Annotated in this window: 48 protein-coding genes and 11 pseudogenes (2 of these 59 only partly in view); 35 read left to right on the top strand and 24 right to left on the bottom strand. The window is 56.7% G+C overall.

Annotated elements, in window-relative coordinates; all coding sequences use genetic code 11:
- On the top strand, positions 1–160 hold the end of the coding sequence (locus AC0L7U_RS16735; protein ID WP_473692285.1) for an autotransporter outer membrane beta-barrel domain-containing protein. Its footprint begins 869 nt before the window's first position; only the last 160 of its 1,029 coding nucleotides appear in the window; its start codon lies beyond the left edge, outside the window; it ends in the stop codon at positions 158–160.
- Positions 161–260: 100 nt separating this feature from the next.
- Here AC0L7U_RS16735 and AC0L7U_RS16740 read toward each other — a convergent pair whose 3' ends face one another.
- A complete protein-coding gene (locus AC0L7U_RS16740) occupies positions 261–1,829 on the bottom strand; it encodes a SulP family inorganic anion transporter (protein ID WP_473692287.1) in 1,569 nt (522 codons plus the stop codon).
- A gap of 360 nt (positions 1,830–2,189) precedes the next feature.
- On the opposite strand from AC0L7U_RS16740, the gene AC0L7U_RS16745 reads away from it, so the two are divergent.
- From AC0L7U_RS16745 to AC0L7U_RS16765, 5 genes and pseudogenes are all read left to right on the top strand, one after another.
- A complete protein-coding gene (locus tag AC0L7U_RS16745; protein WP_473692289.1) occupies positions 2,190–3,392 on the top strand; it encodes an aminotransferase in 1,203 nt (400 codons plus the stop codon).
- A pseudogene (locus tag AC0L7U_RS16750) lies at positions 3,385–4,429 on the top strand (asparaginase). The gene AC0L7U_RS16745 and the pseudogene AC0L7U_RS16750 overlap by 8 nt, the downstream one beginning before the upstream one ends.
- A gap of 282 nt (positions 4,430–4,711) precedes the next feature.
- Positions 4,712–5,440, top strand: coding sequence for an acyltransferase family protein (locus AC0L7U_RS16755; RefSeq protein WP_473692291.1), 729 nt, complete (start codon positions 4,712–4,714; stop codon positions 5,438–5,440).
- Positions 5,433–5,903: an acyltransferase family protein gene (locus AC0L7U_RS16760; protein WP_473692293.1), complete on the top strand. Its 471-nt coding sequence runs from the start codon at positions 5,433–5,435 to the stop codon at positions 5,901–5,903. The genes AC0L7U_RS16755 and AC0L7U_RS16760 overlap by 8 nt, the downstream gene beginning before the upstream one ends.
- An 84-nt stretch (positions 5,904–5,987) precedes the next feature.
- Complete coding sequence (locus tag AC0L7U_RS16765) at positions 5,988–6,707, top strand: SGNH hydrolase domain-containing protein (protein WP_473692295.1); 720 nt, start codon at positions 5,988–5,990, stop codon at positions 6,705–6,707.
- A gap of 80 nt (positions 6,708–6,787) precedes the next feature.
- Here the strand turns inward: AC0L7U_RS16765 and AC0L7U_RS16770 are convergent, their stop codons facing one another.
- The 5 genes and pseudogenes from AC0L7U_RS16770 to AC0L7U_RS16790 all read right to left on the bottom strand — a co-directional run bounded on the left by AC0L7U_RS16770 (position 6,788) and on the right by AC0L7U_RS16790 (position 11,444).
- On the bottom strand, positions 6,788–7,822 hold the full coding sequence (locus tag AC0L7U_RS16770; RefSeq protein WP_473692296.1) for a TIGR03808 family TAT-translocated repetitive protein: 1,035 nt from the start codon (positions 7,820–7,822) through the stop codon (positions 6,788–6,790).
- Entirely contained in the window at positions 7,782–8,045 is a 264-nt protein-coding gene (locus tag AC0L7U_RS16775) for a hypothetical protein (protein WP_473692298.1), read from the bottom strand. The genes AC0L7U_RS16770 and AC0L7U_RS16775 overlap by 41 nt, the downstream gene beginning before the upstream one ends.
- Before the next feature lie 488 nt (positions 8,046–8,533).
- Positions 8,534–9,274, bottom strand: coding sequence for a DUF1131 family protein (locus tag AC0L7U_RS16780; protein WP_473692300.1), 741 nt, complete (start codon positions 9,272–9,274; stop codon positions 8,534–8,536).
- Between the two features lie 79 nt (positions 9,275–9,353).
- Positions 9,354–9,950, bottom strand: coding sequence for an LOG family protein (locus AC0L7U_RS16785; RefSeq protein WP_473692302.1), 597 nt, complete (start codon positions 9,948–9,950; stop codon positions 9,354–9,356).
- Between the two features lie 104 nt (positions 9,951–10,054).
- Positions 10,055–11,444: pseudogene (locus AC0L7U_RS16790) on the bottom strand (dipeptidase).
- A 278-nt stretch (positions 11,445–11,722) separates the two neighbouring features.
- Here AC0L7U_RS16790 and AC0L7U_RS16795 point away from each other — a divergent pair.
- Positions 11,723–12,256, top strand: a complete 534-nt coding sequence (locus AC0L7U_RS16795) for a DUF302 domain-containing protein (RefSeq protein ID WP_473692303.1) — start codon at positions 11,723–11,725, stop codon at positions 12,254–12,256.
- A gap of 287 nt (positions 12,257–12,543) precedes the next feature.
- Here the strand turns inward: AC0L7U_RS16795 and AC0L7U_RS16800 are convergent, their stop codons facing one another.
- Both AC0L7U_RS16800 and AC0L7U_RS16805 read right to left on the bottom strand, forming a co-directional pair.
- Positions 12,544–13,245, bottom strand: coding sequence for a helix-turn-helix transcriptional regulator (locus tag AC0L7U_RS16800; protein WP_473692305.1), 702 nt, complete (start codon positions 13,243–13,245; stop codon positions 12,544–12,546).
- Positions 13,246–13,983: 738 nt separating this feature from the next.
- Positions 13,984–14,646, bottom strand: coding sequence for a haloacid dehalogenase type II (locus AC0L7U_RS16805; RefSeq protein ID WP_473692307.1), 663 nt, complete (start codon positions 14,644–14,646; stop codon positions 13,984–13,986).
- Positions 14,647–14,847: 201 nt separating this feature from the next.
- Here AC0L7U_RS16805 and AC0L7U_RS16810 point away from each other — a divergent pair, with 201 nt between their 5' ends.
- Entirely contained in the window at positions 14,848–15,708 is an 861-nt protein-coding gene (locus AC0L7U_RS16810; RefSeq protein WP_473692309.1) for a branched-chain amino acid aminotransferase, read from the top strand.
- A 74-nt stretch (positions 15,709–15,782) separates the two neighbouring features.
- On the opposite strand, the gene AC0L7U_RS16815 is transcribed toward AC0L7U_RS16810, so the two are convergent.
- Entirely contained in the window at positions 15,783–16,538 is a 756-nt protein-coding gene (locus AC0L7U_RS16815; protein WP_473692310.1) for a thermonuclease family protein, read from the bottom strand.
- A gap of 498 nt (positions 16,539–17,036) precedes the next feature.
- On the opposite strand from AC0L7U_RS16815, the pseudogene AC0L7U_RS16820 reads away from it, so the two are divergent.
- Positions 17,037–17,640: pseudogene (locus AC0L7U_RS16820) on the top strand (superoxide dismutase).
- A 286-nt stretch (positions 17,641–17,926) separates the two neighbouring features.
- Here AC0L7U_RS16820 and AC0L7U_RS16825 read toward each other — a convergent pair.
- Together AC0L7U_RS16825 and AC0L7U_RS16830 are read right to left on the bottom strand one after the other, a co-directional pair.
- Positions 17,927–18,295, bottom strand: a complete 369-nt coding sequence (locus AC0L7U_RS16825; RefSeq protein ID WP_473692312.1) for a hypothetical protein — start codon at positions 18,293–18,295, stop codon at positions 17,927–17,929.
- A 201-nt stretch (positions 18,296–18,496) separates the two neighbouring features.
- Positions 18,497–20,636, bottom strand: a pseudogene (locus tag AC0L7U_RS16830) (S9 family peptidase).
- A 239-nt stretch (positions 20,637–20,875) separates the two neighbouring features.
- Here AC0L7U_RS16830 and AC0L7U_RS16835 point away from each other — a divergent pair.
- Together AC0L7U_RS16835 and AC0L7U_RS16840 are read left to right on the top strand one after the other, a co-directional pair.
- Complete coding sequence (locus tag AC0L7U_RS16835; RefSeq protein WP_473692314.1) at positions 20,876–22,504, top strand: HAMP domain-containing protein; 1,629 nt, start codon at positions 20,876–20,878, stop codon at positions 22,502–22,504.
- Positions 22,422–22,922 (top strand): methyl-accepting chemotaxis protein, encoded by a 501-nt coding sequence (locus tag AC0L7U_RS16840; RefSeq protein WP_473692315.1) that lies wholly within the window; start codon positions 22,422–22,424, stop codon positions 22,920–22,922. Before AC0L7U_RS16835 ends, AC0L7U_RS16840 begins: the two co-directional genes overlap by 83 nt.
- A 117-nt stretch (positions 22,923–23,039) precedes the next feature.
- Here the strand turns inward: AC0L7U_RS16840 and AC0L7U_RS16845 are convergent, their stop codons facing one another.
- Together AC0L7U_RS16845 and AC0L7U_RS16850 are read right to left on the bottom strand one after the other, a co-directional pair.
- Complete coding sequence (locus AC0L7U_RS16845; protein ID WP_473692317.1) at positions 23,040–23,498, bottom strand: Rossmann-fold NAD(P)-binding domain-containing protein; 459 nt, start codon at positions 23,496–23,498, stop codon at positions 23,040–23,042.
- Positions 23,437–23,898, bottom strand: a complete 462-nt coding sequence (locus tag AC0L7U_RS16850; protein WP_473692319.1) for an NmrA family NAD(P)-binding protein — start codon at positions 23,896–23,898, stop codon at positions 23,437–23,439. The genes AC0L7U_RS16845 and AC0L7U_RS16850 overlap by 62 nt, the downstream gene beginning before the upstream one ends.
- Before the next feature lie 110 nt (positions 23,899–24,008).
- On the opposite strand from AC0L7U_RS16850, the gene AC0L7U_RS16855 reads away from it, so the two are divergent.
- A complete protein-coding gene (locus AC0L7U_RS16855; RefSeq protein WP_473692321.1) occupies positions 24,009–24,461 on the top strand; it encodes a winged helix-turn-helix transcriptional regulator in 453 nt (150 codons plus the stop codon).
- A gap of 42 nt (positions 24,462–24,503) precedes the next feature.
- On the opposite strand, the gene msrB is transcribed toward AC0L7U_RS16855, so the two are convergent.
- Both msrB and AC0L7U_RS16865 read right to left on the bottom strand, forming a co-directional pair.
- Entirely contained in the window at positions 24,504–24,950 is a 447-nt protein-coding gene (msrB, locus tag AC0L7U_RS16860; protein ID WP_473692323.1) for a peptide-methionine (R)-S-oxide reductase MsrB, read from the bottom strand.
- Between the two features lie 130 nt (positions 24,951–25,080).
- Entirely contained in the window at positions 25,081–26,031 is a 951-nt protein-coding gene (locus AC0L7U_RS16865; RefSeq protein WP_473692325.1) for a sensor domain-containing diguanylate cyclase, read from the bottom strand.
- 393 nt (positions 26,032–26,424) lie between these two features.
- On the opposite strand from AC0L7U_RS16865, the pseudogene AC0L7U_RS16870 reads away from it, so the two are divergent.
- The 11 genes and pseudogenes from AC0L7U_RS16870 (at position 26,425) to AC0L7U_RS16920 (ending at position 34,790) form a co-directional block, all read left to right on the top strand.
- A pseudogene (locus AC0L7U_RS16870) lies at positions 26,425–28,808 on the top strand (putative monovalent cation/H+ antiporter subunit A).
- A complete protein-coding gene (locus AC0L7U_RS16875) occupies positions 28,808–29,227 on the top strand; it encodes a Na(+)/H(+) antiporter subunit B (RefSeq protein ID WP_473692327.1) in 420 nt (139 codons plus the stop codon). The pseudogene AC0L7U_RS16870 and the gene AC0L7U_RS16875 overlap by 1 nt, the downstream one beginning before the upstream one ends.
- Positions 29,227–29,604: a Na+/H+ antiporter subunit C gene (locus tag AC0L7U_RS16880; RefSeq protein ID WP_473692329.1), complete on the top strand. Its 378-nt coding sequence runs from the start codon at positions 29,227–29,229 to the stop codon at positions 29,602–29,604. The genes AC0L7U_RS16875 and AC0L7U_RS16880 overlap by 1 nt, the downstream gene beginning before the upstream one ends.
- 416 nt (positions 29,605–30,020) lie before the next feature.
- Positions 30,021–30,296: pseudogene (locus tag AC0L7U_RS16885) on the top strand (proton-conducting transporter transmembrane domain-containing protein); the annotation flags it as partial.
- Positions 30,297–30,405: 109 nt separating this feature from the next.
- Positions 30,406–31,197, top strand: coding sequence for a proton-conducting transporter transmembrane domain-containing protein (locus AC0L7U_RS16890; RefSeq protein WP_473692331.1), 792 nt, complete (start codon positions 30,406–30,408; stop codon positions 31,195–31,197).
- Positions 31,194–31,685, top strand: a pseudogene (locus tag AC0L7U_RS16895) (Na+/H+ antiporter subunit E). Before AC0L7U_RS16890 ends, AC0L7U_RS16895 begins: the two are co-directional and overlap by 4 nt.
- On the top strand, positions 31,675–32,028 hold the full coding sequence (locus AC0L7U_RS16900; RefSeq protein WP_473692333.1) for a cation:proton antiporter: 354 nt from the start codon (positions 31,675–31,677) through the stop codon (positions 32,026–32,028). Before AC0L7U_RS16895 ends, AC0L7U_RS16900 begins: the two are co-directional and overlap by 11 nt.
- Positions 32,025–32,390, top strand: coding sequence for a monovalent cation/H(+) antiporter subunit G (gene mnhG, locus AC0L7U_RS16905; protein ID WP_473692335.1), 366 nt, complete (start codon positions 32,025–32,027; stop codon positions 32,388–32,390). Before AC0L7U_RS16900 ends, mnhG begins: the two co-directional genes overlap by 4 nt.
- Before the next feature lie 331 nt (positions 32,391–32,721).
- Positions 32,722–33,139: pseudogene (locus AC0L7U_RS16910) on the top strand (Ros/MucR family transcriptional regulator).
- A gap of 323 nt (positions 33,140–33,462) precedes the next feature.
- A complete protein-coding gene (locus AC0L7U_RS16915) occupies positions 33,463–33,879 on the top strand; it encodes a helix-turn-helix domain-containing protein (protein ID WP_473692336.1) in 417 nt (138 codons plus the stop codon).
- Positions 33,880–34,388: 509 nt separating this feature from the next.
- A complete protein-coding gene (locus AC0L7U_RS16920; RefSeq protein ID WP_473692338.1) occupies positions 34,389–34,790 on the top strand; it encodes a DUF6456 domain-containing protein in 402 nt (133 codons plus the stop codon).
- A 79-nt stretch (positions 34,791–34,869) separates the two neighbouring features.
- Here the strand turns inward: AC0L7U_RS16920 and AC0L7U_RS16925 are convergent, their stop codons facing one another.
- Both AC0L7U_RS16925 and AC0L7U_RS16930 read right to left on the bottom strand, forming a co-directional pair.
- On the bottom strand, positions 34,870–35,307 hold the full coding sequence (locus AC0L7U_RS16925; RefSeq protein ID WP_473692340.1) for a SufE family protein: 438 nt from the start codon (positions 35,305–35,307) through the stop codon (positions 34,870–34,872).
- A 330-nt stretch (positions 35,308–35,637) separates the two neighbouring features.
- Positions 35,638–36,144, bottom strand: coding sequence for a DUF5330 domain-containing protein (locus AC0L7U_RS16930; protein WP_473692342.1), 507 nt, complete (start codon positions 36,142–36,144; stop codon positions 35,638–35,640).
- A 244-nt stretch (positions 36,145–36,388) separates the two neighbouring features.
- Here AC0L7U_RS16930 and AC0L7U_RS16935 point away from each other — a divergent pair, with 244 nt between their 5' ends.
- Genes AC0L7U_RS16935 through AC0L7U_RS16945 form a run of 3 tightly spaced genes read left to right on the top strand, consistent with a single transcriptional unit; the run spans position 36,389 to position 39,562 of the window.
- A complete protein-coding gene (locus AC0L7U_RS16935; protein ID WP_473692344.1) occupies positions 36,389–38,284 on the top strand; it encodes a PAS domain-containing sensor histidine kinase in 1,896 nt (631 codons plus the stop codon).
- A 12-nt stretch (positions 38,285–38,296) separates the two neighbouring features.
- Positions 38,297–39,121: a peptidoglycan-binding domain-containing protein gene (locus AC0L7U_RS16940; RefSeq protein WP_473692346.1), complete on the top strand. Its 825-nt coding sequence runs from the start codon at positions 38,297–38,299 to the stop codon at positions 39,119–39,121.
- Between the two features lie 45 nt (positions 39,122–39,166).
- Positions 39,167–39,562: a DUF1491 family protein gene (locus AC0L7U_RS16945; RefSeq protein ID WP_473692348.1), complete on the top strand. Its 396-nt coding sequence runs from the start codon at positions 39,167–39,169 to the stop codon at positions 39,560–39,562.
- Positions 39,563–39,714: 152 nt separating this feature from the next.
- On the opposite strand, the gene AC0L7U_RS16950 is transcribed toward AC0L7U_RS16945, so the two are convergent.
- Positions 39,715–40,881: a DUF2336 domain-containing protein gene (locus tag AC0L7U_RS16950; RefSeq protein ID WP_473692350.1), complete on the bottom strand. Its 1,167-nt coding sequence runs from the start codon at positions 40,879–40,881 to the stop codon at positions 39,715–39,717.
- A gap of 413 nt (positions 40,882–41,294) precedes the next feature.
- On the opposite strand from AC0L7U_RS16950, the gene AC0L7U_RS16955 reads away from it, so the two are divergent.
- Entirely contained in the window at positions 41,295–42,197 is a 903-nt protein-coding gene (locus AC0L7U_RS16955; protein WP_473692352.1) for a hypothetical protein, read from the top strand.
- Between the two features lie 131 nt (positions 42,198–42,328).
- Here the strand turns inward: AC0L7U_RS16955 and AC0L7U_RS16960 are convergent, their stop codons facing one another.
- Positions 42,329–42,763, bottom strand: a complete 435-nt coding sequence (locus tag AC0L7U_RS16960; RefSeq protein ID WP_473692354.1) for a MarR family winged helix-turn-helix transcriptional regulator — start codon at positions 42,761–42,763, stop codon at positions 42,329–42,331.
- Positions 42,764–42,846: 83 nt separating this feature from the next.
- On the opposite strand from AC0L7U_RS16960, the gene AC0L7U_RS16965 reads away from it, so the two are divergent.
- From AC0L7U_RS16965 to AC0L7U_RS16980, 4 genes are read left to right on the top strand one after another with little or no spacing between them, the layout of a single operon-like run.
- Positions 42,847–43,776, top strand: coding sequence for an HlyD family secretion protein (locus AC0L7U_RS16965; protein ID WP_473692356.1), 930 nt, complete (start codon positions 42,847–42,849; stop codon positions 43,774–43,776).
- Positions 43,763–44,041, top strand: a complete 279-nt coding sequence (locus AC0L7U_RS16970; RefSeq protein WP_473692358.1) for a hypothetical protein — start codon at positions 43,763–43,765, stop codon at positions 44,039–44,041. Before AC0L7U_RS16965 ends, AC0L7U_RS16970 begins: the two co-directional genes overlap by 14 nt.
- Position 44,042: 1 nt before the next feature.
- On the top strand, positions 44,043–45,428 hold the full coding sequence (locus AC0L7U_RS16975) for an MDR family MFS transporter (RefSeq protein WP_473692359.1): 1,386 nt from the start codon (positions 44,043–44,045) through the stop codon (positions 45,426–45,428).
- A gap of 16 nt (positions 45,429–45,444) precedes the next feature.
- Complete coding sequence (locus AC0L7U_RS16980) at positions 45,445–45,594, top strand: hypothetical protein (protein ID WP_473692361.1); 150 nt, start codon at positions 45,445–45,447, stop codon at positions 45,592–45,594.
- Between the two features lie 51 nt (positions 45,595–45,645).
- On the opposite strand, the gene AC0L7U_RS16985 is transcribed toward AC0L7U_RS16980, so the two are convergent.
- The 3 genes and pseudogenes from AC0L7U_RS16985 to AC0L7U_RS16995 form a co-directional block, all read right to left on the bottom strand.
- Positions 45,646–46,215 (bottom strand): DUF1254 domain-containing protein, encoded by a 570-nt coding sequence (locus AC0L7U_RS16985; RefSeq protein WP_473692363.1) that lies wholly within the window; start codon positions 46,213–46,215, stop codon positions 45,646–45,648.
- Positions 46,212–46,910 carry a DUF1214 domain-containing protein gene (locus tag AC0L7U_RS16990; RefSeq protein ID WP_473692365.1) on the bottom strand — a complete coding sequence of 233 codons (699 nt, stop codon included), beginning with the start codon at positions 46,908–46,910 and terminating at the stop codon, positions 46,212–46,214. Before AC0L7U_RS16990 ends, AC0L7U_RS16985 begins: the two co-directional genes overlap by 4 nt.
- A pseudogene (locus tag AC0L7U_RS16995) lies at positions 46,907–49,170 on the bottom strand (transglycosylase domain-containing protein). The gene AC0L7U_RS16990 and the pseudogene AC0L7U_RS16995 overlap by 4 nt, the downstream one beginning before the upstream one ends.
- 143 nt (positions 49,171–49,313) lie before the next feature.
- Between AC0L7U_RS16995 and AC0L7U_RS17000 the strand changes: the two are divergent.
- Complete coding sequence (locus AC0L7U_RS17000; protein WP_473692367.1) at positions 49,314–49,814, top strand: YcgN family cysteine cluster protein; 501 nt, start codon at positions 49,314–49,316, stop codon at positions 49,812–49,814.
- Positions 49,815–49,888: 74 nt separating this feature from the next.
- On the opposite strand, the pseudogene AC0L7U_RS17005 reads toward AC0L7U_RS17000, so the two are convergent.
- Positions 49,889–51,618: pseudogene (locus tag AC0L7U_RS17005) on the bottom strand (FMN-binding glutamate synthase family protein).
- Between the two features lie 261 nt (positions 51,619–51,879).
- On the bottom strand, positions 51,880–52,497 hold the full coding sequence (locus AC0L7U_RS17010; protein WP_473692369.1) for a DUF3833 family protein: 618 nt from the start codon (positions 52,495–52,497) through the stop codon (positions 51,880–51,882).
- Positions 52,498–52,949: 452 nt separating this feature from the next.
- On the opposite strand from AC0L7U_RS17010, the gene AC0L7U_RS17015 reads away from it, so the two are divergent.
- The 3 genes and pseudogenes from AC0L7U_RS17015 to AC0L7U_RS17025 all read left to right on the top strand — a co-directional run.
- Complete coding sequence (locus AC0L7U_RS17015) at positions 52,950–53,495, top strand: hypothetical protein (protein WP_473692371.1); 546 nt, start codon at positions 52,950–52,952, stop codon at positions 53,493–53,495.
- Positions 53,416–54,845 (top strand): annotated as a pseudogene (locus AC0L7U_RS17020) (DNA-packaging protein). Before AC0L7U_RS17015 ends, AC0L7U_RS17020 begins: the two are co-directional and overlap by 80 nt.
- 81 nt (positions 54,846–54,926) lie before the next feature.
- Positions 54,927–56,137 carry the 5' portion of a phage portal protein gene (locus AC0L7U_RS17025; protein WP_473692372.1) on the top strand. 16 nt of this gene lie beyond the right edge of the window, so the window shows 1,211 of its 1,227 coding nt (coding positions 1–1,211); the start codon lies at positions 54,927–54,929; the stop codon falls past the right edge of the window.

Raw genomic sequence — 56,137 nt, forward strand, 5'->3', positions numbered from 1 at the left:
CACATCGGATGACCGAAATGTTTTCGGCGGTCGTATTGGTCTGCAAGGTCAGGTGAACCTCGGCAAGTCGGTCGCGCTTTATACCGGCACCAAGCTGGGCATCTACTCCGATGACAGCCGCTCCTGGTCGGCAGATGCAGGCATCAAGATCTCCTTCTGATCCCCCCGCCTGTCCAAGCCAGAGATATAATCAAAACAAAACCGCCGCCGGAGGGTCTCTCCGGCGGCGGTTTTTTGTCGGTTGGTTGCGTGACTGGGGATCAGGCGTGATCGAACTTGTGGCCGTAGTCGACGGCGACTTCGTAATCCGGATCTTCGAGCACAGAGACCTCGATCATGGTGCCAGCTTTTTCCAGCAGCTTCTGGCAATCCGGCGACAGATGTCGCAGATGCAGGCGTTTGCCGGCTTCATTGTATTTGGTTGCAAGGGCATCAATGGCTTGCAGACCGGAATGGTCGACTACGCGGCTGTTCATGAAGTCGACGACAACGTCGTCCGGGTCGTTGGCAATGTCAAACAATTCTCCAAAGCCGGTTGATGAGCCGAAGAACAGCGGGCCTTGCAGACGGTAAACCTTCCAGCCTTCCTTGCTCTGGCCAATTCCTGCATGAATCTGGCGGCTGGCGTTCCACGCATAGGCCAACGCAGAGATGATCACGCCAACGACGACGGCAAAGGCCAGATCCGTCGCAACCGTGACACAGGTCACAATGACGATCACCAGCGCATCAATCGGTGGAATGCGGTGCATGATTTTCAGGCTGGCCCACGCAAAGGTGCCAATGACCACCATGAACATGACGCCGACAAGCGAGGCGACAGGAATTTGCTGGATCAGGCCGGAGGCGAACAGAATGAACGACAGCAACAGCAGACCCGCGGTGATCCCTGCAATACGAGTGCGTGCGCCCGAGTTCACGTTGATCATTGACTGACCAATCATGGCGCAACCACCCATGCCGCCGAAGAAGCCGGTCAGAAAGTTGGCTGAGCCAAGCGCAATACATTCCTGCGATGCGCCGCCCTTGGTGTTGGTGATGTCAGACACCAGCGTGTGCGTCAAAAGCGTCTCGATCAGGCCGATGGCGGCCAGAATGATCGCATAGGGAAAAATGATATAAAGCGTTTGCAGATTGAACGGTACGCTTGGAATGTGAAACTCTGGCAGGCTGCCCGCGATGGAGGCAAGATCGCCCACGTCACGTGTATCCAGACCAAAGCCGAGCACTACGGCGGTTACCACCAGAATGCCCGCCAGCGGCGCTGGAAATGCCTTGGTGAACTTTGGCAAGATCCAGATGACCAGCATCGTCAGCGCGACCAGCCCAAGCATCACAACCAGATGCTGGCCCATGATCCAGTGATAGCCGCCGTGACCATCGGCAACCTGAAACTGCTTGAGTTGCGCCATGAAGATGACGATAGCCAGCCCGTTGACGAACCCCAGCATCACGGGATGCGGCACCATACGAATGAACTTGCCGAGCTTCAGAACACCCACAAGGATCTGGATGATGCCCATCAAGACCACGGTGGCGAACAGATATTGCACGCCGTGCTGGCTGACGAGATCGACCATCACCACGGCAACCGCGCCGGTGGCCCCGGAGATCATCCCCGGACGCCCGCCAAAAGCAGAGGTGATGAGACAGATGATAAAGGCGGCATAAAGACCGACCAGCGGATTGACGCCTGCGACAAAGGCAAAGGCCACGGCTTCCGGCACCAGCGCCAGCGCCACGGTCAGCCCGGCCAACAGCTCGGTCTTGATCCGTCCCGGTGTGAATTTGATATTGTTGGGCGCAAGATACGCCGTGAGATCGAACAAATGCGTCTCCAGTGTTCAAAGGATGCAGTGAATTGCCGGATTTCAAATTTCGTGCTCACGGATGTCGATCAAAAGACACCCCAGCGGCCCCCAGCGTTCTGTGGAGGGTTTTTAACGAAAATGGCTCAATTGAGCAAGCAACCAGCATCGCTGAGACAGCTGCAATTGTGCGCCGCCACATGAAACATCTTGTTTTCGCCCAAATAAGCAGCAGAGATAGAGGGTGGCGCAAGGCGCAAGCCTCGCAGGAGCGCTGCAAGCTGCCTCTTTCAAAGGCTGAGAGATCGCCCTAAACTGCGCGCCAGTCTGAGTCGCCTGGCGCCAAAGACTCGTTTTCGTTTTGCCGTCCCGGAGTTTCTGATGAAATCGACGAATCCCGTCTTCACCGGCCTTGAGACCACCATCTTTGAAGCAATGTCGCGCCTTGCCCGCGAAAAAGGCGCCATCAATCTGGGGCAGGGGTTTCCGGATGTGGACGGTCCGGCCGACATCCGGGAAGAGGCGGCGCGGGCGCTGATTGACGGGCCGAACCAGTATCCGCCGATGCTGGGCATTCCGGAGCTGCGTCAGGCGGTCGCCGATGTGAACAAGCGCTTTTATGGTCTGGATGTCGATTGGCAGACGCAGGTGGTCGTCACCTCTGGCGCTACGGAAGCGCTGGCCGATTGCATCTTGGCCCTTGTCGAAGCTGGCGACGAAGTCATTGTCATTGAGCCGCTGTATGATTGTTATGCGCCGATGATCGTGCGGGCCGGTGGAACACCTGTCAGCGTTCGGGTCACGCCGCCGAATTGGGATCTCGATGTGACGGCTGTGGAAGCTGCAATCACACCGCGGACCAAAGCCATCCTGATCAACAATCCGATGAACCCGGTGTCCAAGGTGTTCACCGATGATGAGTTGGCCGGACTGGCGCGCCTGTGCGTGGCGCATGATCTCTACGCCATTTGCGATGAAGTCTATGAGCACCTCGTCTTTGATGGCAAGAAGCACCGGCCGCTGATGACCTTTGAGGGGATGGCGGAGCGCACGCTGCGCATCGGCTCTGCGGGCAAAACCTTCGCGCTTACGGGCTGGAAGATTGGCTATATCACCGGCGGTGCTGCTTTGATCGATACGGTGGCCAAAGCACATCAGTTTGTGACCTTTACCACATCGCCCGCCTTGCAAAAGGGCATCGCGCTGGGATTGGCGAAGCCTGACAGCTATTTTGAAGAGCTGGCGGGAGATCTGGAACTCAAGCGTGACCGACTGTCGATCGGACTGGCGCATCTGGGTTTCAAGGTGATGCCCTCGCATGGCAGCTATTTCGTGTGTTGTGACATTTCCGGCTTGAAGCTGGCTGACAATGACGTCGACTTCTGCCATTTGATGATCCAGAAGGCCGGGGTCGTCGCTGTGCCCGTGTCTGCATTTTATGGCGAGGATGCGCCTCGCACGCTCATTCGTTTCTGTTTCTGCAAACAGGACGAGATTCTGGAAGAAGCTCTTTCGCGCATGGGCCAATGGCTGATGCCGGGAAACCTGCCCGCAATGGGCAACAAGGAGGCCGTTGATGTCTAATCCGGTTGTCGTCGAAGTGACCCGTGGCCATCTGGTCGAGAGCCGCCATCGCGGCTCGCTGTCCATCATGACGGACACGGGCGAGGAAGTTGCCTCCATTGGCGACGTCTTTCAGCGCGTCTTTCCCCGCTCCGCCATCAAGGTCTTGCAGGCTCTGCCTCTGGTCGAGAGCGGCGCCGCTGAGGCGTTGGACTACGACGAGGCTGAACTGGCGCTGGCCTGTGCCTCGCACAACGGTGAAGGGGTTCATGTGCGCAGTGCTCGCGTCATGCTGCTCAAGGCCGGATTGTCGGAAGACGATCTGGAATGCGGGTCGCATTGGCCAAGCCGCGTTGATGATATTGCTGAACTGGTGCGCGCTGACGAAACGCCGTCTGCCTTGCACAACAACTGCTCGGGCAAACATGCAGCCTTCCCTGGGACTGGCCAAGGTTCTGGGCGTTCCGACCAAGGGCTACGTCAACCCGGAGCACCCGGTGCAGCAGGAAATCAAGTCGGTGATCGAAGAGTTTACCGGCGAGACGCTGACCGACGACATCTGCGGCACCGATGGGTGCTCCATCCCGACTTACGCCTGTTCTCTTACTGCACTGGCGCGGGCATTTGCTGTCTTTGGCACGGGCGTAGGTTTGTCTGAAGCGCGTCAACAGGCGGTCGAACGACTGTATGAGGCCTGCGTCAACGAGCCCTATATGGTCGCTGGCACGGACCGGTTTTGCACTGAGATCATGAAAGCCTTCAAGGGGCGCGTCTATGCAAAGACCGGCGCCGAGGGGGTGTTTTGCGCCTCGATCCCTGAACTTGGCTATGGCATTGCGCTCAAATGCGACGATGGTGCCACGCGTGGATCCGAAGCGATGATGGCGACAGTCTTGCAGGTGCTTTTGACCCTGGATGACGACGAAAAATCTGCCGTTGACCGCTTCCGCAACCCACCCGTGCTGACCCGCAAGGATTTCAAGGCTGGTGAAGTGCGTCCCGATGTGGATTTCGTCGCCTCGCTTGAACGTCAGGTGACAACCGCCAGAGCCCTCTGAGGGCGTGGCGCTTCTCCGCTCACTTTCGCATTTATCCGTCGCAACGATCAAAACAGGCAAGCCCCACCGCTTGCCTGTTTTTTGTCTACGCTCAAGGTTTCGGCTCCTTTGCACCTATTGCGCTGGCCCAACCAGCGCCGAACCTGTGTCGAAAAATGGTCGGTTGCAGGCATCAAGGGGGCAGCAACACCTGAATAACCGCGCAAGATCGGGCAAAAAGCTTTGCTGTCGCGGGGAGGGGGACCTAGGGTCCGGACATATTGGAATGTTTGGAAAATTTTAATGTCGACGATCAGATACCGGCCTGAGATTGACGGGCTGCGCGCCATCGCCGTTTTGGCAGTGATTTTTTGCCATGCCCATTTCAGCTTTGCCAAAGGTGGTTTCATCGGTGTCGATGTCTTTTTTGTGATCAGCGGGTATCTGATCACCTCGATCATTTCGAAGGACATCAAGGCGGGAACGTTTTCTTTTCTGACGTTCTACGAACGCCGCGCCCGCCGTATTCTTCCTGCCCTTTTCGTTATGCTGGCGGTGAGCTTCATCTTTGCCTACATGTGGCTTCCTAATCGAATGCTTCGGGATTTCGCGCAATCCGTTCTGGCAACCAGTCTCTTTGGCGCGAACATCAGATTAATGGGCCAAGGGGGCTACTTCGCGACGTCGAATGACCTTAAGCCCTTGATGCATATGTGGAGTCTAGGGGTCGAGGAACAGTTCTATATTGTGTTCCCGATACTGCTTTTCTTGCTGGCAAAGGTCAGGCGGTTTCGTTTGCATATGCTCATTGCGATCTTTGTGGTGAGTTTAGGCTATGCACAGTATCTGTCTGGTATTGATCCCCTGAAGAACTACTACCTGCTTCAGACGCGTGCTTGGGAGCTTATGGCCGGAGCATTGCTTGCGTTCTGGAAGCGAGATCAAAGTTGGCAGCCATCCCGTATTGTCTCTGAAGGGGCTTCTGGTGCCGGCCTTAGCTCTCATTCTTGGGTCCGTCGTTTGGATGGATGAGAGTGTTGCCTATCCAAGTGTATGGACTCTGCTTCCGGTTTTGGGTTCTGTTCTGCTGATTGCCTTTGTCTCCCCACGTATGTTTGTCGGACAACTACTTTCGACACGACCATTTGTCGGTGTGGGCCTTATCAGCTACAGCCTTTACCTCTGGCACCAGCCTGTCCTAGCATTCGCGCGCATTAGGTTTGGAGAAGAAAATCTGCATACATCGTTTCTTCTGCTTTTGATCATGATGAGCGGCGTTTTTGCGACAGTGTCTTTGGTCGTCATCGAACAACCAATGCGGTTTCAACGTATTTTAAAGGGGCGGGTGCTGCTGATTGGTTTCGTTGTTATGGCGATCGTGATTGCCGCTGCTGGACGCCTTCTAGCGCTTGGAGCTAGGGATAATCACATTCTTCCTTTCAGGCCGGGAATGAGTTCAAATTTGATGTATCGTCTTCGGGGGTGGAGGGGTTGAGCAAAAAGTGTGATGGGAGTGTCGATGAATTTGTCGTTTGTAAAACTTCCGAAAACCCTGAGATCGTTGTGTGGGGCGACTCTCATGCCGGAGCATTTGATCCCCGGCATCGTTGCCTCGAATCCGAAGGTCGGCTTAATTCAGTTTACGCTTTCAAGCTGTACGCCAATGATTTCAGGAGCAGTTTCGTTAAATTATAAACCTGGATATTTGCTGCGAGCTCAGAGATGTTTGGATTTTAATAAGAAGGTAATCGCATGGCTTAAAAAAAATCATAGACCAAAATATGTGGTTTTAGCTTCTAGGCTCAATAAATTTGGTTCAAATTCTCCGTATATCGACGAAAAAAGTAATAAAAGACCGTCGAAAGTTATTGATGCGGTGAGGGGACTAAAGGCCATGATCAAGTGGCTAAAGGTGGAGGGGTTTACCCCGGTCGTGATTACATCGCCGCCTTCGACAAGATATGACCCAGCACAATGCTACGCTCGTAATTTGATGCTTTTTTTAACTCTCGACTGCAATTTTTCATCTGAGCGGGATCTGGAGTTCAATAAATCTCCATATCACATTTTTAGGTCCCTAGAGAACGACGCCAAGGTGATCTGGTTGCGTAATTTTTTCTGTCACGATGGTCTTTGCCGAACAAACGATGATAATTTTACTTTTTATCATGACCAGAGCCACCTCTCTTACTACGGGTCCAAGTACCTCGGAAAGAAGTGGAATCTGTATCAGAAGATTGTCGGGCCCTATTCAAAGGATGCAAATGAGCCGCTGGGACACGTTGGCTCTGACCACTAGCCTCTGTGGGCGGTCTGTAGCGTTGCCCTTGTTTGCCTGAGCCGGCGCAGGTTTCCTTGTCCTGCGCTACGGTTCGTTGCTCATTCGCTGATCATCGTGTCTTTGACCACCAATGCTTCATCCAGGGACGCCAGTTTTGCCGGGTCATTGGTGATGCGGTTGGTCCAGCGGTAGCCGGCGATGGCGTCTTTTTTGGTGCCCTGGATGATGTTGCTGGTGACAAGGCACGGACCAGTCTTTTCGACGAGACTGATGTAGATGCCAGTGCCGCACGCACGCAGGATGTTTTGCGAGGCGAGCAGGTTGCGGCGATAAGGCCCCCAGCCAAGCACAAGCCCGAAATTCGGAGCGCCTTCCACCACATTGCCGGTGATAGAAACGTCCGCCTCGGCGGTGATGCCATTGCCAAACCCTAGCCCTTCGGCTGGATATGGGCCTTTCGATATCAGATTGCGGATGAGATTGCCGGAACACACCGCCAGACGACCGCCCTGATCGAGATTGGCAATCGAGATGCCTGTAGTGGCTCCATCGACAACATTGTTGGCAATGACAGCCCCTTCAAAGGCAAACTCGCAGTAGATCGCCACTTCGCCGGATCGTTTGCAGGCATTGCCGCTGATCTGGCTGTTGGAGCCGCTGTTGACCCGAATGGCGGAAAAGGCACAGTCTGAAATATGGTTGTTGGCAATGAGCACACCTTCCGCCCGAAAGACATTGATGCCATTGCCATTCTGTCCCGTGCCACCGGCTTTTGCAGCAATTCGCTGAATGCGGTTGTCCCGCACCAATGTACCGTCCTCACCGATACTCCAGCGCCAGATCTGTATGCCGGCATTGCCGCAGTCCTCAACCGTGGTGCCTGAAATCGTCAGGCCTTTGGCTTCATTCGAACGAATGCCGGTATCTGCGGCTTTGGAGACCAGACAATTGGAGACATGACCGGATGATCGGGTCAGCACCAGGCCACTGCGCTTTGAGTTGAGGATCTGGCAATCCTCGATGAGAATGTTACTGGCGTTGGACATTTCAACCAGCGCACTGGCTTTCTCTGGTGCCCAGTGGTCGATGCCATCAAACACCAGTGCCGCTGAGCGTGATGTTCTGCCCGCCATCCGTGCCGCAGATCCGTGAACCACCATCATAAACGAGGCGGGTTCGACCGGGCACACCCATGATGACTGCCCCGCTGGGCAAGTCGATTTCCGAAACGGGGTAGCTTCCGGCCGGTAAAAACAATGGCTTGCCCTGTTCCATCGCAGCTTTGAGCGCTTTGGTAATGGCGCGTGTCTGGTTGTGCGTGGCATCGGGGGCGACGTTCAGGCTTGTGGCATCCACAGATCCGCGCAGGCCTGCCAGGCTGAATGGCCGTGGCGGAGGCGGGCAAGGCAAAAGCTATGGGCGTCAGGCCAAAAGCCGCCGCGGACGTCATCAGGCGCCGACGTCCCGTGTCGAGACGCGCCGCATGGCGTGTGTGATCCGTTTTGAGCCATCTGCCGACAGATGATGTATCAAAAAGAGAAAATATGCTCATCATAGTCGATGTGCAGCAAGCTCCGTGCCGGGCAGTTTGGCGGGAGACCACATCAAGAAAAGCCGCGTTTCGGGCTGGGCCCTTTGTCCCAATTTTCGCGATGGATCACTCCGTTTCAAGCGCCGCCTCGCGCAAGGAACTTGGCTGGGAGCCGGAACCTCCCCGCCTTCTGGATGATCCGGAAACTATCCGGTCGTGACTTGAAGACGCCGTAACCGTTGCAGATCTGCGCTGGACATGAACAGGCCGAAAAATCTGTTCCGACCTTTGTCACGCATTTATAGATCACACCCTAGCTGTTGGCGGCACGGGCTGCGGCATGCGGAGGCTGCCACAGCAGGCGTTGCAGATCTGCCTTGGCCAGCTTGTCTCGCGGTGGAAGCTGGTCAAACGGCCCGGCATACTGGGGAATGGCATAGACAAGCTTGACGTTGGGGGCATTCTTAGCCCGACAAATGGCCATGCCGCGCCACAGGTTACGGCCCACACGGCATGAGCTGATGCGAGTGCCTATCTGTTTGAAGGTCATGCCCAACTGCTCGCCATTGGGGCCGGTCACTGTTTCTCCAACACCGTGAACTTCACGAACCTTTCCATCCTTGCCCTTGAAGATTTGCAGCACCTGAAAGCCGTCGCTGTTGAAGGCAGCCTGCGCCCACTCGGTGTTGTCTTCGACGGCGGTCTGGATGCCCTGGATGATGTAGCCGGGCAGAGCCGCCTCAAGTGATTGCGCACCATAGGGGGTCAACACGGAAATGCCTGCAACGCCGTCATTGGTGATCTGGAGGCCTGGGCCGGATGCGCCGGCGGGAGCAGGCAGGGGGGCCGATGACGACAGGTCCAGCGCGTTGGGGCCAACGGCAGGGGAACAGGCTGTCAGGCCGAGAAACAACAAGCCAAACATGGCCTCACACCGGTAGCGGATCAACTGGTAACTCCAGAATAAGGCCGTGAGATCGGAGCGCTTGCTCCGGGTTTCATCATAGGCAGTTTGTCGAATGACAGGAATGCGCTGGACAATAAGCCGAAGCATTTTAACGGCCTCTTAAGGCTGTTGTCTTGCCTGTGAATAGCTGTGAAATGCCCGTTGAACGGGGCCTGTGCGAAACCAGTCAGCTTTGCTCGATGCGGTCTATCCATTTTGGTGTGGAAGGAGGCGTATAGGTGCGAAAGGCCTCCAGCAAGGCGGCTGGGGTGGCCGCTTCCTGAACCATGGCGCGCATTTGCGGCTTGGTGAAGCCGGCAGTAACTTGCTGATCAAGAAACGTCAGAAGCGGTGAATAGAAGCCTTCGATATTGAGAAAGCCGCATGGCTTGGTGTGAAACCCGAGCTGCCCCCATGTCCAGACCTCGAAGATTTCCTCCAGCGTGCCTGCGCCGCCGGGAAGCGCGATGAACCCATCGGACAGCTCTGCCATTTTTGCCTTGCGCTCGTGCATCGAGGTGACGATGTGCAATTCGCTCAAGCCTTCATGTGCCAGCTCCTTGTCCTTCAAGGCTTTTGGCAAGACGCCAATGACCTGTCCGCCGGCCATGATGGCAGCGTCGGCGACAGCCCCCATCAAGCCGACCTTGGCCCCGCCATAGACCAGTTTGAGGCCTGCTTCGGCAATGAGTGTGCCGGTCTCTCTCGCAGCCTTTTCATAAAGCGCATCTGTGCCGGAACTGGAGCCGCAGAAAACGCAAACGGACGTCAAAACCGTGGACATGGAACACCTCAAAAAAGGGACGGGAGCTTGGAAGAAGAAGGGCCGGGGGCAGGACGCCCGCCGCCGGCTTTTGTCAGACAGGATTGGCTGGCAAGGGGATTGCCTTAGGATTCGGCCAGTTCGTTCAAGACGCGGGCCCAGGAGCGGATGCCCTTGTGGAAGCTCTTGAGGTTGTATTTTTCGTTGGGCGAATGCATCGCGTCGTCGTCCAGGCCGAAGCCGATCAGCATGGAGTCCATACCAAGCTTGCTCTTGAAATCGCCGACGATGGGAATAGAGCCACCACAACCGATAAGAGCAGCCGTCTTGCCCCATTCTTCGGTCAGGGCCTTTTTCCCCTTGAGCAAGGCCGGGTGATTGAAATCGAGACGCAGGGCCGGACTGACGCTGCGTTCCGTGAACTCGACTTCGCAATCAGCTGGCACTTTGGAGCGAACATAGGCCCGGAATGCCTCGCGGATCTTGAGCGGGTCCTGATCGCCCACGAGACGGAACGAGATCTTGGCGTGGGCTTCTGCCGGAATAACCGTCTTGAAGCCTTCGCCGGTGTAACCGCCGATCATGCCGTTGATTTCGCAAGTCGGACGGGTCCATACCTGTTCGAGTGCTGTGCGACCCTTTTCGCCAGCCGGCAGCGACAGGCCGATGGGGGCGAGCAAGGTGGCGTCGTCAAATCCCAGATCTTCCCACATGGCCTTCACATCGTCCGGCATCTCGATGACGCCGTCGTAGAAGTTCGGCAGAGTGATCCGCCCGTTTTCGTCACGAAGCCCGGATAAAATGTCGACCAGCACCTGATTGGGGTTACGTGCTGCGCCGCCGTAGAAGCCGGAATGCAGATCGCGGTCCGCTGCCTTGATGGTAATCTGTTCGGCGCACATGCCGCGCAGCATGACGGAGATAGCCGGTGTGTCAGCATCCCACATGCCGGTATCGCATACCAGCGCCAGATCGGCGGTCACTTCATCGCCGTGCTCCTTGAGGAACGGCGCGAGTGACGGCGAACCAGATTCTTCCTCTCCCTCGAACAGGATAGAGACATCGACCGGCAGATCGCCATGTTCGGCCATGAAGGCGCGGGCAGCTTCCACAAAGGTCATGAGCTGTCCCTTGTCATCCACGGCCCCGCGTGCGGTGATCACCTTGACGCCATTGTCACGGGTCTCGATGACCGGCTCGAACGGATCACTGTTCCAGAGGTTGAGCGGATCGACCGGCTGGACATCATAATGGCCGTAAAACAACACATGCGGCCCCTGGTTTGCCGGACTTGCGATGTCCGACAACCATCGGATTGCCAATGGTGTCGCGGACACTGGACTCGATGCCGATTGCCGTCAGCTCTTTGGCCAGCCAGTCCGCGGTGGCGCGGCAGTCGTCCTTGTAGGCCGGATCAGTCGAGATGCTCTTGAAGCGCAACAACTCGAAGAGGCGGTCCAGGCTCTTGTCCAGATCGGCATCAATGCGATCGAGAACCTTGTCGAGAGTGCTCATGAGGTATCCTTGGTGTTATCGTGTTGGAATTCGAAAGCTTGCCTTGGTCATAGCAGACAGGTTGAGCCTGTCGCAATTGGACAGTGACCTTGATCTGGCGATGGGTATCGATTGGCTGAGGATCGCGGCTGTTTGATGTCCTCAGCCGCGTGAGCGGAGAAGGGGGCTTTCGTGCCGACCGGGACGAAGCGACACCCTGCGGGTTTTTGTCGACAGCAAAAGCCGTCGCCGGGTAGACTTCGCACAGCATTTGTCGCTCGCCACAGGAGACCCATTCCATGCGATTTTTGAAGGCTCTTGTCGTCTGCGTGGCCGCCTTTTCCGCGCCTGTCGGGGCATGGGGTGCCGATGCGGCTCCGGCAGATCCTGCTCGGATGGCGGCTGATATGACCGCACGTCCCGGGTGGCGCGTCATGTCCACCTCGCTGCCCTATGAGACCTTGGTGAACCGGGTGAGAGCAGCGGTGAAACGCCAGGGGATGTTGGTGGTGACGCAAGCCAGCGCGTCTGATGGAGCCAAGGGGCAGGGCCTGAACATCCCGGGCAACAGGATCATCGGTGTTTATCGCAATGACTATGCCCGACGCATGTTGAAGGCCTCGCTCGCCGCCGGGATTGAGGCGCCGATCCGCTTTTATGTCACGGAGACGCCAACGCATACTGGCATCTTGTCGTGGAAGACACCAAGCATGGTGTTTGCGCCCTACATGAGCGAAGGCGGCTCGGACCTCAAAGCGCTGGCGCAAGAACTGGATAGGGTTTTCGAGAAGATTGCCACAAACGCGGTGGCACCTGTCGGGCCAAAGCCGTAAAAATCTGCGCCATCGCACATCCACTTGGCACAAGCGGGGCTGATGTCGCGACTGAGAGGACCATCGAGAAATTCGATGACGGGGACCCCGTCAAATGGCGCGCGACCATTCGCGAGAGTGCGCTGGCGTTCTGAAAATACCTGCCAGATCGTTCACTCTGAACTCTGAACTCGAAAAGGCTGGCTCGGGCAGCGTGTGGTCACCTCAGATCAGATGCAGCTTATGAAAACGGGAACGGACATCACGTCCATTCCCGCATTTTCAATGAAGTGTAGGGGATTGCTTCGTCACACTCGGATCTGACCGTAACGCAATGCCTCCACCACCGTGTGCGTCTTGTTGGAGGCATTGAGCTTTACGCTGGCATTCTGCAAGTGCGCGTGAACCGTTCTCTGGGAAATATCCAGAACCACAGCAATCTCACCAGCCGTCTTGCCGAAAGCTGTCAATTCGAGCACGCGACGTTCGCGGGTCGACAAGGCACCGGGGCGTTGACCCGAAATGACGCCAAGGTCATGCAATCGGGAAAAGGCGGCCGATGACAAAGTTTCGAGGCCAGACAATTCCCATTTGTTCAACTGCATCGACGGTCCGGCGGCAAACACGAATGCCTGGAATGGATACAGGTCCGTAATCGGAATGATGACCACTTCATTGCCTTCTCCAACAGAGGCAAGAAGATTTGAGTGCTCGATATCACCCGCCGAGACTTTCCAGACGGATGCTCGATTTGACGCGAGCGCCAGCATCAACGCACTGTCGCTCGTCGAGAGCGCCGTGCTTTCAATACCGTCGTTGCGTTGGTCTGGCCAACGGAAGCGCTGTACCAGGTTTTCGATGGGGCGATTAGGCATCGGCAGTCCGGTGACCAGAATATGGGTCGCTCCGAGCCGACGCAGGTTGGATTCCAAAATATCGAGCACATGATGTGCTGCATTTGCTTCGGAAATAGCTCTGACTTTGCTTTTCAGTTCAGAATGATCAAACATTGTGCACATCCATTATACGCAACCTTTGGTTGCTTGTTTGCGTTCCGAACGGCTCTGTTTTTATTTTGCCGGTCGTTCCACCGATGGGATTATTAGTTTTGTCAATTTACTTACTATTACTACACTTGGTGGAAGGCTTAGTGGTTAAAATACCTAGCCTTTCTTCTCCTCCCATGCGGCAGTTTGTATAAGTTACAATAATTCTATTCAAAATACCAATGCGGAATGTGTCTAAATTTGTCTTTCGATGCCAAATTTTTATCAAATGATTTCTGCAAATTTCTAAATTTGCTGTGGGGATGTTTACGTATATCCTGTGGGTTGTGGAGAGCAAGCTTCTGTAAATAAAAAAGAAAAATGACATTCGCAGTTCTGCGAGGTTCTGCTTGTGTCTTATTTTGATCACATTCGCTTGAGGCGATTTATGTCACAAGTAACGCGCCTGTGAGGTCTCTGGCGTCTGCTCGGGAGCTTGTATTTCGTCTCGCCGAGTCCAAAGAAGAAAAACAATTGCTAAAATCGACAATAGTTTTTCGACACAACCGAGAATCGCAACGTAAATCGACTCATTCGTGTCGAATTGTGCCGCGTCTTGTCGCATTTGGCTGGACGGGACGACGGGACTGATCGTTCGAAATGGCGTTCTAAGCAATAGTCTGGTTCCCCTCTGACAAATGTCATAGAGCAACCAGATTATTGCGGACGGATGGCAGGTTTTTGAACCAAAAACTCGTTGCGTCAGTCGAGCGTTGTCAGGCCGGTCAGATCACTCAAGACCGCTTGTGGAGCCTGATCCGGATATTCGTCCGGGGCATGTCCCCGGTTCATCCAGACACTGCGGAAGCCGAAGGCTGTTGCCCCGGCAATGTCCCAGCGGTTGGAGGACTGGAAAGAGACGGCCGTGGGGTATATGCGAAACTGTGTCGTGACCATCTCGTAAACAGAGGCCGCGGGCTTGTAGGTGCGCAAGGTGTCGGTTGAAAACACATCATCGAAGACGGCACCCAGACCCGCAGCGGTAACGGCGGCTTCCAGCATGGCTGGTGTCCCATTGGACAGGATGACCAATTTTGCGCCGTCCTGCTTCAGCGACGTCAGCACCTGAGGCACCTCCGGATAGCAGTCCAGCCTCCAATAGGCCTCGAGCAGATCCTGCCGAAGCGTCGGATCAGCGCCCGGAACGGTCTGGTAGGCTGTTTGCAGGGCGCGCTCCGTCAGCGTCCAGAAGTCGACATACTCTCCCATCAGGGCATGCACCCATGAGTATTCAAGCTGCTTCTCGCGCCACACCGCAGAAAACCGCTTGGCGTCGGGTCCAAGCTTTTCTGCATGGCGACGCACGGCAGAATGGACGTCGAACAAGGTGCCATAAGCATCAAAGGCGTAGGCAGAATAGGCCATCGAACAGCCTCTCTAATGGGGGTTTTTGAACGATTGGTATAAAGACAGCTTTGTTCGAAGACGTCAATATGCTGCGATGCACAATAGAAAAAATAGGTAAGTATTGCTGCCGTACCAAAACATCGACTTCCGGTATTGACGGGCTTTGGGAAAAGGCGTTCCCTCCGCCGGGCAACACGATATGAAAAAAGGGCTGTGGAGATGAGCAACACGATTGAAAGCTGGACCTGGATCAATGGGCAGTGGAAAGACGGCAACCCCATGATCATGGGGCCGCTTTCTCATGCGTCCTGGTTGTCCTCCTCGGTCTTTGACGGTGCGCGCTATTTTGAAGGCGTCATGCCGGATCTGGCGCTGCATTGCGCCCGCATCAATGCATCTGCGCACAGTCTTGGGCTGAAACCGTTCATGAGCGTCGATGATATGGTGCAGATCTGCAAGGAAGGCGTGACCAAATTCTCATCGTCTGACAAGCCACTCTATATCAAGCCGATGTACTGGGCCGAGGGCAATGGCCTGTGGGTCATCTCGCCGGATGCCGAAACCACGGCCTTCTGCCTCAATATCTTCGAGGCACCGTTTGGTGATTTCGAGAAGTCCTCCAGCGTGACCCTGTCCCCGTTTCGTCGTCCGACAATCGAGACCATGCCGGTGAATGCCAAGGCCGGGTGTCTTTATCCCAACAACGCCCGCGCCGTGCGCGAAGCTGCCTCACGTGGCTTTGACAATGCGGTTGTTCTGGATGTGCTAGGCAATGTGGCGGAGCTGACTTCGTCCAACCTGTTCATGGTCAAGGATGGGGCGGTTCATACCTCCGTACCGAACGGCACGTTCCTGAATGGTCTGACGCGTCAGCGCACGATCCAGCTTCTCAGTGCAGCTGGGATTCCTGTTTACGAGCGCTCTCTTGTCTATCAGGATCTTCTGGATGCGGATGAGCTGTTTTCGACAGGCAATTATTCCAAGGTATCGCCGATCACCCGTATCGAGACAAAAGAGCTGGGCGTTGGGCCGATTGCCCGCAAGGCTCGCGAACTCTACTGGGAGTTTTCGCATGCTTGACGCTGAAGGCGTCTAGGGGATCAAAAGAGACAGGGCGTCGGGAAACCGGCGCCTTTTGTGTCTGCGGTGACCATTCAGCGTGGAGCGCGCCATCCGGCGGCGCGCGCTTCGCGCTCGCTGCAAAACCAACGCTCGCCGCGCGCGGTGTTGATGCGCGTGCGCGAATAGTAACGCGAGCCGGGAACATGATAGATCTTGCCGTTCGCGGAAATATTGCCCTTGATCCGGCAGGGTGCGGACGTTGTGCCCCGGGCAGCCACGGTGAGGGGCTTCAAGGTGCTGGTGGCGCGCTCTGGCTGGATGCTTGGAACATCTGAGGCATCAGACGTCTCGCTTCTGCGATACTGCCAAGGTGCGGTGAAGTCGCCTGCCCACATGCCGGCCTTGGCTTGTGCGGCTTGTCGCTGCTGCGCTACGTAGCGCGTGGAATAGTGCACATAGGCGAGAGCATGCCCGCTTTTGACCATGGCTTCGTTCAGGTCAGTCGTGCCGACGTAGCAGGTGGCGATGCGGCGGCCATAGCGGTCTTTGTCGGTGCCATCACAAGATACGCCGCTGGAACCGATCAGCGATTGCAGATAGGCCTTTGCCTGTTGGCCACAGGCATAGCGATCTCCGGAGGCGTCCTTGCAGGCCTGCGACATTTCAGGCGCATCAATGCCGTTCATACGAACGTGGTCTGCGCCGAAGGCAAGCGTATCGCCGTCAATGACGCGCGCTTGGGAGCCGATTTGAGGGGCGGATGCAACGCTTGCCGGGATCCATTGCCCCCATTCCGGACCAGTGCCGAGCAGAATGCCGAGGGCAAAGGCCACAGCAAGCCAGCTCATCTTCAGGCGCGACCTGCGGCGGATGCGAAAGAGCGTTAGGGCTACCAAAGTCAAAATCCAGACAGATCAAATACTTGAAACGAAATCGGTTAAACAGCAGCGCAATTTTCTTACGAAATCGTAAAGATCCGGTTTCCGCCTGCGTCCGCCTCTGAGAAAGCGGCGTTTATCTGACGCATGAGGCAAAGCGAATGTGATGAAAGGGCAGCGGTGACAGGCGTGGTTTCGCTCTCCCGATGGACTTGCCATCAGGCGATGCGGTCAGGTCTGTTGTGAGATGCGAAGAGGAGGGGGGGGCTGGACGCACGCAGCCTGATTGTCCAATGCGGAGCAAAGACGTCCGTTCCTAAAAAAGAAGGAAAATATTTTTTTATTTACCGTTCGAACGTTGCCGAACTCCGGAGGACTGCTTAAATTGCCAACCGAAGCGGGAGGACGGATGTCGATTGATCCGATTTAAAATCCCCGCCGCTGGTCTCTGACCCAAGGAGTTTAGATATGTCTTTTGAACTGCCCGAGCTTCCCTACGCATATGATGCGCTGGCCCCTTATATGTCGGCCGAAACGCTGGAATTCCACCACGACAAGCACCACAACGCTTACGTGACCAAGGGCAACGACCTGCTCAAGGGGACGGAATTCGAAGGCAAGTCCCTCGAAGAAATCGTCAAGGGCAGCCATGGTAAGAACCAGGCGCTGTTCAACAACGCTGCACAGCATTTCAACCACATGCATTTCTGGAAGTGGATGAAGAAGGACGGCGGCGGCAAGTCCCTGCCTGGCGCTTTGCAGACCAAGATCGACAGCGACCTCGGTGGCTATGACAAGTTCCGCGAAGACTTCCTTGCTGCTGGCGCTGCACAGTTCGGCTCTGGTTGGGCCTTGGCTGGCAATGAAAGACGGCAAGCTGGAAATCATGAAGACCCCGAACGGCGAAAACCCGCTGGTTCATGGTGCAACGCCGCTGCTCGGCGTCGATGTCTGGGAACATTCCTATTACATCGACTACCGTAACGCGCGCCCGAAGTACCTCGAAGCGTTCGTCGACAACATGGTCAACTGGGACTACGTCCTGGAACTCTTCGAAGCGGCCAACAAGTAAGTCTGGCAACTTCAAGACATGATCAAGATTTAAGAAAACCCCGGTCCATTTGGCCGGGGTTTTTGCATATCTGGGGATGTATTTGCGATTTGGCGGAATGGCACCCTGCAGGCACCGACTGTCCTCAAGTGTGCAGGGGAGTGAGGCTGACGGGTGAAGACGGGCTTCTACCTGCTGTTGTCTGAAGAGAAAACCCATCCGTCATGTCAGCCTTAAGCTGCCGGGACCGGAGAGCCAGCGGCCAATTCAGTTGTGGTCAATGCCGCGTTGTGCTTGTCGATGGCGATCAGAAACTTTCGCACTTGCTGTAAAAGCTCATGTCGATGTAGCTGCTCATCCCCCAGAGATAGGCTTTGCATTTCTGGCGCGTTGGAAAGCAGCCTTCACCGGAGACATTATGCATCTTGTCGAAGTCGAACTGCCGCCCGCCAACGATGCCGCGCCAGCCATGGGCATTGCCGTTACGCTTGTAGATGCTGCACTGATACTTCGTGCCATAGGTCGTGGGCACTTTACTGCGATCCGGTGTCGGACCGAACAGGAACTGAGTGATCGGGTTTGCATGGGCCAGTGTGACCGGTCCTGTCACTAGGGCGGCTCCCGCCAGAGCAATGCACATGCCGGACAGGAGAGTTTTGGGCAGAAACGGTCGCATTATCGGCTCCTTGCGCAGATTTGGGGCCGGATGTCCGGCACAATGTCTCTTGTGTCCTGATATAGGAAGAACGCGGTCGAATTTCGACAGGTTCCTTATTCGCAATAAACAACTGGTAAGCCGGGGTTTTGTCCTCAATATGCAAAAGGCCCGGCGAATGCAGCATTCGCCGGGCCTCCAAAGTCTGCAAGATGGCTGTGGTCAGGCCTTTTCGGCAATCATCAGCGCGAAGGCTTGCACAAGTGCGACTTCCTTGAGCCGATCGAAGCGCCCGGACGCACCGCCATGACCAGCTTCCATGTTGGTCTTCAGCATCAACACAGCGTCGTTGGTCTTTTTGGCGCGCAATCGTGCCACCCATTTCGCCGGTTCCCAATAGGTTACGCGCGGATCGGTCAGGCCGCCCACCGCCAGGATCGCCGGATAGGCCTTTTCTTCGACCTGATCATAAGGCGAATAACTGGCGATATAATCATAAGCGGCGCGATCTGCGATGGGGTTGCCCCATTCCGGCCATTCCGGCGGTGTCAGCGGCAGTGTTTCATCCAGCATTGTGTTGAGCACATCGACGAAGGGCACTTCGGCAATGATCCCGGCGAAATTCTTCGGGGCCATGTTGGAGACAGCGCCCATCAGCATACCACCGGCAGAGCCGCCTTGCGCCACGATGCGGTCGTGCGCGGTAAAGCCTTCTTTCACAAGATGTTCGCTGGCCGCGATGAAGTCGGTGAAAGTGTTCTTCTTGAACTCACGGCGCCCTTTCTTGTACCAGGCAAAGCCCTTGTCTTTGCCACCGCGTATATGGGCAATGGCATAGACAAAGCCGCGGTCAACCAACGACAGGCAATTGGTGTTGAAGCTGGCGGGAATGGAAATGCCATAGGAGCCATAGCCATAGAGCAGGCAAGGGGCAGAGCCGTCCAGTGGTGTATCCTTGTGAAACAGCAAGGAAATCGGCACAGTCTCGCCATCGGCTGCCGTTGCCATCAGGCGACGGGTTACATAATTCGCAGCCTCATGCCCGCTAGGAATTTCCTGTTCCTTGCGTAACACGCGGTCCTGCGTGGGGACGTCATAGTCATACACCTGCGATGGCGTGGTCATTGAGGAATAGGAGAAGCGGATGGTCGTCGTGTCGAACTCATAGGAGCCGCCAAGGCCGAGAGAGTAGGCTTCCTCGTCAAAGGAAATCTCGGTCTCACGCCCGTCTTCGAAGGATCGCAGCACAATGCGTGGCAGACTGTTTTCACGTTCCAGAGCGCACCATGAACGTCTTGAAGACATCATGACCGAGGATCAGCCGTCCGGACTTGTGCGCAACAAGATCGCTCCAGTTGTTCCGGCCGGGTGCGGATTTCGGCGCGGTGACGATCTTGAAGTCTTCCGCATCGCCTGCATTTGTCAGGATGTAATACGTGCCATCCCGATCTTCGAGCGAATATTCGATGCCGGTTTCACGCGCTGCAATAAGCTGCGGAGCCTCAAGTGGCGAGTGCGCCGGGATGGTCCAGATTTCCGATGTTTCGTGATCGTGGATATCGATGACGAGTGTTTCACCAGACTGGGTCTTGCCAACGCCCATGAAGAAGCCGGGATCTTTTTCCTCGTACACCAGCACATCTGATGCCGGGTCACTGCCGACTTCATGACGGAACAGCTTCGACGGTCGGTGATTGGCATCCAGCCGCACATAGAAGAGATATTTGCTTTCCGCGCAAAAAACACCGCCGCCGCCAGTGTCCTCGATGCGGTAATCACTGTCTTTGCCGGTTGTCAGGTCGCGAATGGCGAGGGAGTAAAATTCGGAGCCTTTGTCATCAAAGCCCCAGGCGAGAAGCTTGTGGTTGGGCGAATGATCCGCCCCGCCGAAACGGAAATAGGCCTTGCCGTCGGCTTCCTTGTCTCCATCCAGAATGACGCTCTGATCGCTACCGTCACGATTGGCGCGAGTGAAACGAGGGTGCTGGCCGCCCTTCACATATTCGGTGCCATAAAGATACGGACCATCGGGCGAGGGGACAGCACTGTCGTCTTCCTTGATACGGCCGCGCATTTCGGCAAACAGTGTCTCCTGCAAGGGAGCTGTGGGCGCCATGACGCTGTCCTGATAGGCGTTTTCCGCTTCCAGATAGGCACGAATATCAGCGTCCAGAACATCCGGATCGCGCATCACGTCCTGCCAGTTGTCGGCCCTCAGCCAGGCGTATTCGTCCTGCCGCTTGATGCCGTGGATGTCCAGGGTTTGAGGCCGCGCGTCTGCGCGAGGGGGAGCAACGTTTTCATCATGCTCTTCGAGGTAGGGCTTTTGCCGTAAAGAGGCAAGAGGCAGCAGGCCTGCCATGTTCGAGAAACCCGGTGAGTTCAAGCCAGCACGTGCAATGTCATTGGATAGTTTTCATTTTCTTGTAAGTATAGATTTCTCTCAAGAGGCCAAAATTAAATGATAAAAATCACAATGTTTAAAATAATTATTACATTAAGTTGATAGTTGATGTTGTGCGCTAATAGTTTTTCCTTATCCGTTTTTTAATTCGTTTCATCTGTATTTGTTTTCAAAGTGGGTTAACTCAAGGTTTGATGATGAAAAATCTTACAGTCTCTCGAAAGCTGCTTCTTGTTTTCGTCATTCTGGTGCTTGTTCCGGCTGGCGTGGGGCTGACGACAAACTTCCTGCTAAATCGTGTCGGTTCCGCCGGGGTGAGCCTCGGTGAACGCCTCGCTCCGTTGGGGGATGCGGCGATGGAGATCAAGCTGACGGCGACGCAGGCGCGTCTTCTGTACGAACGCATTCTCTCCGGTGCGGAAAGCGGTGACAAGATCGAGACGGTCTGGAATCTGCTCGATGAGACCCGCTTTTACGTTCAGGCTATTCAATCAGGTGGCAAGAACGACGAGGGGACATTTTTGGCCAGCACCTCACCGAAGGTGCAAGAGATCATGACCGAAGTTGGTCCAGCCGTTGATAAGTTCATCAAGAGCGCCCAGGCTCAATACGCGGTTCTGTCAAGGGATCAGGGGGTGGGGTCACAGGCTGACATCGAATTTGATAGCCTCTACGATCAGCTTGTCGAGCGATTGGCCGACTTGGGCGATGCGACAGCGCCGAACGCTGCCGTCCTGAAAGCACTGGGGGCTGCCCGATTCGATCTGGCGCATGGCCATCTGCTCGTCGCCGAAATTCTCAGTGGCGATGAAGGTGAGCAATTCAGTGAAGCAACTGATAGCTTTACGAAGGCGCGTAAGGAGGTGGCCAGTCTGCCTGCCGATCTGCTTGGCGCGGCAAAGGTTGCGGCGATTGCCGCTGACATAGACCACCTGACTGATCTAGCCAATACGCGTTATGGTGTGGCCAAAGAAATGAGCGAAGCCCGTAAAGTGGGGGGAGTGAGTATTTCCGAAAGCTTCACGAACTTCATTACTCTTGCGGATGAAGCCGAGGAACTTATTCACGATTCGATGACCTCCGAACTGAGCGGTCTTCAGGATAAATGGGAAGATTCTCAGGTCATTCAATTTGCCGGAACTTTGCTCATTGCCTGTGTGGCGATTATCAGCGGCCTGTATTTCCGCCGCACGATTGCGGTGCGGGCCAGTCAGTTGGAAAGCACTGCAACGCGATTGGCTGCCGGTGATCTGGCCGCAGATATGCCCACCTGGAAAAGCGGTGATGAGCTGGGCAAGCTCAAGGATGCTCTCGCCGACTTCAAGGAATCACTCATTTCGCGGCAGAAGTTGACACAGGAAATGGCTGAAAAGGATCAACATCAGGCGGGCGAGCGCAAGCGTTTGATGGCCGAGCTGTCAGAAGGCTTCAAGGCCAGCACGGATGCCTATTTCATCTCGCTGGAACAGGCCGCAACCGGTCTTGAGGCAGCAGTCAAGGTTCTGGCAGATGAGGCCCGGAACTCACAAGCTCTGACGGAAGCCACTGAAGATGCAGCTGAAAATGCATCTTCGAATGTTGAAACAGTTGCGACAGCAGCGGAAGAATTGTCAGCCTCGATCAGTGAAATCAGCCGTCAGGTTGTTACCACTGCCCGGGTGGTGGACAGCGCATCGACCCAGGCCCAGTTGACGAGTCAGAAGGTCGGCAGTCTTGCCGATGCCGTCGACAAGATTGGCCAAGGTGGTCACGCTCATTCAGGAAATCGCCGAGCAGACCAACCTTCTGGCACTGAACGCGACAATCGAGGCGGCTCGGGCGGGTGAAATGGGCCGTGGCTTTGCGGTCGTGGCCGCCGAGGTCAAGGAGCTAGCCACCCAGACGGCGCGTGCTACCGACGAAATCGGCGGGCACATCAGTGCGATCCAGAGTTCGACCGTCGAGGCCGTGAGTGCCATCGAGGGCATCGTCAAGACGATGGGCGAGATTGACGTGAATACAACGTCGATTTCGCAGTCGGTCGAACAGCAGGGGGCAGCGACTGGAGAAATCGCTTCCAACGCGCAAAGCACATCAAACCAGACGCAGACGGTGTCGCGTAACATGACCCAGTTGAGCACGGCGGTGGAAACCGTGACGATTACATCGGGGCAGGTGCGCGATTCCTCGACGCAGGTAAGCCATCATACTGAAAACCTGCGGAAGGCAATGCGAGACTTCCTGTCTCAGCTTGATGCTGCCTGATGCAGACGTTCGTGTCCAGGATCACGCTTTAGGGAGCTGGGCCTGAGGTAAACGGCATGACAGCCGGGAGCGGGGAGAATATCCTCGCTCCCATTTTTTTGGCAGAGCGTTTTGCCGTTAGGACTGAGATTTTACAGTCTCAGCCACAAAGTCTTGCCAAGGCTTCGTTGAGTGGCCGATGAGTGTGGCAAGTGTGGTGTCGTCGCTTTCCAACGCTCCGTTGGCAGCACAGGCTTCGGCATCAAGCAGGATCGGCACGAAACTGTCCGGCAGTCCGGCGCCAAGCAGCAGATCTGCATAGGCCTGCTTGTCCATATGGGCGAGAGTGATGTTCTTGCCGGATTGGCGGGAAACTTCTGCGGTCAATTCAGCCATGGTAAAGCCGGGGGAGCCTGCCAGTTCCAGCGTGCGGTTGGAGGTGTCGGGATCGACCAGCACTTGCGCAGCAGCCTCGGCATAATCCTGCCGGCTTGCAGCAGAGATCGTACCGTCACCGCTGTTTGTGGCAATGGTTTCATAGGCAAGGCCGGCGGCGATGCTGCCCGCGAAATTTTCCAGATACCACCCATTGCGCAAGAAGACATGGCTCAGTCCCGAAGCGCTGAGCAAGGTTTCCGTTGCCCGGTGATCGTCGCCCAGCGTCATGGGAGATGTCCATGGCCCGCAGCAAGCTGGTGTAGGCGATAAGGGAAACGCCTGCCTGCTTGGCAGCCTCGATGACTGCGGTGTGCTGTGCCACACGGTTGCTTAGATCATTGCTGGAGATCAGCAGCAATCGGTCCACGCCTTGCAAGGCGGGAGACAAAGTGTCTGCGGCGTCATAGTCAAACTTGACGAGTTCGATTTGATCACTCGCAAGACCTGCCGCTTTTTCTGGCGAGCGCACCAGCGCGCGGATCTTTTCATTGGTTTTTTCGCTAAGTGCCTTGAGGACGAACTGACCCAAATGGCCGGTGGCTCCGGTGACTGCAAGCATCAAAATCTCCTTGGTTTGTGCTTTTACAAAGGGGATATGGATTGCCAGCTCTCTTTTTGTTAGTACGTACAAAAAGGTGAGTTTTGAGAAAAGCGAAGATTGGCGAAAAAATGCAAAGAACCGAACATCCACAGACGGCCTCGCTCGAAGGAGAGCGCGACTATTTGACATTGTCGGAAAAGATGGGGCGTGGTGAAGTCATGAACGCTGATTGTCCATCACGTCGCATCTTGAACCACGTCACCAGCCGATGGGGAGTTCTGGTGATGATTTCGCTGATCGACGGGCCGCACCGCTATTCGGCCTTGCGTCGACGGATCAATGGTGTGAGCGAGAAAATGCTGGCTCAGACGTTGCAGGTTCTGGAAGGCGATGGGTTTCTGACACGTCACTCACGCCCTGTCGTGCCCCCGCATGTGGATTATGCGTTGACGGAACTGGGGCAGGAAATAGCCGGAAAACTGCGCGATTTTACCGATTGGATTGAGTTGAATATTGAAAGGATCGAAGCGGGTGTCGCCACTAAAAAGCTGGCAGCGGACAGTGTGTCCGTGCCAGCTTGAGGATCATTTCTGCGAGGGCGGAGGCTCGCAAAAATCGTTTTCTTATCGGCCCAGTGGCGTGAACGCCATCGCGTGACCATTCATGCAGTAGCGCAGGCCGGTCGGTGGTGGCCCATCGGGAAACACATGACCAAGATGGGCATCACAGCTTGCGCAGCGGATCTCGGTGCGTTTCATGCCATGGGAAGAGTCGTCGATCTCGGTAATGGCCTCAGGGGTGACTGCCTTGAAGAAACTTGGCCAGCCACAGCCCGCATCGAACTTCGTATCAGATTCAAACAAGGGGGCACCACAGCACACGCAGTCGTATCGGCCCAACTCGTGGTTATCGAGGAAAGGTCCGGTATACGGGCGCTCGGTGCCGCTTTCCCGCGTCACATGGAATTGCTCGGGCGTAAGCTGCTCGCGCCATTCTTCCTTGGTCTTGCGGACTTTCCCTTCAGGCGCAGTGTCCCCCGCCTTCAGGGTCTTGTCAGTTGCGTCGGTCATCAGGTGTTGTCCCTTCCACAAATTTGCTTTCTCTGCACATAGGGGGAGGGAGCAACGACGGCAAGCCTGTCAGATGGTTTGTCGACCACAAACGGCGGGTCTCATTCTGAGGTGGCGTGCAGAGTTGTTTCTAGACGGACAACTGAATGAGGAATGTACGGTCGCCGCTTTCGACACGGGCGCGAAGCAGGGCTTCTTCTGCCGAAGACAGCAGCTCTTCGGGCCAATCGACGGTGTCGCGGTTTTCGCGGATGGTAGCGCAGACGCCGATAGAGACAGTGAGAATGTTGTTGGAGGCGTTTTCCAGCGGATTGGGAAAGTCCAGGGCCTCGACGGCTTTCTTCAGTTGGTCGGCCACCAACATCGCACCGCTTGCATTGGTGCGCGGCAGAATAATGGCCAATTCGTCATTGCCAAAGCGGGCGGTCGTGTCGTCGGGGCGGTTGACGCCCTGCAACAACGTGTGTGCCACGGCCTTGAGGCAATCCTCCGCCACGCGGCGCCCAAATGATCGATTCAGGTCCTTGAAGTGGTCGACATCCACGATCAGCAGGGAGATTTCGGATTGCTCGCGCCGGGAAATGGCCCATTGCTTTTCAAGTTCCGCATCAAAGGCGCGACGATTGGGCAAGCCGGTCAGCGGATCGGTCATGGCCATTGCCGCAACCTCTTTTTGCAGTCGTTTCAATTCGGACACGTCACGCAGGCTGACTAGACATCCGCCCGGTTCCCCATCCGTTCCAGCAATGGCGGTGCAACCCATCTTGATCCACATCAAGCTGCCATCGCGGCGAAAGACCTGAAACATCGAGTTTCCGGCGCGCGGCGAGCCGGAGCGCAGATTGCGGACGCGTTGGCTGAACTCCAAACCGTCATCGTCCTTTAGAATGCTGCGATAGATGTCTGAAAAATCGTCTTCTGTCCACCCAAGGACAGTGCGCACGGAGGGCGTAACGAACTGCAACTTCATCTGCGCGTCAAACTGCATGATCACGTCGCTATGACAGTCGATCAGGGCCTGAACATTAACGGATTTGTTCAGCTTCGGCAGATGTTGAGGGGGATGTTTAAGATCGGACATCAGTGGTGCTCTCCCGCGTGATCCCGTCAAAGGCTAGGAGAAAATTGGAAATAAGTTGTAATTTTCTTTGGTTAATCGGTTGCTTTGCGCAAAGTGAAGCAGATCTGCAGCAAGGAGTTTTGTAAATGAACTTGTTGTGAGTGTAAGTCATTTTCAGTAGGTCTCAGATTTACCAAATATTTTCTTTTTGAGTAAACGGCGAAATCTGAGCTGAAGTTTGCTTGTAATTGCCTTTTCGGGGGGCGGATATGCTTTGCTGCAAGGTTTTCATAACTCTTGCATGGGACAAGAGAGGGACGTAAGAGTGCTGATTAACCAACCAATTGGCGCTTGTCGTTGATTCGGGATCTGATCCCGCCATGTCCATTCTGTCAAAGCGATTGATACAGCATGATGCCAGCCGCGACCGACACGGTTATCTATGCCGTCCTAGCTCCTTTTCTTGCAGCACTGATCTCGCCATTTGCGACACAGCACCTGAAGCATAATGCGGCCTGGCTGCTGGCACTGGTTCCAGCCATCATTTTCGTCTGCCTGCTTGGGTATGTCGGGCCTGTGGCTCACGGCGATACTTTTGTGATCGCAAAGGCATGGGCACCACAGTTCAACGTTCAGTTCTCGTTTTATCTGGACGGCCTGTCTCTTGTCTTTTCGTTGCTGATCTCTGGCATCGGTACCTTCATTATCCTTTATGCCGGTGGGTACATGAAGGGACATGCCAAGCAGGGGCGCTTTATTGCCTTCCTGTTTCTTTTCATGGGGTCGATGCTGGGCTTGGTGCTGGCCAATGATCTGGTCACGCTGCTGATTTTCTGGGAGTTGACGTCAATTACGTCCTTCCTGCTCATCGGGTTTGATCATCTGCGCATCGCGTCGCGCCGGGCCGCCCTTCAGGCGCTTCTGGTGACGGGCGGCGGGGGATTGTCGCTGATCGCGGGCTTTATGTTGATTATCTCGGTCACTGGCGAAACCAGCATGTCGGCGTTGTTGAAGGACCCGGACGTTCTGCGCAGCAGTGGCTTCTATCTGCCGGTTTTTCTACTGGTGCTGGGCGGTGCCTTCACCAAGTCGGCACAGTTCCCATTCCACTTCTGGCTGCCGAACGCCATGGAAGCGCCAACGCCAGTGTCAGCCTTTCTGCACTCGGCCACCATGGTCAAGGCAGGTGTGTATCTGTTGATGCGTATGCATCCGCTGCTTGGGGATACAGCCCTTTGGGAGACCATTCTGCCGATCTTCGGCGGTGTCACGCTGATTGCGGGCACATTGCTGTCGATCCGGCAAACCGATCTGAAGCTGATCCTCGCCTATACAACGATGGCATCGCTTGGCCTTTTGGTCATGCTGGTGGGCGTCGACAACAAATATGCGCTGCAAGGCGCTGTGCTTTATCTCTTCGCGCATTCGCTCTTTAAGGGCGCGCTCTTCATGGTCGCGGGCTGCGTGGATCACGAGGCTGGTTCGCGTGAGCTATCGAAGCTGGGCGGTTTGCGCCGCTCCATGCCTTTGACCTTCCTCGCGGTTTCGCTTGCCGCTCTGTCGATGTGCGGCTTGCCACCGTTCATTGGCTTCATTGCCAAGGAAGTGCTCTACGAGGGAACGTCCGGCGTCGGAGGTGTTCTCGCTGTCGCCGCCACGGCCACAGCTGTAATCGGAAACGCCCTGATGATGGCGGCTGCCGCGATTGTTGCCATCAAGCCGTTCTTCGGACCCAAGGTTGAAACGCCGAAACATGCGCATGAAGGGCCCGCTCTGCTGATCATCGGCCCGCTGGTTTTGTCGATTGTCGGGCTTCTGGCAGCTCTGCTGTCGCCTTATACGGGTGAGTTCTTCATCGGCCCAATGACCAATGCTCTTGTGACCAAGGAGCTTCATGTCGAGCTGCATCTGATCCCGGAGCATGTCGGTCTGCCGTTGCTCTTGTCGGTGGTGACCATTGCCCTTGGAATTGTGTTTTTCCTGATTTCGGACCGAATTCGCGGTGCCGTGGGGGTCTTCCTGGATGCTTTGAACTGGGGGCCGAACAAAGGCTTCGATCAGTTTGTCAGCATTTGCGTGAGATCGGCCAACGGGCTGACACGTTCGGTGCAGGGCGGTCGCATGCACACTTATCTCATGGTCATCTTCAGTCTGGTCGCGGTCGCATTGTTGCTGCCGCTCTACCTGAACGATGCTTGTAGCCGAGTATACCGGAGTGGCCGGGTTACAAGTTCTATGAACTGGGCATGTTCCTGATTGCCGCGGCAGGTCTCTGGGCGGTGCTGATTGCCAAAAGCCGCTTGACGGCCATCGTATCGCTGGGCATTCAGGGCTTTGCGGTGGCGTTGATCTTCCTCTTGTTTGGCGCGCCTGATCTGTCGTTCACCCAGTTCATGGTGGAAACCCTGTCGGTTGTCATTCTGGCGCTGGTGATGACGCGGCTGGACCTGGCCCCGTCCGATCACCGGTCACGCGGTGCCACCTGGGCCACCGGCATCATTGCTGTGGCGGTTGGGGCAGGCTTCTGTCTGACGCTCATGTCGATCACACAGCACCCGTTTGACAGTTCCCTGTCTGACTTCTTTGAGAAATACGCCCGCACGATTGCCCATGGCCGCAACATCGTGAACGTCATTATCGTCGACTTCCGCGGCTTTGATACGCTGGGCGAAATTGCCGTTGTCGCCATGGCGGGCTTGTGTGTTCTGGCTCTGGTGCGCATCAGCACCCGGCCAACAACCAATCTCGACAAGACGGCCAGTGAAGAAGCGGTCACCAAGAAGGTGGAGATCCAGTAATGCGCACCATCATCTTTCGCACGATCGCCCCTTATATATCCGCACTGATGATCCTGTTTTCCATCTTTGTGCTGCTGCGCGGCCACAACGAGCCGGGCGGTGGATTTATCGGCGGGTTGATTGCTGCCTCCGGATTGGCGATTTACGGGATTGCCTGCGGCGTGGTCACCGTGCGTCGGGCCATCGTTTTCAATCCGCTGGGGCTATCGGCCTTCGGGCTGCTGTTGTCGGCGCTCTCCGGGTTGCCATCGCTGCTCTATCATCAGTCCTATCTGACCAGTCAATGGGCCTTTCTGCATTTCGGCGATACCGAGATCGCCCTGTCGACACCTATGCTGTTCGACATTGGCGTCTATTTCGTGGTCGTCGGGTCGATCGCGTCCATTGCGCTGGCGCTTGAGGAAAGGGAGAGCGACTGATGGAATCAGGTCTTTGCATTCTGATCGGCATTTTTTTCGCCGTAGCCACCTACCTCATGCTGTCGCGCCACATCGTGCGGTTGCTGCTCGGGATTACCTTGCTCGGTAACGCCGTCAACTTGCTGATTTTCACGGCGGGTCGTCTGACCCGTCAGGTGCCTCCGGTCATTCAGCCCGGTCATTCGGTGCCCGATGTTGCCACTGCCAATCCACTGCCGCAGGCCCTCGTGCTGACGGCAATCGTCATTTCCTTCTCGTTCTTTGCCTATCTGCTCGTGCTGGCGTTTCGCGTCTATCAGGAGCTTGGGACGGACAACATCGACGAGATGCGGGTCGCCGAGCCTGAAGACGAACTTCCCCCGCCACAAGGATATTGAGATAGATGGCTGGTTCTTCTGTTTCCGTTGATATTTCCCAGGCCATGATGACGGCGCCGGTTCACTATGGGGATTGGCTTGTCGTGGCGCCGTCCATTCTGACGATCGTCGGCGGGGCGATCTGCCTGATGCTGCGCAAGAACACCAGTTTGCAGCCGAAAATCGGCATTTTCTTTCTGTCTCTTCTGGTGTTGGCCAATGTCTTCCTGACTGCGCGGGTGCTGGACGAGGGCATCGTCACCATGGTCATGGGCAGTTGGCTTGCGCCCTTCGGTATTGCCTTTGTGGTCGATCCTTTTGGCGCGGGCCTGTCGCTGATTGCCTCTGTCGTGGCGCTATGCGCGGGCATCTACGGCGCGTCCAGCGTTGAGTCCTCAGGACGGCGATACGGCTTCTATCCCTTCCTCCTGCTGCTGATGACTGGCGTGAGTGGCGCGTTCCTGACCGGCGATATCTTCAATCTGTATGTCTGGTTTGAAGTTCTGCTGATCTCGTCTTACGGCTTGCTGGTGCTGGGCAATGACCGCCCGCAGCTGGATGGCTCGGTCAAATACGGCATTCTCAATCTGCTGGGGACCAACCTGTTCCTGATCGCTACCGGCATGCTCTATGGCTTGCTGGGCACGTTGAACATGGCTGACATCGCCACAAAGATTGCGTCCATGGGGGATGCGATGCCGGGATCGCTCAAGGTGATTGCTGCGCTCTATCTGTTTGCCTTTGCCATGAAAGCCGCAGCCTTTCCGGTCAATCGCCTGGCTGCCATCGTCCTATCACACGCCCAATGTTGTGGTGTCGGCAGTGTTCGCTGGTCTCTTGACCAAGGTGGGGGTTTACGCCCTGTTCCGGGTGTTCGTGCTGATCATGCCGGGTCTTCGTGCCGATATGGGCGACATCATCTCGCTGCTGGCGATTGTCACTTTGATCACTGGGGCCGCAGGCGCGTTGGCGCAGACCGATATTCGGCGTCTTCTGGGCTATCTGATCATCTACGGCATTGGCTCCATGCTGGCAGGGCTTGCCATTGGCAATGAGCTCGGTTTTAGCGGCGCCATGGTCTACACAGTGCATTCGATCATCGTCATGACGGCCCTGTTCATGGTCGCAGGCTTGATGAATGTCGTCGCTGGTTCCTACAATCTGCGTGAGTTGGGCGGCATCTATACACTGTGTCCGCCGCTGGCGATTGTCTTCTTTATTCTGATGATTGCGGTGTGCGGTCTGCCACCGTTCTCCGGCTTCTGGCCCAAGGTCATGCTGATAAAGGCAGCCTTTGATGGCGGTCGCAGCTGGTTGGTGGGGGCCATTCTCGTGTCAGGCTTTCTGACGACCATGGCCATGGGCCGTGTCTGGCTTTACGCCTTTTGGCGCGGTGGGTCTCAGGATTCACCGGATGGAACCGGCCCTGCGCGTCTCGTCACGGGTGTGGAGATCTCCTCTGTGGCGCTGTGGTTGCCCTTGGTCGTGTTGACGGTGCTGGTCGTGGTGATCGGCTTGCAGCCGGACTGGCTGATGTCCTGGGCCAATCAGGCCGCAGCCGGGCTGCTTGACCCGCTTGCCTACGAACACGCTGTGCTTGGAGGTCGTTCATGACAATCCTGCTTTTAATTAACATCCTCATGGCGCTGGTACTGGGGGGCGGTGACCGGCGAATTTTCCGAGTTGAACCTGTTGTTTGGCTTTCTGCTGTCGACGGGAGCCCTGTGGCTTATTCGCGAGCAGGTCGGCACGGCGCGTTATTTCCGCCGAACCGGCAAGATCATCAGCCTCGGTATCATGTTCCTGTACGAGCTGGTTGCCTCCATGCCTGGCGCGTGGCGCTGATTGTCGCCCGTCCTCGGATGGATGATCTGCAACCGGGGATCATCGCCTATCCACTGACGGTCAAGGACGATTTCCAGATCACGCTGCTTGCCAACCTGGTGACGCTGACGCCGGGCACATTGTCGCTCGATATTTCCGATGACGGATCAATCCTCTATATCCACTGCATCGATGTGCCCGTTCCTCAGGACACCATCGATGACATCAAGAACGGCTTCGAGCGCAAGATCCTGGAGGTTTTCTCCCATGAGTATTGAGAGCGCCGCATCCCATTTCCTCGACTGGTGCGTCTGGATTGCGCTGGCCGTGCTGACCGTCTCCTTCGTGCTGATCGTGGTTCGCACCATCAAGGGCCCGACGTTGCCCGACAGGGTGGTGGCTCTCGACATGCTGGTTGTCGTTGGTATCGGCTTTATCGCCGCCATCAGCGTGTTGTCGGATTATTATCTCTATATCGACATCGCCATCACCCTTGGTCTTGTGGGCTTTCTGGCAACCGTCGCCTTTGCCCGCTTCGTTCTCAACCGTGGCAAGGCGGGAGATGCAACGGTGGCCGAGGAAGTTGAACAAAGTGTGGCTCGCAGAAAGGCCGGACAATGATTGATGCATTTTTCGATATCATCGTCGGCGTGCTTCTGGTGGTGGGGGCGCTGTTTGCCCTGATGGGGTCGATTGGTCTTTTGCGCTTGCAGGATGTCTACATGCGCATGCATGCCGCCTCCAAGGCGGGCACACTTGGCAGTTGTCTGATGCTTCTGGCGATTGCGCTTTACGCACATAATTTTTCGGTCGTGACGCGGGCTATCACGGGCATTATTTTCTTTCTGTTGACAAGTCCGGTGTCGGCTCACCTGCTCGCACGGGCAGCCTATGCGGTGGGGTATCGCCCGTGTAGTGCAACAGTCGTTGATGATTTGAAGGACGCAGGTGCACCCGAGCATGCTGCAGGTGCACAAAAGTAACGTTGCGGCTTGAGCGCCTTAAAAGCTGACCATGCTGTTGGTCTCACTCTTGCCGTATTTATTACTGCCATTATTTGCCAAACGGTCGAGAATATAGGCGGACTATTTCCGACATCCTATGTGATGTTAATAAAATACTGTATTTGATTGCTATCGGGGGTTGTCCCAAATAGATGGCAGCGATATAAGGTGATCAAAATTTCTCTTTCAGTAGAGTCGTGGTTCGCTTCAATAGAAAGCAAGTAACCAATATTTGGCGGCCTGCCGCGAACAGTTCCCAAGCAATTTCGCGGCTGGGATGTTTGTATAGAAGCCATAGAATGGATAAGAAATGAACGACAATATCGACGATACCAACTTGATCGATCTGACAGCAGACATCGTTTCCGCTTACGTAAGCAATAACACAGTTGCTTCCACGGAGCTTTCCGGTTTGATCAATGAAGTCTACAGCGCTTTGCAGAACACGTCGTCTGCCGCTGCTGAACCAGAGCCAGAGCCGCTGAAGCCTGCTGTTCCGGTCAAGAAGTCGGTCATGCCTGACTACATCATCTGTCTTGAAGATGGTAAGAAGTTCAAGTCGCTGAAGCGTCACCTGCGCACGCATTACGACATGACACCTGAAGAGTATCGCGAGAAGTGGGATCTGGGGCCGGATTACCCGATGGTTGCCCCGAACTATGCTGCAGCGCGCTCGGAACTGGCCAAGAAGATGGGCGCTGGGACAGCAGCGCAAGCGCACCAAGTAAGTTCCTTAGCTCCCGGTTGTGTGACCGGTTGTCAAATGATCGATCAAAAGGCTGCCTGATTGTTCAGGTGGCCTTTTTTTATCTTGCGATGTACCCAATGATTTTCGAAGGATATGACGCAGATGTCATGTTGCAGCGGTCAAGGTCTTCAAGGATCTATTCCCCACGCTATACCTGCTGGTCTGTGATCTAAACCGTTCTATTTTCGATGTTTTATTTTTCAAATTAACAAACTTGATGAACTTATCCCCGGGGGGCGCGGCTGCGCTTAGAATATAGGAACAAAAACCTATTTTAGTCCTGTGCAAATTAAGGGGTATGACATGCGGTTCTGTGGGGATGAACACATCGCAAATGTCTCGGCGCATCACGCGCAAAATTTTCTTCAATTGCTTTACGAAAATACGATTGCCGCACATATGCATCTCATTGAAGGCTTTGTCGCTCCGGCTTTTGGAATTCAGCCCGGTGACATCAATCAGCCGAAGCGTGGCAAAGCCCATGCGGCTGAAGCCCGCCATGTGACGATGTATCTGGCGCATACTCAACTTCATATCCCGACCCATCATATCGCGCGTCATTACACTCGGGATCGTTCAACGGTGGCCTATGCCTGTCGCGCGGTGGAAGACCGCCGCGAGGAGGCTTTTTTCGATGCCATGTTGGGAGAGATTGAAACGCGGGTTCGTGCTTGCAATCTGCCAAGGGTCGAGAGCCCGCTTGTGGGAGGTCAGCAATGAGCACCGCTGCCACATATCCTGAACCCACACCGCAGATGTCACCAATCTCCGGTCCCCTTTCAATGCGGGGATCTCGTCCGGAGCGTAAGACTGTGCTCGCTATTCTGCGCCCCCTGGCAAAGCCTGACACGGCGTTGGTGCGGGAGAAAACCGCACAGGGGAGTCCTACAGGCTGTTGTCGGCAGAAAAACAGGAGGAAGGACCTTTGGTGCAGCCACATGTGGTGCGCGCGCTGTTGTCATCTGGCGCTTTGGTGGAGCGAGATGAAACGCACCTGCATCTGAGCGCTGCTGGAAAGACCCTGTTGCGGCGCATGTTGTCTTCCGCAGGTCTTGATCCGTTTTCTGCCCAGCATACCGAGGTTCGACGTGTTGCAATCCCTGCAGGAGATGACCAGAGAGACCATGGGACGGTGGCAAATGGCGAAAACTCCGTCACCTGTCTCCTCAATCTGAAGGAAAGCCCGCTGGCACTGGCTCGCCAGTCGCAAGAACCGCAAGGGGCAGCCATTGTTGGAACCTGTCCATCTCAAGGCGGGAGAGAGGCTGCGCGCAGACTTCACGTTCTCAGCACGCATGCCGTCTTTCTCCGGTGGTTGGAAAGGGGAAAAGCTCTCAGGCGGTGGTAGGGGGCCGACAGATCTGTCCGACGATGTTCTGGCAGCCCGTCAACGGCTTGAGAAGACGCTGTCCGCTCTTTCTCCGCTGCTTCGGCGCACTCTTATCGACGTCTGCTGCCATTTGAAGGGGCTGGAGGTGATCGAGCGGGAGCAGGGCTGGCCTGCGCGTTCGGGAAAGGTGGTGTTGCAGATCGCTCTTGATGCTCTCGCAGAGGTTTATGGCTACAAGAGCGTGGCTCCGGCGAGACGCGGAAAGATGCGGGCCTCTCGCCTGCAAAATTCTTCCCTCTAGGGTGGGTGGCCTGGTTGATAAAAAAAGGCGCCGCAGAAAAATCTGCGACGCCTTTTTTGTATCTCTTTGGCGTCAAGCCTCAGGACTTGGTCACGGCCAGCTCTTCGCGCGCATCGTTGAAGATGCGATTGACCATGGAGGTCAGGCCGTTGGACCGCTGCGGGCTGAGATGTTCCTGAAGATCGAGCTTTTCAAAGACATCCTGCACATTGGTTTTGAGAATTTCGGTTGCGGTATGACCGGAAAAAACCGCCAGTACCACAGCCACAAGGCCTTTGACGATCAGTGCGTCGCTGTCGCCGCGATAAAACAACAATGGTTCGCCGGTTGCGTTGGTTTCGCGGTGCTTGACCAGCCACACTTGCGAGACGCATCCGCGCACCTTGTTGTTTTCATTCTGTTCGTCCGGGGCCAGCGGCTGCAAGTCTCGACCCAGATCGATCAGAAATTTGTAGCGGTCTTCCCAGCTTTCCAGAAAGTCGAATGATTCGAGAATATCGGTGAGGCTTGTGGTCATAGCAATGCACTGCTTCGAGAGGAGGAAGGCACGGTCAGCGGAGGCCGTGCTCTTTTCCGAATAGATATAGTCTCTCGGCGATGCTTGCAAATTCAGCAAGAAAAAAAGCCGCAAACGGAATGGGCAGCTATCCGTTCGCGGCTTGGTGGCAGAAAATCCACCAGAGTTTTAGTCGTGGATCCGGAAAAAGGTCAGGCCCGGATCAATTCTTGTATTTGCGGAGTGGGTCGACCCAGGGTTTTACGTCTCTGGGCCGCCACGTCGCACTGTTTCGTTCGAATTGCGCATGCTGTACGGGCATTCTTCGCATGGTCGGCCAGCATCGCTAAATCAGATCGAGCGATTCGGGTTCGGCTGTGGCAGCGGAATACGTGTTGCCTTGGCCTTTGTTGGCTTGCCGGTCCACGGCATTTTCAGATCCTGCGCCGTCAGAGTGCCTGTCGGATGGATTGAAACGGAACTGGTAATGATCGGATCGGCGTCGGCGCGGGCTTCCGCCGTCTTTGCATCTTCCACGGCTGGTGGCGTCACGGCGGGCGTGTTGTTGCCATTCAACTTGGAGCCGACGAAATTATAGACGATCTTTGCCCCTTCGGCGGCGTGTGTGCCGATGGAGGCGAGAGCCTGACCGCCGGCTTCGCAAGCCTTCGGGTTGCGATCGCAAAACCCGCCAAGGTCGGAAACGGTTTCCTGCGCGGCGACGATGGCCGTCAGCGGATCAACGCCGGTCTTGGCCTGTGCGGTGTCGGCGGAAGAGGAACTCTCAGACCCGACGCCGAAAGAAATGACGACGAGAACCAGCGTGAGCCAGAAGGCTGTTCTGATCAAGAAAAACATTGGCGCTACCCTTTCAAAGTCCGGCCGGTTGCTGGCTCTTTTGATGGCTCAGCTTCGGCATGAAGATGTTTTTAGCAGGATCGTCCAAAGCTCAGGTTCATTTCACCATCGGCATTTTCATCAAATGGGAATCGAATTTGATTCAAATTTTATGCATTCGATAAACCATTGAAAAATAAGCGATGTGTAAGAAACGAGTGAGATTTTGTTATCCTTTATCGTTCCTTAAGTGGTGCCCGGCATTATGGTGACAGTTGAAGTTGCTTCGGCCGTTGTGCTTGGCCTTGGTGGAGTTGTTGTGCGTAATCACCTGTCCAGATTTGCTCGCGTTACCGAAAGGCTGTGCGCCGCACTGAGGATGTTCGTTCATCCAGGTGCGATCGGGGATTCTCTGGAAGAATCCCGGCACATGTCGTTCTTGGCGGGCGCGGTCCTTGCCGGGTCCTCCGCGCTCGTGATCATGCCGCTGTCGCTGGCTTTGTCCGGTGGCATCAGCCTGCCGATGCTGGTCATTGTGGCCGTCCTGATCGCCCAATGGCCGCTGGCGTTGTATCTGTCGCAAAGCGGTGATCTCGCACGCGCTCATTCTATTTTCCTCGTCCTTCTGGCGATGGCCGTCACAGCCTTGTGCGCCTTGACTGGTGGTCTGCATTCGGCTGGGCTCGCGTGGCTGACGGCGCTGCCTGTTGCTGCGTCAGCCTATGGGCAACGTCGCAAAGGACTGTTCGGTTGCGCTCTGGCGCTTGCCTCTCTGACAACGCTGTCGCTCTTGCCGGAAAGTGCTCAGTTGATCGGGACGCCGCCGGTGTTTGCTGCACTTGCCGGGGGCAGTGCCTGCGCCTATGTGCTCATTCATCTCAATTCGCTCATGTCGGAAAACCGGCACTACCGGGCAGAAGCGCGTGACAGCGATCAACGCTCCGCGCTGGTGACCCGACGCAGCGACAGTCTGACCTGTCGTTTGCAGGACAGCGGACAAATCGACATCCGTGAGGGTGCATTGGAAGCGGTTCTTGGTTTTCCTGAAAATCAGGCCAAAGGCGACTGGCTGTTCTCGCGTCTGCATGTGGCGGATCGTCCAGCCTGGCTGACCGCACTGGCAGATGTTCGAGCCGGAGACCGGGAAACAGCCACCCTGGAAGTGCGCCTGCGCAAAGGCGAAAGCAGTCCCGGCCAAAAGGGGACCGTGGAGTTCGGCTGGATCGAACTGTGTCTCTCAGCCAATCCGCAGGCGACCGATCTGACATTGGATCTGGTTCTTCAGGATATTTCAGTGCGCAAGCTGCATGACGCCGCGATGCATGAGGCCTGTGCGCGGGCTGAAGCAGCAAGCCTTGCGAAGACCCACTTCATTGCCACGGCCGGACACGAGCTGCGCACACCGCTGAATGCCATCATCGGATTTTCCGACATGATGAAGAGCTTGAACGATGAACATCTTCGGCTGGCAAAAACGCGCGAATACGCCGCATTGATCAGCCAGTCGGGACGTCACTTGTTGCAGGTGGTCGAAGAAATTCTCGATACGTCCCGCCTTGAAACCGGGCATATGTCTCTGTCGCTGGAATCCGTCGATCTGGGGCTGTGTCTGAAAGAATGTCAGGCCATGATGGCGCCTGTCGCCAATGAAGCTGGGGTGTCGCTGACCCTGGCTGTGCCGGAGCGCCTGCCACAGGTGCCTGCTGATGCGCGCGCCGTGAAACAGATGGTGTTGAACCTTCTGTCCAATGCCATCAAGTTCTCCCGCTCGGGCGATCAGGTGACTTTGGGTGCTCAACGCGTCGGAGAGAAGGTCGAGCTGGTCGTGCAGGATCACGGCGTCGGTATTCCGCGCGAGGCCCTGTCGCGCCTTGGAGAGCCGTTTGTGCGCATCGCGCCCACCAGCGGAGAATCAATCGGCGGCTGCGGCCTTGGCCTGTCAATCGTCAAAGGCCTGGCGGAGCTGCATGGCGGCGCGCTGAGTGTGGAAAGCGAGGATCAGCATGGAACAAGGGCTCGTGTCTCGCTGCCACTCAGGCACACTGAGGAATCGAATGCGCCGGTTGTGCCGCAGGCACCGTCGGTTCCGCACAACGTGAAAACTGAAATCGACATCGTACATGGTAGAGTTGACGGGGAAGACCGTCGCAGAATTGCATAAGAGACAAGACGCATGGCGCGCATGAAGAACATGAGACGAGAGGACTTGGAAGGAAAACGCTCTGCCGCACAGGCCGGGCGCGTGGGCAGTCTTGCGCGTGACAATCCGGTTGCCATCGGCGGCGCTATCGTGATCCTTCTGACGTCTGGTTTGATCGTTGCCAACGCAATCGGCTTGCAGCCCGGAAAACATCCTGCGCCGCTGTTTCGCACGCGCACGGCTGTCTCCTCGGTGCAAAATGTCGACGCGACCAGCGATGTGAGTGCGCCAAAACCATCGTCTCTTGTTTTGGAAATTCAAACCGGTCTGCGCCGTCTGGGCATGTATGAGGGACCGCTGGACGGCCTGAGCGGACCTGCCACGGAACGCGCCATCCTGCATTATCAGCGCCTCAGTCACATGTCGCAGAGCGGCGATCCCAGTCAGGGCTTGTTAGCCTCCATCACCTTGCAGGATACCTCGGACGGACAGACGATCTCGTCTATTCCTGCACCGATGCCCAAGCCTGATGAGCCATTGATGACGGCCAGCACGTCTTCGTCCAGCCATGACCAATCGAGCCAATACGGATCGGTTGGCCGGATCATTGCGCAGGTCAGCCAGACGCCGGATGACGGCAGCGATGTCACCAACGAGGGGGATCCGGTGTTGCGCGAGGTTCAGGCGCTGCTGGCGAAAGCGGGGTATGGGCCGCTGAAGCCGGATGGCATGATGGGCGGCAACACGGCCAGCGCGATTGAGCGTTTTCAGCTTGATCGGGGCTTGCCGATCACCGGCACATTGACCAATGATGTCATCAAGACCCTTGAACGCGTCAGCGGCAAGAAAATCGGCTGAGACGCGTCGACCAGATGCCCTGACGTCATCTGAAGGAGCGCTTCCATGCGCGTTACCTCTGATTTTTATGTCGCGGCGTTGATCCGCAAGACCTTTGCTGCCAACGGCTATGCCGGGATCATCCGTCGCGGTTCGGAAGAGGCGGGGGCGATCTACATCACCGTGGATCGGCTGGATGGGACTTTCGATTTTTACGGCCCGGCACCGCAAGCCTATTTTCTGGATCAGCCGGATGGGCGCCTTTTCGAGAAGATTTTCTCTCTTGTCGGGCGTGACAAGGTGCAGGCGCGCGTCGACCGCGAGCGCAATCTGGACCCCGATATCTGGATCGTTGAGCTTGAAATGCGCGACGGTGCCGTGGATCTGCCTGTGGTGGACGAGGGCGACGGCGAGAGCGAAAAGCCCGGTGTCAGCGAAGCGGATGCGGTCTTCAAGTTCTGAACGCGGTAGGCCACCGTCTAAAGGCTATCTATTCATTTTGAGACAAGGTGAGCACTTGAGGGAGGCGCAGGTTTTTGCATGCCTGCGCGGATGTCTGCGAGCGCTTTTGCAGGACGATCATGCGATCAGTTACCGCATGATCTCGGATCTCTTCAACCGAAGCGCAGAATTTCTTCGATCTTGTCGATCTCTTCCCAGATTGCCTGACGGGTCGCGCCATCACCGCGGGCGCGGTGACTGTCGAGGTAAACGGCGGAATGGGCCGCAGACTGTGACGTCGGATGGACGTTCGGAGCGACTTTGTTTTCCGTCTCGATCCATGTCGACAGGAACCGGTGGCAGGCACGGTCGCTGACGTTCTGAAAAAACCGGATCAGATCCCGCAGCACCGCATAGGGCAGATAGTCACCGACAAGCCTGACCAGAATCTGCGAGACATGCACCGTTTCAAAGCCAACTGCCTTCAGGCAAATGGCCAGAGCCTGCCCATCATCTTCAAAGACAGCGCGCTCACAGAACTCGCGTGGCAGAGACAGGATGCGGGAAAATTCATCGATAAAGGGATCTTCATCGTCGGCAAATGCGAGTTTCTTCAAGGCCTCAAGCGCATCGGCGGACAGGCGGAACTGCGATAGTGCCGGACCGCTGTTTTGAACATCTTCGACAACGTTCTGCAATTCGATGGCCGCAAGGGCTTCTTTGCGCTGCTCGCCGTCCATGCGCAGATAATGGCGGATCTTGTGGCTGCCGGTCAGGCAGTTGCGCAATTCCGGTTGTTGGCCAAGCACGCTCATGATGTCGGCCCGGCCGCAGATGGTATCGAGGTCCTGCTCGGATACGTTGAATTGCAGACGCGCCAGAACCTGCCAGACAACATCGGGGCCAGCATGGGCCAGCAAGGTGCCAATGATCTCAGCAGACAGGTCGTCGCGCTCGGCAATCACCTTGCGCAGACTGTCGGCGCCATCGCGTGCCTGTGTGATGAGCACATGGGCTGGCAAGTCGGCGACATTGGTCAGGATGATATAAGCGGTCAGCGGATCGGGATCTGAGGCCAGGGCCTCAAGGATCTCGCGCGGCGCATTTTCATGGCGCAACAATTGCTGCAGACGAATGCTACGCTTGTTGGTGTCGTTTGTTGTCGGCAGCAGTTGCAGCGTCAACTCGCGGAACAGGGAAACCTCATAGGCATTGTGATCGTCACGGGCGACAAAAAGTTCGGTGGCAGCCAGAAGAACCCCCTCGGGAGCATCAAAACTGCCCGTATTGGCATTGGATTTTTTGGCAAGGGCGTCATGTTGCACGTTCAGGCGATGCATGGGGTCTCTTCTACGCAAGACTACTAGAGAGCAGAATCTGTTCAGTTCTGTGTATGATTTAAGCGTGAAAGCGTTAGCGGGCTGTTAACCGTAACAGCGCGTAATCAAATAGATCGGTATTGCGTCCCCCGTTTTTTTGCCGGCCGCTGTTGGCCTTGCAGCAAAGGAGCTGACGATGGGAACACTTCTCGACTTTTCCACTGCGCCACGATCCGTCAGGGCTTTGGCGCAGGCGCGTGCAGCCAGACTGCGGCGGTCTTCGCAAGGCCCCGCAGAGCTTGTGCAGTTTCCCAGTGTTCGATATGAAGACAAACCTGTCCCGGACACACGGAATCATGCTGTTCTGGATCGGGAGCAGTCGTCGAAAGAGCCTGCTTCAGAATGACCGACCAGCCATTTCAAGCGGTCGGTGCATGAGCAGCGGAGACCGTTTTATGGGCTACTTGTCGTTCGGATCCTGCAACGTGTTTGCGCGGGCAGGACTGTTGCGATTTGCGAAATCTGCGGCACGCCTTGGCGTGATTGGCACTGGTGGCATCTGCCTGACCCTACTGGCGGGATGCACCCGGCCCGACGGCGACTTTGGCCGCTCTGAACCGGATTTCGTTCATGACAAGGTTATGCCAATCCTGGGCAAGGCCAATGCACGGTTGCGCGGCGATCCCGTTTCGAAATTTCATTACACCGACGATGAAAAGCTGATGCGTCAACGGGCGTGGTCGCTGGTGCGTCCGCCCTGGGCCAAGGACTGGATCGGCGGCACTCTGGCAGAACTGGCGCGCACGCGTGTGCTGCCGGAAACCGAAGGTCGCATTCCGCCAGACCTGTATTATATCTTCCTGAGTTCCGACAAGTTTCGATCCAGCGATGCGCGTTATGACCGTATTGCGTCCGACGCCAAGGGCGATGCGGATCTGGTGATGCCATTCTGCAAGGTGGCCGTGCGGGTCGAGAAGGCCGATGATGAACGTTTGCGCGTGCTCTCCAACAAGCGGGTCACAACGCAGGAGGCCTTCGCAGGCACAAAGGCGCGGGTCTGGGAAAACCGTCAGATCATCGGCTGGGTCGGGCAGGCCTTGCGCTACCGGATGAAAGCCTATGGCGTTGCACTGGACAAGCTGGAGCTTGAAACGCCACCGACCGGCAACCGCTTGTGGGAAGTCAATCAGGCAATCCGGACCCTGCGCGGGCAGGTGCGTCTGGCGGAAAATAAATGCGATACCTATGAGCAGGCTGCGGCAGAGCAAATCTCGCCCATCCGTCATTCCCGCATCTACACCCATTGGGGGATGGAACGTCCCGCGCCGATCAAATAAGCGGTGCGGCTGCAAAGGCGGCTTTGTGGCGCGTTGCCACGCCGCTGGTCCTCCGGTTGCCCTTCTTGAAAAGACATGCGGGTTGTTTGCGTCTGCTCCGACCATTCGAAGCGCAGTTATGGATGCTCAGCCTAGATCTCGGCCAGTCCATCAGTGAGCTTGGCGAGCTTTGTCAGGATGTGGCTCAATTGCTCCAGATCGTCGTCCGACAATTTGCCGAAGGTCTCATCGACGGTCGTGCGGCGGGCTGGTTCCGAGCTTTCAATCGCTGCCCGGCCCTTGTCGGTGAGTTCCAACAGCTTGGAACGTCGATCATCGGGGTCCGGCTTGCGAAGGATCAGCTCCTCACGCTCCAGAGCATCAAGGGCCTGGGTGATGGTGCGTGGTGAATAATTCAGGATCTGAGCGATATCGCTTGCTCGCGGACGCGTCAATTTCTTGATGATGACGAGCTGTTTGTAACGGGCCAGCGATACCCCCTCGCGCGTCATCGCCCGGTCGAGCACCCGGTGCAAGCGAAAATGAATGCGGCCAAAATCTTCAGTAATTTTTGTCAGGTCAGGCATTGTAATTGCTATTCGTGAGGTACCATTATATATGGCTGTGATTGTTTTATAGCTGAGGCGACCAGCGCGCCGCAAGGGTGAACATGCCGCAAGAACCAGACACCACGATTCAATCCAGTGACACCGAGGCACAGAAAAGCGCTTCCACCAGCTCTGATGCCCCGAATGAGCCGCCGAAGCCAGTCAAAACAGGCCGCAGACGCCGTATTTTGCTGGGAGGCGCTCTTGTGGTCATCGTCGCGGTTGGAGCGTGGTACTATCGCTACAAGACCTATGGTCAGTATTTCGAAAATACCAATGATGCTTATCTGCAAGCCAACATTATTACCGTTGCACCAAAGGTCTCCGGTTATGTGGCGAAGGTTCTGGTTCGCAACAATGAGGTGGTTAAAAAAGACCAGCCATTAATGCAGATCGACCAGGACGATTACAACGTCAAGGTGAACCAATACGAAGCGCAAGTTGCCGAAGCGACGGCGAATGTCGCCAGCGCACAAGGCGCCCTGGACGAACAATCTTCGATCATTGCCCAAAACAAGGCCAAAGTCGACGAGATTCAGGTGCAGGCGCAGTACAACCAGTCTCTGGCCGCAAAATATCAGCATCTGGCGGAAACCGGCGCTTCGACCAAGGACAAGTACGACGAATTGGTGATGAACGCCAATGTGTCGAAGGCACAGCTTGAGGCTGCTCAGGCGGCGCTGAAGCAATCCGTCAATCACACGAGCGCGCTGAAGGCGCAGCTTGCTCAGGCTCAGGCGCAGGTTCAAAGCGCAAAGGCTGAACTGGCTGCCGCCAAGACGGATCTGGCCGCGACCACTCTTCGTGCCAGCGCGGATGGGCGCGTTGGCAGCAAGACCGTGCGTGTCGGGCAATATGTTCAGCCTGGCACTCGGGTCATGTCGGTGGTGCCGGTGAATGATGCCTATGTGACTGCCAATTACAAGGAAACCCAGATGGGCCTCATGAAGGTGGGAATGAGCGCCGACGTGACGCTGGATGCCTTGCCTTGACGTGACGCTGAAAGGGCATGTGGAAAGCATCTCGCCAGGAACAGGGGCCGAGTTCTCACTGATCCCGCCGGAAAATGCGACCGGCAACTTCACCAAGATCGTGCAGCGGGTGCCAGTGCGTATCGCTCTGAATGTCGGGCCTGAAACGCGCAAGCTTCTGGTTGCCGGTCTGTCGGCCGATGTCACCGTCGATACCCGCTCCGGCAAGGGACGACTGGACAAGGTGCAGCAAGAGCAGCAGCAATTTGACGGGCAGGGGAAATAACATGGCGGCCACAAAGCCGGTCTCCGAAGAGGACGTCGTCGAACCGGGCGCCTGGCTCGCTGTGGCGGCGGGGACGTTGGGCGCTCTCATGGCGACCCTCGACATTTCCATCGTCAATTCGTCCCTGCCGACCATTCAGGGCGAAATTGGTGCCACCGGCACCGAGGGCACCTGGATTGCCACGGCCTATCTGGTGGCTGAAATCGTCATCATTCCTCTGGCCGCATGGTTGGAACGGGTGTTTGGCCTCAGAACGTTTTTGTTGGTTGCCACGTCGCTGTTCACTGTTTTTTCCATGGTGTGCGGTCTTTCGGACAATCTGATCACAATGATCATCGGGCGCGTCGGACAAGGGTTTACCGGCGGCGCGCTGATCCCCACGGCGATGACTATTATCGCCACCCGGTTGCCACGTTCGAAACAGCCGATTGGCAATGCCATGTTCGGGGTGACTGCCGTGATGGGGCCTGTGATTGGTCCCGTGATCGGAGGCTTTCTGACCGAGAATGTCAGTTGGCACTACGCCTTTTTCATCAACCTGCCGGTGTGCGCCGTGCTGACCACACTGCTCTTGATGGGCTTGCCCCACCGCAAGGCGCATCTTGAACTGGTGCGTGAGGCCGACTGGCTGGGGATCTTCGGGCTGGCCATGTTCCTTGGCGGTCTGACCGTGTTTCTGGAAGAAGGCCAGCGTGAACAGTGGTTTTCATCCGAGCTGATCCGCACGATGGCTGCGGTCTCTGTCACCGGATTTTGCCTCATGATCACCGGACAGATGACGGCCAAACGACCGATCATCCGGCTCAGTCTGCTGCTTGACCGGCAGATTGGGGCAATCGTGATGATGGGCATTGTCGTGGGGATGGTGCTTTACGGTACATCCTACGCTATTCCGCAGTTTCTCGCGACAGTTGCCGGGTACGATGCCTTGCAATCAGGCTACATCGTGCTGCTAAGCGGTTTACCCAGCCTGTGCCTGATGTTCTTCATGCCTCTGTTGGGCAAGTATCTCAATATCCGTTTTGCCGTGGGGCTTGGCATGTTGATCATGGCCTTGAGTGCATGGCTGGAGACCGAGTTGACCCCCACCGCAACCGGCGGAGCCTTCGTTTTTTCGCAGCTCATGCGCGGCACGGGAACGATCCTGAGCATGATGTTCCTGAATCAGGCGTTGATCTCGTCCGTGTCACGTGAAAATGCAGGCGATGCGTCCGGGTTGTTTAATGCCGCCCGTAATCTCGGCGGCTCGCTGGCGCTGGCCTCTATCGCCGTGGTGCAAAGCCAGCGTTTGGCGCTGCATACCTTGCGCATCGACAGCACGATGCCGGCCAACTCGCCTGCGGTGCAGGGATATCTGAGCGATATGACGAACCTGACGGGGAGCTAGTGCCGCAGGCTACGCCATGATCAGCCAGCAGGTGAATACACAGGCGCTTGTGATGACCTATAATGACCTGTTTTATTTGCTGGCCTTGGGAACCTTGATCGTTACGCCTCTGGTGTTTTTCGTGAGGCCCATCGACACGGGCGGCAAGCCTGCCGCCTTGCACTGATCGCAGGCGAACCAAATTTGCCAAAGACAAGAAGAGAGCAGACGCGGGATCTTATCCCGCGTCTGTCAGGTCGCCGCAATAGGCGCTTTTCAGCGCGCTGTTGATTCGGGCACGGTCATAATCGTGATCGACAAAGGCGCGCAGCAGTACGAAGCCGTGCAGGCTCTGACTTTCAATAACGATCATTTCCTTCAAGTCGTCCGGATCCTTCTTGCGCAGCGCATTGAGCTGGCTTGAGGTGAGCACCACCATGGACAGACTGTCGGACCCGACCGTACGGTTGTTGAGGCTGTAGACCACCTTGCCTGCGTCATCAAACAGGCCCATTGACCAGAACGACGTTGGAATGTTGGCCGAAAGATACACCGGCCCATCCTCCAGCGAATAGCTGCAGGTGGCATGGGCCATGGCCGGATCAAGTGAGGGAAGCGGCTCGTTTGCAGGCGTGACTGTATCCAGCAGATTGAATTGCTGTTTCGGGCCCAGATTGCTGACCCGCACGTAGCTGCCGTGTGTGACCTTCTGCGGGATCGTCAGAACAATGAGAATGTGAACGATTGTCGCCAATGCAAGCGTGGCAAGAATGGCAAGCGTCCAACTGAAGCGGGGAGACAGTCTCATTGGCAGCCCAGTCGGGTGATGGCGGGCAGGGAGGCCCCTTTCAGGGCGTCTGCGTTGGTGGCGCGGGTGTCGTAAAGTCTGAGTGTCAGCATGATGTCATTTGAGCGACCCGCCGCCCGCGGTAGTGGCAGCCAGTTGCCAGACTGAGGAATGTTGGCCGCTGTAATCTTGAAGCTGGCATCCGGTTGCCAGAGAATCTGCCGGCTGGAAATATCACTGCGACCGGCGATTGTCTGGCGCAAGTGTCCCTCTCGGTCGGTGGCCGTCAACGTCCACAGGCGTGCGTTTGGCGTCGTCCCGTAGATGCGATAGGTGCAGGACGAATTCAGCGTGCGGCCAAAGCTGTCTGTGCGTGCCTCCATGACCAGCCCTTCGCCGTCTGCCAGCGGGATGCGGGCATCGCGGGTATAGATGGCGTTGGAGTAGGGGTCAGCTTCCAGCGCGGTAGCGCGGGGCGCGACAACCCAGGGACCAATCTTCAGCGGGTCGAGAGGTTGGGCCCGGTCAATCAGGTAATAGGCTGACAGGATGCCCAGAAATGTGCCGAACACCAGAATGAGCATGAGTGTTGCCAGCGACGACAGCGGCGTCGGATGACTGTCACGCAGAATGCGCGGCGTCTCGAAGGGCGCGTCGTCGTGTAGCAAAGGTTCAGGATCGGACAACCGCCGACGTGGCGTGTAACGGGTGGTCATTGGAGGACCCGTTCAAGGTTAGCGACATCTCTGGTGTGCGCCGTGTCTAAGGTAGCTTGTTTGCCCGGCGGGGCGGGTGTGACGTCGCGAACGGGAGCCCGCATGGGACCTGCCGGATCAACTTCGGCGCGAGGCGCGAGGCTTTCAAAGGCGTCTCGAACATCGCTCAGAACCTGTTCGGTCTCTGGTGACAGCTTGTCGGGGCGGGTCTGCGGCTTCTTTTCTTCCACCACCAGCGTTTTGGGGAACCGCGGCAGTGTTGAAATGTCTATGCCGGGCATTGCAGCGGGCGCCATGGTTTTTTGCGCCTTTTCCATATAGGCGTGCCACGTCATGGCAGGCAGATTGCCGCCGGTAACCCGGTTGGTCTCGCTGAAGTTGTCGTTGCCGAGCCAGACCGCTGTTGAGAAGTTGCCGGTGTAGCCGACGAACCACGCATCGCGGTAGGCTGAGGTGGTGCCGGTCTTGCCTGCGGCCACGACGCCCTCAAGGCGAGCCTGCCGCCCGGTTCCGGCTTCCACTACATTCACCAGACACTGGTTCATTTCGGCAACCTGCTTGGCGGGCAGGATGCGCGTGCGGTGCTCCGGATTGCTGTCATGCTTGTAAAGAACATCGCCGTTGCTATCGCGCACATTGACGATGGCATAAGGTTTGGCCCGGTACCCGCCATTGGCAAAGGATGCGTAAGACGCTGCCATGTCGATGACGGACACATCCGAGGCGCCAAGCGGCAGACTGGCCGAAATGGTCAGTTCATGGGTGATACCCATCTTGTAGGCCATCTCGACGATGGCCTTGCGGCCCACTTTCTGTGCGAGGCGGACGGGAACGGTGTTGTAGGAGTGGGTCAGAGCTGTTTCCAGCGTTACGCGGCCATGATAGCGACGACCATAATTGCGCGGGCTCCAATTGCCGATGTGGATTGGCCCGTCAATGATGGTGGTGCTGGGTGTAAAGCCATTGAGAAACGCCGTCATATAGACGAAGGGCTTGAACGATGATCCCGGCTGGCGCAAGGCATCGACAGCACGGTTGAACTGGCTCTTGCCATAAGAGCGCCCGCCGACCATGGCCACCACGGCGCCATCTGGACGCATGGAGACGAGGGCGGATTCATCGACCCGGCGGCTTTCGCTGTTCTGGTCCAGGATCGAGGTGACCGCCTGATCCGCCGCCCGTTGTAACTCGGGTTCAAAGGTGGTGCGCACTGTCAGAATGCGGTTGCGCGACAGGTCAGGTGTTGTCTTGGCGAGGTCGCGGACTTGCTGGAAGGCCCAGTCGAGATAATATTCGGGAGCCTGCTGTTGTGCGCGGTCAATGGCCGTGGCCGGATTACGCCTTGCGCCCAGAACCTGACCTTCTGTCAGATAGCCGGCCTGAACCATATTGGTCAGTACTTCATTGGCGCGGGCGCGGGCGGCGGGCAGATTGACATGCGGAGCGTATTTGGTCGGCGCCTTGTAAAGCCCCGCCAGCATGGCACATTCCGCCAGATTGAGAGAGCGCACATCTTTGCCGAAATAGAATTTTGCTGCCGCGGTCACTCCGAACACGCCCCCCCCATATAGGCGCGATCAAGGTAGAGCTTGAGGATTTCGTCCTTGGACAGATTGGCTTCCAGCCACAGCGCCAGAAAGGCTTCCTTGATCTTGCGGCTCAAGGTGCGCTCATTGGACAGGAACAGGTTTTTGGCCAACTGCTGGGTGAGGGTGGACCCGCCTTGCACCACGCCACCTGCCTGCGCATTGACCGCGATGGCGCGCAATGTGCCCATCACGTCGATGCCGAAGTGTTGGTAAAAGCGCCTGTCTTCCGTTGAAAGCGTTGCCTTGATGAGATTGTCGGGCATTTCAGACAGCGGCACGCTGTCGTTCAGGACAATGCCGCGTCGTCCGATCTCGTCGCCATCGGCATCTTCAAAAGTGACAGCAAAGTCGTTGGTGGTCTTCCAGTCCGCCTTTTCGGTCGCATGGAATGAGGGCTGCGCGAGGGCCAGCATGACGATAAGCCCGGCAATGCCATAGGTAATGCCGTCGGACCCCAGTTCAGCCAACACACGCCAGATGCCACGGGCGCGAAATCGCCGCAAAAAGGCGTCATAATTCTCGAAGAAACGTCTCAGGGCAGAGCCACCACGCCACAGAAAGGTGTCGACCCAAGCATCGCTCAACAGCAGGAACTGGCGCACTGTAAGACGTTGGCGCGGCGCGCGCTCAGGTGCCCCCTCGCCAGATCCGGTGGGCGTGGAAGATGGTATATCCTTCCCCTGCGCATCCGGGTGCTTATCCGCATCCGATGACGTCTTGTCGTCCACCACGTTTCAACGTCCTGCTTGCTGTGTGTCGATCAACCATGATAGGGCGCTGATAATCCCCTTGCCAAAGGAACTCGAAACCGTCGATGAAATCAATCGTAGAACCACATAATTCCAAGGTGAAACCGTTTTGGAAGACAAAACGTCTTGATCAGATGACCAGTGCAGAGTGGGAAAGCCTCTGCGATGGATGTGGACGGTGTTGTCTGAATAAGCTGGAAGACTGGGATACCGGCGCCATTGCGTGGACGAACATTGCCTGTCAGTTGCTGGATGGCGAGAGTTGCCGGTGCAAGGACTATGAAAATCGCGCGGCGACCGTGCCTGACTGTATCCAGTTGACGGTCGAGGAAGTGCAGACACTGACTTGGCTGCCGCCTACCTGCGGCTACCGGCTGATTCGTGACGGCCATGATCTTTACTGGTGGCACCCGTTGGTCTCAGGAGATCCGGAGACCGTGCATCAGGCGGGTATTTCCGTGCAGGGCCGCACGGTCAGCGAAGTCGGCATGGAGTTGGAAGAGTACGAAAGCCATCTGGTCGACTGGCCCGAGCGGGATCCTCAAAAGGATCAGGTCAAAGACTGACGATGCTGCGCTGGCAGCGTAAAAGTGTCCCGCCTCCACTGCAGAGTGGCAGATGAAGGCGGGAGAGGAGAGCGTTAATCGCCGGACTTTTCGTCCGTGTCGCGGGGCGTGTTGTCTTCCTGATCATCGTCCTGACGTTCTTCCTTGGCTTCAGGAACACTTTTGACAGGATCGAAACTTTCTGCCGTGGCCATCGCCCAATAGGTGGAATACCCCGGCAGATCCTTGTCAGACAGCAAGTCGCCCGGCTTGAGCCACTCGATGGCAGTGCTGGCGGGCAGGACCTCTCGGTGGCCTTCGCGTAGGTAGAAGTGTTCCGGTTTGAAATCTCGTGGGCTTTCGTGACCTGAGGCACAGGCAAAGTCCAGAAGGGCTTTCAGTGTGTTGCGATGGAAGTGCCAGACGCGTTCCGACTTTTCCGGCACCACCAGAGCCTTCTGGCGCTTGGGGTCTTGCGTTGCCACACCCACCGGGCAGCGGTTGGTGTGGCAGGCTTGCGACTGAACGCAACCGACTGCGAACATGAAGCCGCGTGCTGAATTGACCCAGTCCGCGCCCATGGACAGCGCTTGCGCAATATCAAACGCGCTGATCAGCTTGCCGCTGGCGCCGATGCGGATGTCGTCGCGCATGTTGGCACCGACCAGCGTATTGTGCAGAAAAGTGAGGCCCTGACGCAAGGGTGTGCCGAGGCGGTTGGAAAATTCCAGCGGTGCTGCCCCAGTCCCCCCTCTGCGCCATCAACGACGATGAAGTCCGGTTTGATGCCGGTTTCCCGCATTGCCTTGACAATGGCCATCAGCTCCCAGCGATGACCGATGCAGAGCTTGAAGCCAACCGGCTTGCCACCGGAGAGCTCGCGCAGCTGCTTGATGAAATTCATCATCTCTATGGGGGTGTTGAACGCGGAGTGGGCGGGCGGCGAAATGCAGTCCTGATCAAGCGGCACATCGCGGGCTTCGGCAATTTCCGGCGTCATCTTGGCGGCCGGGAGAACGCCGCCGTGCCCGGGCTTTGCACCCTGGCTGAGCTTGATTTCGATCATCTTGACCTGTTCGGTTTGCGCATTCTTGGCAAACTTGTCAGGATCAAAGGTTCCGTCATGCTTGCGGCAACCGAAATAGCCGGTCCCCAATTCCCAGATCAGGTCACCGCCGCCTTCCCGGTGATAGCGCGAGATCGAGCCTTCGCCAGTATCATGGGCGAAATTGCCCATCTTGGCGCCCTTGTTGAGGGCTGAGATGGCATTGGCGCTCAAAGCTCCGAAGCTCATGGCGGAAATATTGTAGATGGAGGCCGAATAGGGATGCTTGCAGTCCGGACCGCCGATGAGAACGCGCATCATGTCGTCGGTTTCGATGTTCTCTTCGAGATTTTCTTCTGGACGCTTGGCAGCGATGGAATGGTTCACCCAGGAATATTCGTTGGAATAGACGTTGTATTCCGTTCCGAAGGGCTTGTTGCCTTCGATGTTCTTGGCGCGGTCGTAGACCAGACTGCGCTGCTCGCGTGAGAACGGTGTTCCGTCAAGATTGCTTTCGAAAAAATACTGTCTCAACTCTGGCCGGATGGTTTCCAGCATGTAGCGGAAATGGCCGATGATCGGATAGTTGCGCAGGATCGAATGGCTCTTCTGCATCAGATCGCGCAGTCCGACCAGCATGAGCCCCAATGCCACAAGCGTCAGCCAGATAAAGTCGGGCGATGCGGTTGCGCTTAACAGGATCCCGAGCAGTGTTAGGGCGACAGACAGAACCAAGGCGAAATAGCGGGAAGGAAAAGAAACAATGCTCGAAGGGGTCATGCAATCTCCTGGCGATCAAGGCTGGGCTGCCGAAAACATGCTCATCATAAAATGATTTCAATATCATGTCGTCAGGTTTCGGACCTTCCAGCACGGGGCCGGAGGGGGGCGGCATATGCGCTGGAAGGTCCAAAACCAGGTCGGCTGCGACTTGATAACGGGTTAATGCGAGATCGGCTCCATTACAATTTGGTCATGCCGCGTTTTTCCTGGATCACGTGCCATGCGGCGCACAAGACCTGTCTTGCGCGCCGCTGAAGATCAGGGGCGTTTGAATGTGATGTAGACCTTGCCAACGGGGATGCCCAATTTGGTGACCTTCGAGGTGTTGATCACAGTCTTCGGCCCGGTCTGGGTCAGGGTGTCTGAGAAACGCAATTCGGTCTTGCTATCCTTGACCGGAACGCTGGTGACATAGGAGAACCCAAGCGCTCCCTTGGTGCGACGGGCCTGCACGATGGTCATGACGTCCGAGCGCTGACCGACATAGTGGTCGTTACTGAGCTTTTGAAACACCCATACGGCATGATCGCGCTCACCGTCGTCGTAGCGGATGTCCTCGCGCAGGGTGAAGCGATAGTGGCGCGCATCCCATGAGCCGTGCATATAAGCGGTAAGCTTGCGATGCACACCGGCAATCTTGCTGGTGAACGCACCGTGACCAACTGTGCGGCCCTGGAAAAACGTCTCCAGCACAAGCGGTTTATAGGCGGTTATCTGCTGATGCATCATCGTCTTGTGCATCTTGTCGTGCATCATCTTGGTTTTGTGCATGTCCGTCGCTTGCACGCTTTGTGAGAGGGCAAGACCACCGGCGAGAGGCAGGGTCGCGGCCAGTGTCAGGCTGGCGACAAACCGTCGAAATTGTCTTCTATGCATGAGGATGCTCCATCGAAAAACTGAACGGAAAACTCACTTTGTTTACGAGGGAGACTGGAGATCGGATCGGAAAGATCCTGAAATAGGAATATATTCTTGACAGCGTGACGATGGTCTGATAGGTTTTTGTCATGCTCGAAGAAGTGTAAGACGACTTAACTCATCGGATCCGATTGGTGCTGATGAGATTGAGTCACCGCTTCGGGTTTGCGTCTCCAGACATCTTGAGAGTTTCTGCCCGGCCTGACCTGTCGGTGTTGAGTGATGCTGGAATGTCGTGTCTGGCGCTGTTTGGATGTGTTGGCATTTTTGATGCTGCATCTGTTTCTTGAACAAACATTGTAAGCCGCTTTGGCCGTGTGAGCACAAGTTTCGCTCATTCCGCCCAAGCGGCTTTTTTTATGGCCGAATTTCCGGTTTTGCCGAGGAATAACTGCAAGCGGGAGGCGCAAGTGTCACGCAAGGGTCCAACACGGTTTGCCCAACGCACGGATCGTTTGATGAGGGGGCGAAAGACCGGACGGCACCGCTCAGGCGCATCTCCGTCGGATAAGGACGAGACTGCGCAGTCAGCACTGTCGAGCCAGTCACTTGACCCGTTGGTCTCGTCCGCTGTCGAGGTGCCGGATGAGGTGCGCCAGCTTATGGCGACGCTGCCGGAAGCCACAGGCTCCGACCCCGGCGCATCGTCTGCAGCGGACGGTCAGCCTCACCTTGTGGAGCGCCTCTATCAGGCCTTTGCCAGCCAGGTGGACCAGATGGAAGCCCGGCTCAAGGAGCTGTTGCTGGAAGCGAGTGTCTCCAGCGATCTTGGCGAAATCGACAAGACGGTCAAAACACTTGCCAGTCTTGCCCGCACGCTGAGTGTTCTGCTGGACTTGAAGAAAACCAGCCATCTGGAAAACGAGGGGGCAGACGATGAGCTTGGTGACCCCGAGACCTTGCGGGCCCAGCTTGCGGAGCGTCTTGGCCGCTTGTGTCCGCAATCGCAACCTTGATGCGGCCCTTGCAACCCTTAGTGCGGCGGAAATCCGGTTTCTGCTCACCGATTGGCCGACGTTTGCGCATGACCATCAACTGCCACCACCGGGCGACTGGATGGTGTGGCTGCTAATGGGTGGGCGCGGTGCAGGCAAAACCCGTGCCGGGGCGGAATGGGTGCGTGCCATGGCGCAAGGACATCGACTGGACCGTCAGGGAGACGGTGATCCAATCACCAGGGTTTCAAGCAAGGGGGGGCGACGCAACTGCACACCCGGAGCGCTGCTGCAGGCCCGGCCTATGGACGCATAGCGCTTGTCGGGGAAACACTGGCCGATGTGCGCGAGGTCATGGTTGAAGGGGTCTCCGGCATTCTCAGCGTTCATCCCAAGGCAGAACGGCCGGTATGGACGCCGACACGACGGCGCCTTGAATGGTCCAACGGGGCCATCGCTCAGACGTTTTCCTCCGAAGATCCGGAGGCTCTGCGCGGTCCGCAGTTCGATCTTGCCTGGTGTGATGAAATCGCCAAGTGGCGTTATGCAGAGGAGACCTTCGATATGTTGCAATTCGGTTTGCGGCTGGGCCAGTGGCCCCGCCAGTTGATCACCACCACGCCGCGTCCAGTGCCGATCCTGAAACGCTTGTTGGGGACCGAGCGCACCTGTGTGAGCCATGCACCGACGCGCGCCAATGCACCTTTCCTGGCACCGGGATTTCTGGAGACGGTTGTTGGCCGATACGCCGGGACCCGTCTTGGCCGACAGGAACTGGATGGCGAATTGATCGAGGATCGGCCAGATGCGCTGTGGACACGTGACACGCTGGAGGCCTGTCGAGTGGCACATGCACCCGAAAGCCTGACGCGCATTGTCATCGCCATTGATCCACCGGCAACCTCGGGACGCAAGGCAGACGCCTGTGGCATCATCGCGGTGGGAATGGGGGAAGATGGTCTGGCCTATGTGCTGGCCGATCGATCCCGTCAGCGGGCTCGTCCGTCCGAGTGGGCGGCGGTGGCCACTGGTCTCTGGCACGGGTTGGCTGCCGACTGTCTGGTGGCGGAAGTCAACCAGGGTGGTGAGATGGTGGCCGAGGTGATCGCCAGTGTCGACGCAAGCGTTCCGGTGAAGCAGGTACGGGCGACGCGGGCCAAGTTCTCGCGCGCCGAGCCGGTGGCTATGCTCTACGACCAGGGTCGTGTGCGGCATGTGGGGGCGCTTCCCGAACTGGAAGACGAGATGAGCGATTTCGGTCCCGGAGGCTTGTCGACGGGCCGCTCGCCCGACCGACTGGATGCGCTGGTCTGGGCTTTGACCGACCTCATGCTTGGCCCCAAAGGCGCACCGCGTTTGCGTTCCTTGTAGGCGGGCAGGCGCGTTGCACGCTGACTCAGCGCGAGCCGCTTGAATCACTTTCTGAAACACAGAAGAAAGGCACGCAAGATCATGGGCTTATCCTCCTTCCTTGATTCAGTGTTCGCACGGCAAACAGACCAGCCGCAGGAGGTGAAGGCCTCGCGTGCCGGGCCGCTGCTGGCGCTTCAGGCTCATGCGCAACCGGTGTGGACGCCACGCGATTATGCCGCTTTGACCCGCGAGGGCTTTGCACGCAATCCGGTTGTCTATCGGGCGGTTCGCATGATCTCGGAGGCCGCCGCCAGCGTTCCCCTGTCGCTGTTTGCCGGGCCGCGCGAACTGGTGCAGCATCCCTTGCTGGATCTTTTGACACATCCCAATCAGCAGGAGACGCGCGGCACCTTCCTTGAGACCGTCTATGGTCATCTGCTGGTGTCCGGCAATGCCTATCTGGAACAGGTGTCAGTCGCTGGTATTCCGCAGGAGTTGCATGCGTTGCGCCCCGACCGGGTGCGGGTGGTGCCGGGCAGTGACGGCTGGCCGCAGGCTTATGACTACACCGTGGCCGGGCGTACACTTCGCATTCCGGCGGAGGAAGCAGGCGAAGGTGGGGGTGTCGCGGTTCTGCGGCATCTGAAACTGTTTCACCCGTTGAACGATCACTATGGGTTTGCCCCTATCGAAGCGGCACAGACCAGTCTCGATCTGCACAATGCGGCGGCGAGTTGGAACAAGGCGCTGCTGGACAATGCGGCCCGTCCGTCGGGCGCCCTGGTCTACGGTATGGGGGACAGTGTCAACTTGACGGCAGATCAGTTTGATCGGCTGAAGAGCGAGCTTGAAAGCGGCTATCAAGGTGCGCGAAATGCCGGACGTCCCTTGTTGCTGGAAGGCGGGCTGGACTGGAAGCCGATGGGGATGACGCCCAAAGACATGGATTTCATCGAGGCCAAGAACCAGGCTGCGCGTGAAATCGCTTTGGCTTTCGGGGTGCCGCCCATGCTGTTGGCCATACCCGGCGACAACACCTATTCGAATTATCAGGAAGCCAACCGGGCTTTCTGGCGGGCCGCCGTCCTGCCTCTCGTACAGCGTACGGCGCAGGCCTTGGCAAGCTGGTTGTCACCTGCCTGGAAACTGGATTTGCAATTGCAGCCGGATCTGGACGCCATCGAGGCACTGGCCGGAGAACGCGAAGCGCTGTGGCGACGCGTTGATGCGGCCAGTTTCCTGACCAGCGACGAAAAGCGTGAGGCTGTGGGCTATGGACATATTTCTGGGCGGGATGCCGAACACGCACG

The sequence above is a fragment of the Roseibium sp. 10G30-5 genome, assembly GCF_055809635.1.

Excerpts from the sequence above, each read along its gene's own strand:
- AC0L7U_RS16955 (WP_473692352.1), top strand. The coding sequence starts at position 41,295 with ATGAGCAGCGGAGACCGTTTTATGGGCTACTTGTCGTTCGGATCCTGC.
- AC0L7U_RS16985 (WP_473692363.1), bottom strand. The coding sequence starts at position 46,215 with ATGAGACTGTCTCCCCGCTTCAGTTGGACGCTTGCCATTCTTGCCACG.
- AC0L7U_RS16785 (WP_473692302.1), bottom strand. The coding sequence starts at position 9,950 with ATGTCCACGGTTTTGACGTCCGTTTGCGTTTTCTGCGGCTCCAGTTCC.
- AC0L7U_RS16805 (WP_473692307.1), bottom strand. The coding sequence starts at position 14,646 with ATGGCCTATTCTGCCTACGCCTTTGATGCTTATGGCACCTTGTTCGAC.
- msrB (WP_473692323.1), bottom strand. The coding sequence starts at position 24,950 with ATGACCGACGCAACTGACAAGACCCTGAAGGCGGGGGACACTGCGCCT.
- AC0L7U_RS16795 (WP_473692303.1), top strand. The coding sequence starts at position 11,723 with ATGCGATTTTTGAAGGCTCTTGTCGTCTGCGTGGCCGCCTTTTCCGCG.
- AC0L7U_RS16945 (WP_473692348.1), top strand. The coding sequence starts at position 39,167 with ATGCGCGTTACCTCTGATTTTTATGTCGCGGCGTTGATCCGCAAGACC.
- AC0L7U_RS16770 (WP_473692296.1), bottom strand. The coding sequence starts at position 7,822 with ATGGCGGGCAGAACATCACGCTCAGCGGCACTGGTGTTTGATGGCATC.
- AC0L7U_RS16935 (WP_473692344.1), top strand. The coding sequence starts at position 36,389 with ATGGTGACAGTTGAAGTTGCTTCGGCCGTTGTGCTTGGCCTTGGTGGA.
- AC0L7U_RS16930 (WP_473692342.1), bottom strand. The coding sequence starts at position 36,144 with ATGTTTTTCTTGATCAGAACAGCCTTCTGGCTCACGCTGGTTCTCGTC.
- AC0L7U_RS16850 (WP_473692319.1), bottom strand. The coding sequence starts at position 23,898 with ATGCTTGCAGTCACCGGAGCCACCGGCCATTTGGGTCAGTTCGTCCTC.
- AC0L7U_RS16765 (WP_473692295.1), top strand. The coding sequence starts at position 5,988 with ATGCCGGAGCATTTGATCCCCGGCATCGTTGCCTCGAATCCGAAGGTC.
- AC0L7U_RS16760 (WP_473692293.1), top strand. The coding sequence starts at position 5,433 with ATGGATGAGAGTGTTGCCTATCCAAGTGTATGGACTCTGCTTCCGGTT.
- AC0L7U_RS16990 (WP_473692365.1), bottom strand. The coding sequence starts at position 46,910 with ATGACCACCCGTTACACGCCACGTCGGCGGTTGTCCGATCCTGAACCT.
- AC0L7U_RS16940 (WP_473692346.1), top strand. The coding sequence starts at position 38,297 with ATGGCGCGCATGAAGAACATGAGACGAGAGGACTTGGAAGGAAAACGC.
- AC0L7U_RS16950 (WP_473692350.1), bottom strand. The coding sequence starts at position 40,881 with ATGCATCGCCTGAACGTGCAACATGACGCCCTTGCCAAAAAATCCAAT.
- mnhG (WP_473692335.1), top strand. The coding sequence starts at position 32,025 with ATGATTGATGCATTTTTCGATATCATCGTCGGCGTGCTTCTGGTGGTG.
- AC0L7U_RS16915 (WP_473692336.1), top strand. The coding sequence starts at position 33,463 with ATGCGGTTCTGTGGGGATGAACACATCGCAAATGTCTCGGCGCATCAC.
- AC0L7U_RS17000 (WP_473692367.1), top strand. The coding sequence starts at position 49,314 with ATGAAATCAATCGTAGAACCACATAATTCCAAGGTGAAACCGTTTTGG.
- AC0L7U_RS16745 (WP_473692289.1), top strand. The coding sequence starts at position 2,190 with ATGAAATCGACGAATCCCGTCTTCACCGGCCTTGAGACCACCATCTTT.
- AC0L7U_RS17010 (WP_473692369.1), bottom strand. The coding sequence starts at position 52,497 with ATGCATAGAAGACAATTTCGACGGTTTGTCGCCAGCCTGACACTGGCC.
- AC0L7U_RS16960 (WP_473692354.1), bottom strand. The coding sequence starts at position 42,763 with ATGCCTGACCTGACAAAAATTACTGAAGATTTTGGCCGCATTCATTTT.
- AC0L7U_RS16855 (WP_473692321.1), top strand. The coding sequence starts at position 24,009 with ATGCAAAGAACCGAACATCCACAGACGGCCTCGCTCGAAGGAGAGCGC.
- AC0L7U_RS16980 (WP_473692361.1), top strand. The coding sequence starts at position 45,445 with ATGATCAGCCAGCAGGTGAATACACAGGCGCTTGTGATGACCTATAAT.
- AC0L7U_RS16925 (WP_473692340.1), bottom strand. The coding sequence starts at position 35,307 with ATGACCACAAGCCTCACCGATATTCTCGAATCATTCGACTTTCTGGAA.
- AC0L7U_RS16970 (WP_473692358.1), top strand. The coding sequence starts at position 43,763 with ATGCCTTGCCTTGACGTGACGCTGAAAGGGCATGTGGAAAGCATCTCG.
- AC0L7U_RS16780 (WP_473692300.1), bottom strand. The coding sequence starts at position 9,274 with ATGCTTCGGCTTATTGTCCAGCGCATTCCTGTCATTCGACAAACTGCC.
- AC0L7U_RS16880 (WP_473692329.1), top strand. The coding sequence starts at position 29,227 with ATGGAATCAGGTCTTTGCATTCTGATCGGCATTTTTTTCGCCGTAGCC.
- AC0L7U_RS16965 (WP_473692356.1), top strand. The coding sequence starts at position 42,847 with ATGCCGCAAGAACCAGACACCACGATTCAATCCAGTGACACCGAGGCA.
- AC0L7U_RS16835 (WP_473692314.1), top strand. The coding sequence starts at position 20,876 with ATGAAAAATCTTACAGTCTCTCGAAAGCTGCTTCTTGTTTTCGTCATT.
- AC0L7U_RS16975 (WP_473692359.1), top strand. The coding sequence starts at position 44,043 with ATGGCGGCCACAAAGCCGGTCTCCGAAGAGGACGTCGTCGAACCGGGC.
- AC0L7U_RS16810 (WP_473692309.1), top strand. The coding sequence starts at position 14,848 with ATGAGCAACACGATTGAAAGCTGGACCTGGATCAATGGGCAGTGGAAA.
- AC0L7U_RS16800 (WP_473692305.1), bottom strand. The coding sequence starts at position 13,245 with ATGTTTGATCATTCTGAACTGAAAAGCAAAGTCAGAGCTATTTCCGAA.
- AC0L7U_RS16815 (WP_473692310.1), bottom strand. The coding sequence starts at position 16,538 with ATGAGCTGGCTTGCTGTGGCCTTTGCCCTCGGCATTCTGCTCGGCACT.
- AC0L7U_RS16900 (WP_473692333.1), top strand. The coding sequence starts at position 31,675 with ATGAGTATTGAGAGCGCCGCATCCCATTTCCTCGACTGGTGCGTCTGG.
- AC0L7U_RS16825 (WP_473692312.1), bottom strand. The coding sequence starts at position 18,295 with ATGCGACCGTTTCTGCCCAAAACTCTCCTGTCCGGCATGTGCATTGCT.
- AC0L7U_RS16865 (WP_473692325.1), bottom strand. The coding sequence starts at position 26,031 with ATGTCCGATCTTAAACATCCCCCTCAACATCTGCCGAAGCTGAACAAA.
- AC0L7U_RS16875 (WP_473692327.1), top strand. The coding sequence starts at position 28,808 with ATGCGCACCATCATCTTTCGCACGATCGCCCCTTATATATCCGCACTG.
- AC0L7U_RS16755 (WP_473692291.1), top strand. The coding sequence starts at position 4,712 with ATGTCGACGATCAGATACCGGCCTGAGATTGACGGGCTGCGCGCCATC.